56 protein-coding genes (2 of these 56 cut by a window edge) are annotated in these 57,362 nt (G+C 51.3%); 22 read left to right on the top strand and 34 right to left on the bottom strand.

What is annotated here, in order from left to right:
• The 3 genes in view from VGN67_RS07200 to VGN67_RS07190 are tightly spaced (at most 53 nt apart) and all read right to left on the bottom strand, a layout consistent with a single transcriptional unit that may run on beyond the window.
• Positions 1–360, bottom strand: partial view of a PQQ-binding-like beta-propeller repeat protein gene (locus VGN67_RS07200; protein ID WP_327486120.1) — the 5' portion only. It extends 1,902 nt beyond the left edge of the window; the window shows 360 of its 2,262 coding nt (coding positions 1–360); it begins with the start codon at positions 358–360; the stop codon falls past the left edge of the window.
• Between the two features lie 15 nt (positions 361–375).
• Positions 376–1,359: a hypothetical protein gene (locus tag VGN67_RS07195; protein WP_327486118.1), complete on the bottom strand. Its 984-nt coding sequence runs from the start codon at positions 1,357–1,359 to the stop codon at positions 376–378.
• 53 nt (positions 1,360–1,412) lie between these two features.
• Entirely contained in the window at positions 1,413–2,654 is a 1,242-nt protein-coding gene (locus VGN67_RS07190) for a mandelate racemase/muconate lactonizing enzyme family protein (protein WP_327486117.1), read from the bottom strand.
• Between the two features lie 309 nt (positions 2,655–2,963).
• On the opposite strand from VGN67_RS07190, the gene VGN67_RS07185 reads away from it, so the two are divergent.
• Complete coding sequence (locus tag VGN67_RS07185) at positions 2,964–4,340, top strand: FAD-binding oxidoreductase (protein WP_327486116.1); 1,377 nt, start codon at positions 2,964–2,966, stop codon at positions 4,338–4,340.
• Between the two features lie 20 nt (positions 4,341–4,360).
• Here the strand turns inward: VGN67_RS07185 and VGN67_RS07180 are convergent, their stop codons facing one another.
• Both VGN67_RS07180 and VGN67_RS07175 read right to left on the bottom strand, forming a co-directional pair.
• Positions 4,361–5,278, bottom strand: a complete 918-nt coding sequence (locus VGN67_RS07180) for an alpha/beta hydrolase (RefSeq protein ID WP_327486115.1) — start codon at positions 5,276–5,278, stop codon at positions 4,361–4,363.
• 154 nt (positions 5,279–5,432) lie between these two features.
• On the bottom strand, positions 5,433–6,623 hold the full coding sequence (locus tag VGN67_RS07175; RefSeq protein ID WP_327486114.1) for a DUF1624 domain-containing protein: 1,191 nt from the start codon (positions 6,621–6,623) through the stop codon (positions 5,433–5,435).
• A 408-nt stretch (positions 6,624–7,031) separates the two neighbouring features.
• On the opposite strand from VGN67_RS07175, the gene VGN67_RS07170 reads away from it, so the two are divergent.
• On the top strand, positions 7,032–8,231 hold the full coding sequence (locus VGN67_RS07170) for a hypothetical protein (RefSeq protein ID WP_327486113.1): 1,200 nt from the start codon (positions 7,032–7,034) through the stop codon (positions 8,229–8,231).
• Positions 8,232–8,293: 62 nt separating this feature from the next.
• On the opposite strand, the gene VGN67_RS07165 is transcribed toward VGN67_RS07170, so the two are convergent.
• From VGN67_RS07165 to VGN67_RS07115, 11 genes are all read right to left on the bottom strand, one after another.
• Positions 8,294–8,590, bottom strand: a complete 297-nt coding sequence (locus VGN67_RS07165) for a hypothetical protein (protein WP_327486112.1) — start codon at positions 8,588–8,590, stop codon at positions 8,294–8,296.
• Between the two features lie 52 nt (positions 8,591–8,642).
• On the bottom strand, positions 8,643–8,771 hold the full coding sequence (locus tag VGN67_RS07160) for a hypothetical protein (protein WP_327486111.1): 129 nt from the start codon (positions 8,769–8,771) through the stop codon (positions 8,643–8,645).
• A gap of 163 nt (positions 8,772–8,934) precedes the next feature.
• Complete coding sequence (locus tag VGN67_RS07155) at positions 8,935–9,732, bottom strand: lipid II flippase family protein (protein ID WP_327486110.1); 798 nt, start codon at positions 9,730–9,732, stop codon at positions 8,935–8,937.
• A gap of 3 nt (positions 9,733–9,735) precedes the next feature.
• A complete protein-coding gene (locus VGN67_RS07150; protein ID WP_327486109.1) occupies positions 9,736–10,860 on the bottom strand; it encodes a nucleotidyltransferase family protein in 1,125 nt (374 codons plus the stop codon).
• Positions 10,853–11,527, bottom strand: a complete 675-nt coding sequence (locus tag VGN67_RS07145; RefSeq protein ID WP_327486108.1) for a glycosyltransferase family A protein — start codon at positions 11,525–11,527, stop codon at positions 10,853–10,855. Before VGN67_RS07145 ends, VGN67_RS07150 begins: the two co-directional genes overlap by 8 nt.
• Positions 11,524–12,264: a glycosyltransferase family A protein gene (locus VGN67_RS07140; protein WP_327486107.1), complete on the bottom strand. Its 741-nt coding sequence runs from the start codon at positions 12,262–12,264 to the stop codon at positions 11,524–11,526. Before VGN67_RS07140 ends, VGN67_RS07145 begins: the two co-directional genes overlap by 4 nt.
• A 15-nt stretch (positions 12,265–12,279) precedes the next feature.
• Positions 12,280–13,026 carry a glycosyltransferase family A protein gene (locus VGN67_RS07135; protein WP_327486106.1) on the bottom strand — a complete coding sequence of 249 codons (747 nt, stop codon included), beginning with the start codon at positions 13,024–13,026 and terminating at the stop codon, positions 12,280–12,282.
• Positions 13,001–14,053 carry a hypothetical protein gene (locus tag VGN67_RS07130; RefSeq protein ID WP_327486105.1) on the bottom strand — a complete coding sequence of 351 codons (1,053 nt, stop codon included), beginning with the start codon at positions 14,051–14,053 and terminating at the stop codon, positions 13,001–13,003. Before VGN67_RS07130 ends, VGN67_RS07135 begins: the two co-directional genes overlap by 26 nt.
• A complete protein-coding gene (locus tag VGN67_RS07125; RefSeq protein WP_327486104.1) occupies positions 14,050–14,475 on the bottom strand; it encodes a PqqD family protein in 426 nt (141 codons plus the stop codon). The genes VGN67_RS07130 and VGN67_RS07125 overlap by 4 nt, the downstream gene beginning before the upstream one ends.
• Before the next feature lie 11 nt (positions 14,476–14,486).
• Positions 14,487–15,728, bottom strand: coding sequence for a hypothetical protein (locus VGN67_RS07120; RefSeq protein ID WP_327486103.1), 1,242 nt, complete (start codon positions 15,726–15,728; stop codon positions 14,487–14,489).
• A 145-nt stretch (positions 15,729–15,873) separates the two neighbouring features.
• Entirely contained in the window at positions 15,874–17,295 is a 1,422-nt protein-coding gene (locus VGN67_RS07115) for a hypothetical protein (RefSeq protein WP_327486102.1), read from the bottom strand.
• A 167-nt stretch (positions 17,296–17,462) separates the two neighbouring features.
• Between VGN67_RS07115 and VGN67_RS07110 the strand changes: the two genes are divergently transcribed.
• A complete protein-coding gene (locus tag VGN67_RS07110; protein ID WP_327486101.1) occupies positions 17,463–17,822 on the top strand; it encodes a LytTR family DNA-binding domain-containing protein in 360 nt (119 codons plus the stop codon).
• 305 nt (positions 17,823–18,127) lie between these two features.
• Complete coding sequence (locus tag VGN67_RS07105; RefSeq protein WP_327486100.1) at positions 18,128–18,397, top strand: hypothetical protein; 270 nt, start codon at positions 18,128–18,130, stop codon at positions 18,395–18,397.
• Between the two features lie 15 nt (positions 18,398–18,412).
• Here the strand turns inward: VGN67_RS07105 and VGN67_RS07100 are convergent, their stop codons facing one another.
• The 3 genes from VGN67_RS07100 to VGN67_RS07090 all read right to left on the bottom strand — a co-directional run bounded on the left by VGN67_RS07100 (position 18,413) and on the right by VGN67_RS07090 (position 23,578).
• Complete coding sequence (locus VGN67_RS07100; RefSeq protein WP_327486099.1) at positions 18,413–20,140, bottom strand: PQQ-dependent sugar dehydrogenase; 1,728 nt, start codon at positions 20,138–20,140, stop codon at positions 18,413–18,415.
• A gap of 248 nt (positions 20,141–20,388) precedes the next feature.
• Positions 20,389–21,948: a sulfatase gene (locus VGN67_RS07095; protein ID WP_327486098.1), complete on the bottom strand. Its 1,560-nt coding sequence runs from the start codon at positions 21,946–21,948 to the stop codon at positions 20,389–20,391.
• Positions 21,949–21,994: 46 nt separating this feature from the next.
• A complete protein-coding gene (locus tag VGN67_RS07090; protein ID WP_327486097.1) occupies positions 21,995–23,578 on the bottom strand; it encodes a sulfatase in 1,584 nt (527 codons plus the stop codon).
• A 128-nt stretch (positions 23,579–23,706) separates the two neighbouring features.
• Here VGN67_RS07090 and VGN67_RS07085 point away from each other — a divergent pair, with 128 nt between their 5' ends.
• Positions 23,707–24,027, top strand: a complete 321-nt coding sequence (locus VGN67_RS07085; RefSeq protein WP_247233920.1) for a heavy metal-binding domain-containing protein — start codon at positions 23,707–23,709, stop codon at positions 24,025–24,027.
• Positions 24,028–24,095: 68 nt separating this feature from the next.
• Positions 24,096–24,686: a hypothetical protein gene (locus VGN67_RS07080; RefSeq protein WP_327486096.1), complete on the top strand. Its 591-nt coding sequence runs from the start codon at positions 24,096–24,098 to the stop codon at positions 24,684–24,686.
• 62 nt (positions 24,687–24,748) lie between these two features.
• On the opposite strand, the gene metF is transcribed toward VGN67_RS07080, so the two are convergent.
• The 4 genes from metF to VGN67_RS07060 all read right to left on the bottom strand — a co-directional run bounded on the left by metF (position 24,749) and on the right by VGN67_RS07060 (position 27,605).
• Positions 24,749–25,705: a methylenetetrahydrofolate reductase [NAD(P)H] gene (metF, locus tag VGN67_RS07075; protein ID WP_327486095.1), complete on the bottom strand. Its 957-nt coding sequence runs from the start codon at positions 25,703–25,705 to the stop codon at positions 24,749–24,751.
• A 146-nt stretch (positions 25,706–25,851) separates the two neighbouring features.
• Entirely contained in the window at positions 25,852–26,226 is a 375-nt protein-coding gene (locus VGN67_RS07070; RefSeq protein ID WP_327486094.1) for a hypothetical protein, read from the bottom strand.
• A gap of 228 nt (positions 26,227–26,454) precedes the next feature.
• Positions 26,455–26,673 (bottom strand): hypothetical protein, encoded by a 219-nt coding sequence (locus tag VGN67_RS07065; RefSeq protein WP_327486093.1) that lies wholly within the window; start codon positions 26,671–26,673, stop codon positions 26,455–26,457.
• 476 nt (positions 26,674–27,149) lie between these two features.
• Positions 27,150–27,605: a GNAT family N-acetyltransferase gene (locus VGN67_RS07060; RefSeq protein ID WP_327486092.1), complete on the bottom strand. Its 456-nt coding sequence runs from the start codon at positions 27,603–27,605 to the stop codon at positions 27,150–27,152.
• Here VGN67_RS07060 and VGN67_RS07055 point away from each other — a divergent pair.
• Positions 27,604–27,789 (top strand): hypothetical protein, encoded by a 186-nt coding sequence (locus VGN67_RS07055; protein ID WP_327486091.1) that lies wholly within the window; start codon positions 27,604–27,606, stop codon positions 27,787–27,789. The genes VGN67_RS07060 and VGN67_RS07055 overlap by 2 nt on opposite strands.
• A gap of 64 nt (positions 27,790–27,853) precedes the next feature.
• Entirely contained in the window at positions 27,854–28,570 is a 717-nt protein-coding gene (locus VGN67_RS07050; protein ID WP_327486090.1) for a YebC/PmpR family DNA-binding transcriptional regulator, read from the top strand.
• 65 nt (positions 28,571–28,635) lie between these two features.
• Here VGN67_RS07050 and VGN67_RS07045 read toward each other — a convergent pair whose 3' ends face one another.
• Positions 28,636–29,079: a transcription elongation factor gene (locus VGN67_RS07045; protein WP_327486089.1), complete on the bottom strand. Its 444-nt coding sequence runs from the start codon at positions 29,077–29,079 to the stop codon at positions 28,636–28,638.
• Between the two features lie 150 nt (positions 29,080–29,229).
• Between VGN67_RS07045 and VGN67_RS07040 the strand changes: the two genes are divergently transcribed.
• On the top strand, positions 29,230–29,781 hold the full coding sequence (locus VGN67_RS07040; protein ID WP_327486088.1) for a DUF6624 domain-containing protein: 552 nt from the start codon (positions 29,230–29,232) through the stop codon (positions 29,779–29,781).
• Positions 29,782–29,844: 63 nt separating this feature from the next.
• Here VGN67_RS07040 and metH read toward each other — a convergent pair whose 3' ends face one another.
• Positions 29,845–33,696: a methionine synthase gene (metH, locus tag VGN67_RS07035; protein WP_327486087.1), complete on the bottom strand. Its 3,852-nt coding sequence runs from the start codon at positions 33,694–33,696 to the stop codon at positions 29,845–29,847.
• Positions 33,697–33,910: 214 nt separating this feature from the next.
• Here metH and VGN67_RS07030 point away from each other — a divergent pair, with 214 nt between their 5' ends.
• Complete coding sequence (locus tag VGN67_RS07030) at positions 33,911–34,372, top strand: Lrp/AsnC family transcriptional regulator (RefSeq protein WP_327486086.1); 462 nt, start codon at positions 33,911–33,913, stop codon at positions 34,370–34,372.
• 86 nt (positions 34,373–34,458) lie between these two features.
• Here VGN67_RS07030 and VGN67_RS07025 read toward each other — a convergent pair whose 3' ends face one another.
• Positions 34,459–35,067: a hypothetical protein gene (locus VGN67_RS07025; RefSeq protein ID WP_327486085.1), complete on the bottom strand. Its 609-nt coding sequence runs from the start codon at positions 35,065–35,067 to the stop codon at positions 34,459–34,461.
• A 195-nt stretch (positions 35,068–35,262) separates the two neighbouring features.
• Here VGN67_RS07025 and VGN67_RS07020 point away from each other — a divergent pair, with 195 nt between their 5' ends.
• The 3 genes from VGN67_RS07020 to VGN67_RS07010 all read left to right on the top strand — a co-directional run bounded on the left by VGN67_RS07020 (position 35,263) and on the right by VGN67_RS07010 (position 38,417).
• Entirely contained in the window at positions 35,263–35,880 is a 618-nt protein-coding gene (locus VGN67_RS07020; RefSeq protein WP_327486084.1) for an RNA polymerase sigma factor, read from the top strand.
• Complete coding sequence (locus tag VGN67_RS07015; protein WP_327486083.1) at positions 35,870–37,414, top strand: hypothetical protein; 1,545 nt, start codon at positions 35,870–35,872, stop codon at positions 37,412–37,414. Before VGN67_RS07020 ends, VGN67_RS07015 begins: the two co-directional genes overlap by 11 nt.
• Before the next feature lie 118 nt (positions 37,415–37,532).
• Positions 37,533–38,417 (top strand): phosphatase, encoded by an 885-nt coding sequence (locus VGN67_RS07010; RefSeq protein WP_327486082.1) that lies wholly within the window; start codon positions 37,533–37,535, stop codon positions 38,415–38,417.
• A 52-nt stretch (positions 38,418–38,469) separates the two neighbouring features.
• Here VGN67_RS07010 and VGN67_RS07005 read toward each other — a convergent pair whose 3' ends face one another.
• From VGN67_RS07005 to VGN67_RS06985, 5 genes are all read right to left on the bottom strand, one after another.
• Positions 38,470–38,838 carry a hypothetical protein gene (locus tag VGN67_RS07005; RefSeq protein ID WP_327486081.1) on the bottom strand — a complete coding sequence of 123 codons (369 nt, stop codon included), beginning with the start codon at positions 38,836–38,838 and terminating at the stop codon, positions 38,470–38,472.
• Between the two features lie 84 nt (positions 38,839–38,922).
• Positions 38,923–39,072 (bottom strand): DUF5989 family protein, encoded by a 150-nt coding sequence (locus VGN67_RS07000; RefSeq protein WP_327486080.1) that lies wholly within the window; start codon positions 39,070–39,072, stop codon positions 38,923–38,925.
• Between the two features lie 53 nt (positions 39,073–39,125).
• The gene (locus VGN67_RS06995) at positions 39,126–40,262 is read right to left on the bottom strand and encodes an SGNH/GDSL hydrolase family protein (RefSeq protein ID WP_327486079.1); all 1,137 of its coding nucleotides are present in this window, start codon (positions 40,260–40,262) and stop codon (positions 39,126–39,128) included.
• Positions 40,263–40,325: 63 nt separating this feature from the next.
• Positions 40,326–42,188, bottom strand: coding sequence for a carbamoyltransferase (locus tag VGN67_RS06990; protein ID WP_327486078.1), 1,863 nt, complete (start codon positions 42,186–42,188; stop codon positions 40,326–40,328).
• Between the two features lie 161 nt (positions 42,189–42,349).
• The gene (locus VGN67_RS06985) at positions 42,350–43,402 is read right to left on the bottom strand and encodes an SGNH/GDSL hydrolase family protein (RefSeq protein ID WP_327486077.1); all 1,053 of its coding nucleotides are present in this window, start codon (positions 43,400–43,402) and stop codon (positions 42,350–42,352) included.
• A gap of 343 nt (positions 43,403–43,745) precedes the next feature.
• Here VGN67_RS06985 and VGN67_RS06980 point away from each other — a divergent pair, with 343 nt between their 5' ends.
• Positions 43,746–44,759: a GNAT family N-acetyltransferase gene (locus VGN67_RS06980; RefSeq protein WP_327486076.1), complete on the top strand. Its 1,014-nt coding sequence runs from the start codon at positions 43,746–43,748 to the stop codon at positions 44,757–44,759.
• Here VGN67_RS06980 and VGN67_RS06975 read toward each other — a convergent pair whose 3' ends face one another.
• Both VGN67_RS06975 and wecB read right to left on the bottom strand, forming a co-directional pair.
• Entirely contained in the window at positions 44,760–45,407 is a 648-nt protein-coding gene (locus tag VGN67_RS06975) for an FkbM family methyltransferase (RefSeq protein ID WP_327486075.1), read from the bottom strand.
• 42 nt (positions 45,408–45,449) lie between these two features.
• Entirely contained in the window at positions 45,450–46,547 is a 1,098-nt protein-coding gene (gene wecB, locus VGN67_RS06970) for a non-hydrolyzing UDP-N-acetylglucosamine 2-epimerase (RefSeq protein ID WP_327486074.1), read from the bottom strand.
• A gap of 236 nt (positions 46,548–46,783) precedes the next feature.
• Between wecB and VGN67_RS06965 the strand changes: the two genes are divergently transcribed.
• The 5 genes from VGN67_RS06965 (at position 46,784) to VGN67_RS06945 (ending at position 52,102) form a co-directional block, all read left to right on the top strand.
• Positions 46,784–47,986 carry a PmoA family protein gene (locus VGN67_RS06965; RefSeq protein WP_327486073.1) on the top strand — a complete coding sequence of 401 codons (1,203 nt, stop codon included), beginning with the start codon at positions 46,784–46,786 and terminating at the stop codon, positions 47,984–47,986.
• A gap of 233 nt (positions 47,987–48,219) precedes the next feature.
• Positions 48,220–48,678: a hypothetical protein gene (locus VGN67_RS06960; RefSeq protein WP_327486072.1), complete on the top strand. Its 459-nt coding sequence runs from the start codon at positions 48,220–48,222 to the stop codon at positions 48,676–48,678.
• Between the two features lie 148 nt (positions 48,679–48,826).
• A complete protein-coding gene (locus tag VGN67_RS06955) occupies positions 48,827–50,350 on the top strand; it encodes a lipopolysaccharide biosynthesis protein (protein WP_327486071.1) in 1,524 nt (507 codons plus the stop codon).
• Positions 50,347–51,276 carry a glycosyltransferase gene (locus tag VGN67_RS06950; protein WP_327486070.1) on the top strand — a complete coding sequence of 310 codons (930 nt, stop codon included), beginning with the start codon at positions 50,347–50,349 and terminating at the stop codon, positions 51,274–51,276. Before VGN67_RS06955 ends, VGN67_RS06950 begins: the two co-directional genes overlap by 4 nt.
• A gap of 16 nt (positions 51,277–51,292) precedes the next feature.
• A complete protein-coding gene (locus VGN67_RS06945) occupies positions 51,293–52,102 on the top strand; it encodes an FkbM family methyltransferase (RefSeq protein WP_327486069.1) in 810 nt (269 codons plus the stop codon).
• Between the two features lies 1 nt (position 52,103).
• Here VGN67_RS06945 and VGN67_RS06940 read toward each other — a convergent pair whose 3' ends face one another.
• Positions 52,104–53,018: a class I SAM-dependent methyltransferase gene (locus VGN67_RS06940; RefSeq protein ID WP_327486068.1), complete on the bottom strand. Its 915-nt coding sequence runs from the start codon at positions 53,016–53,018 to the stop codon at positions 52,104–52,106.
• A gap of 113 nt (positions 53,019–53,131) precedes the next feature.
• Between VGN67_RS06940 and VGN67_RS06935 the strand changes: the two genes are divergently transcribed.
• The 3 genes from VGN67_RS06935 to VGN67_RS06925 form a co-directional block, all read left to right on the top strand.
• Positions 53,132–54,376: a glycosyltransferase family 4 protein gene (locus VGN67_RS06935; RefSeq protein WP_327486067.1), complete on the top strand. Its 1,245-nt coding sequence runs from the start codon at positions 53,132–53,134 to the stop codon at positions 54,374–54,376.
• A gap of 3 nt (positions 54,377–54,379) precedes the next feature.
• A complete protein-coding gene (locus VGN67_RS06930) occupies positions 54,380–55,159 on the top strand; it encodes a glycosyltransferase family 2 protein (RefSeq protein ID WP_327486066.1) in 780 nt (259 codons plus the stop codon).
• A 294-nt stretch (positions 55,160–55,453) separates the two neighbouring features.
• Positions 55,454–57,362, top strand: partial view of a TonB-dependent receptor gene (locus tag VGN67_RS06925; RefSeq protein WP_327486065.1) — the 5' portion only. It continues 1,175 nt past the right edge of the window; the window shows 1,909 of its 3,084 coding nt (coding positions 1–1,909); it begins with the start codon at positions 55,454–55,456; its stop codon lies beyond the right edge, outside the window.

Here is a 57,362-nt window from a genome sequence, read left to right as displayed (position 1 = left end):
GAAGGCTTTGAGCTGGGGTGTGGTACCGTACATGATTCCGTGGACGACAATGGGCTGGCACTGCATTCCCATCTGCCGGGGGTCGCCGGGTTTGTTTTCGCCGGTATCGTAGGTCCAGGCCAGCTGCAGGTTCTTTACATTCTGCAGGTTGATTTGGGATAAGGCCGAGTAACGGCTTCCGGCCGCGTCACCGCCGTAGGCAGGCCAATCTACATTATTCTCTTTAACTCCGCTTTGAACGGGCCGGGCTATCTCTCTCCTTTCTTTCTTCTGGTAGTATGCCGCTCCGCAAAGGCTCAGCAGGCTCAGTCCGGCGAGCAGGTACTTCCAGGGGTAGTTTTTGGATAGCTTTTTTTCCATCTTCCTACTAAAGCATTAGTCGGCAGTACCAACCATAAATTCGTAATTGATATTCCATCTAATCGTTTCGCCCGGCTTAACGGATAAGCGGATGTAGGGTTCCGGGCAGGAAGTTGCCGGATTGGACCAGTACACCAATTTTTCCAGGGGTTTATCGCCCCGGATACGTACTCCGGCTCCGCTTTTCAGGTTTTTAATGGTAAAATCATAATCCCGGGCGGTAGTACCAAATCCCTGAACACCGGCACTAAATACATTTTCCCCTTTATTGAGGGTACGGTTGTAGCGGATGGTGCGGTCTTTAATCTCAGCAATGGTACCAAAGCCCCGGCCCTCCGCGCTGGCCTCAAAGGGTAGTTCGGTCAGGATATTGGGGCCGGTCGGCTCACCGTCGATGACGAAAAAATTATGATTATAGGTACTTGTTTCAATGGTTTTGGTACCGGTGTTTTTCAGGCTGTGTTCCAATACCAGCTCGGGTTTTCCTTTTACCAGACGTACCGTTTTATGGTACTCATAGCCGTAGCCCGTCTCGTCAGTAAGCTTATGGGTAAACTCCACCCGATCCTTTTTCTTTTTCACCTTCCATTCTCCTGGGTTCTTCACTTCATAGTTTCTGGCAAAAGTATAGGGCTTGTCGTCGGGCTTGATCAGGGCACCAACCCCTATTTTCACAAAAGCTTCTCCGGGCGCGGCCTCCTGGTACCCTACCCCAACAAACTCTTCGACGGGGCCGGTTATGGCGTCGTGTAGTTTTGGGTCGTAAGGCAGCGGGTTCCAGACGTCAAAGTACCTGTGGCCCCCATATTCCAGGTTAGGCATCACGCCCGACCAATCGAACCGGGTACCCCGGTAGTAGCCCTTTTCGGCATCGGGCAGGTGCAGCTCGGCCGTAATGAGTCCGTTCGTGATCCGTGCCGTCGGAAAATCAGCCGGGGGTGCCATTCCCAGGCTTAGGCTTGCCAGTATCCCGGCCAGTAGTACTTTCAGTTTCATCATATTTTTAAAAATCAGGTTCAGGACGTAAAGCAGCCACGCAGCGTTCCTGGTACTTACCAGTTGTGAATGGAACCGTCGGGAGCTTTCAGGTACGGGTGGGGGAACTTGGTCTTTTCCTTTACCTCCATCACAAACGTGGCCTTTTTAGGGTCAAACTTCACCCCCAGCCCCGGACTGTCGTTAAGGTACAGTTTGCCGTTTTTGAAATTTACAAAGTCCTCGTTGAAGTAAGGTGGCCGCTCGGGCTCGCCACCTCCCAGTTCCATCAGGCAGCGCATGGGGCTGCTCGACCCCAGTACGTGTACCAGCGCGGCGGTCGAAAGCGGCCCGGTAAAGTGGGGAATCATCCCTACGTAGTGCGTTTCGGCAATGGCGGCCAGTTTCTTGAATTCGGCAATGCCGCCGGTATTGGGCAGGGTAAAGCGGGTATAGTCAATCAAACGGTCTTCGATCAGCTCGTTGGTGTCCCAGCGGTCGCCAAACTGTTCACCCACGGCAATAGGTACCTTGGTCATGGCACGTACCGTTTTGTACACGCCCGGGTTTTCGGACCGCACTATGTCCTCGACAAAGTAGGGTTCAAGATTTTCGAGAGCCGTACAAATCTTTAAGCCGTCGGTCAGGTCAAAACGGGTATGGAGGTCAATGGCCCATTTGCCACCGCCGCCCACTGCCTCGTCAATGCGTTTACAGTACTCGATGGTCTTTTTTACATTTTCATAAAAATCAAAAGGCTGGTCGCCGTTGCCGCCGGTGGGGCCGATGCGGTAGGACCGCAGCCCCGCCTCAATGCAGTCGCGGGCGCGTTCCTCTTCGGTTTTTGCTTTGGAAGCCCGGAAGCCCGTGGCATAGCACTCCACGTAGTCGCGGGTGGCACCGCCCAGCAGCTCGTAAACAGGTACGTTCAGCGCCTTGCCCTTGATATCCCACAGGGCCATTTCCAGCGCCCCCAACGCGTGCAGCTTCTCGCGACCGGGCGGGTAGAACATACCGCGGTACACGTACTGCCACAGGTGCTCGATTCGGAAAGGGTCTTCCCCGATCATCATCTGGGCACACTGTTCAATCATATCCTTTGAGCCCCCCTCGCCTATCCCGATAATGCCCCCATCGGTCTCAATTTCCACAATGCCCCGCGCCTGATTGAACAGCGGCTTATTATAGCCCGGCGCGGCGTAGTAGCGGATTTTGGTGATTTTTAGCTTGGAAGCCGCCTCGGTCTGGTACAAAGGGAGACCGGAAAGCGCAGCCGCCGATCCCAGAAAGGCGGACTTAAGGAAATTTCTTCTCTGCATGGGTGGTTGGAAAATAATGTTAGGTAAAGAAATTCTCGCCTGAACTGCAACCGGTGTAGGATATTACATGTAAAGCCGGTTAAACCGCTGAACTACTACCCGTATATGCTTTGTATCTTCTAAATAGCTTTAAATAAAAAACGTAATGAAGGAAAAGCCAAACGCTTTCCTGTACTCATCAAAACCTGGAACTTTCCTCCTTACTTATTGCTCTACTCTCTTATGACAAAGTAGAATCTTAGTATGAATACCCCTCCTTTTTCATTCACCTACTATATTCGCTATTCTAACTAACTACCCGTCCCAGGCATGTCCCGACAACCTTTCCAACCCCTTGCTGATGAATTGTATGACCTGCTGGGCGAGCGGGTAACACAGGACGAGGCCCTGTGCCGGGAACACGGCGTTGGCTACAGCCACCACGCCTGCCAGCCGCCCGACCTGGTCGTTTATCCCCATTCGACCGAAGAGGTAGCGGCGGTAGTAGCCATCTGCGCCCGGCATCAGGTACCTGTCGTCCCGTTCGGGGCGGGTACTTCGGTGGAGGGACAGGTAGTGGCCCTGCGGGGCGGGGTTTGCATAGATTTGCGGCAGATGCATCAGGTCGTGGAGGTCAGCTACCCCGATATGTACGTAACCGTACAGGCGGGCGTGACACGGAATCAGCTGGACGAACTCCTGGAAGGCAGCGGTTTCTTTTTTCCGATTGGCCCCGGTGTCAACGCTACGCTGGGCGGCATGGCCAGTACCCGGGCCTCCGGCACCAACGCCGTGCGCTACGGTACTATGAAAGACAATGTACTGGCGCTGACCGTTGTACTGCCGGACGGGCAGATTATCCGGACCGGCAGCAAAGCCCGGAAGTCTTCGACCGGCTACGACCTTACCCGGCTTTTTGTAGGGTCAGAAGGTACCTTAGGCGTCATAACTGAGCTCACCCTGCGCCTGCACCCTTACCCGGAGGCCATTCGGGCGGCGGTTTGTGCCTTCCCCACCGTGGAAGCCGCCGTTAACACGGCCATTACCACCATCCAGAAAGGGATACCCATTGCGAAGGTGGAGCTGCTGGATACCGTTATGATGCGGGCCGTAAACCAATACTCGGACCTGAATTACGTAGAGCAACCTACCCTATTTCTGGAATTTCACGGTTCGGAGGGCGAAGTGGAAGAGCAGGTCCGAAAGGTACAGCAGTACGCTGCCGAAAACGGGGCGGCGGATTTTCTGTGGGCCAGCGACGAAGCTACCCGCACCCGCCTCTGGCGCGCCCGCATCGACGCCGCTCCCGCGGCCCTGGCCCTCGTACCCGGCTCGCGGCTCATGGGTACCGACGTCTGCGTTCCCATCTCGCGCCTGACGCAGTGTATTCACGAAACCCTGGCCGACGCGGAGGAAACGGGGCTGCTGGCTCCGCTGGTCGGGCACGTGGGCGACGGCAATTTTCACCTCACCCTGCTCATTCACCCGGACGACCCCGAAGGATTTGAAAAGGCGAAAGCCCTGAACGAACGGCTGGTACTTAGAGCGCTGGCGCTGGAAGGTACCTGCTCGGGCGAACACGGCATCGGCATGGGTAAACTACCCTACATGCCACTCGAGCATAAGGAGGCACTTGACGTAATGCGGGCCATAAAAAAAGCCATTGACCCGGACAACCGGATGAATCCGGGGAAGCTGCTGCCGTAGTGGAAGTAAGGGATTTCCTGCTAAAGCAATTCTTTTACCGCGCTTTCCAGAGCCAGATAAAAAGCCCGGGGCTGCTCAAACATGGGGAAGTGGCCGCACTTATCCAGCCAGACTATGGCTGACTTCGGAAGGAGATGCTGGGTGTTTTCGGACAAAAAAGCCAGCGGGTCCTGTCGGCCGGTGATGATGGCTACCTTGGGGGGGAGCCGGGGGAGCTTGTCGGTCAGGTCAAAGCCTGTGCGGGCCAGGTCAAACAGCATCAGTTCCTGAACCCTGGCGTTGAAAGTACTCCTTGTTACTTCCTGCGCTATTTCGTCCACCCTGTTTTTATCATAAATATTGGACAGAATATTCAGCCGGAGCAATTCCTTTTCCATGCCAGCCGTCATGCCTTTTTGAGCGGCCCGGGTCAGCAGCGAGTCTCTCTGGTTTCTTTCGGACATACCCAGCCGTACGGTCTGATTATCTTCCATGATGCGAAAGTACCGGGGGTCGTGGCAGATAATGCCGGGCCCTACCAGCAGCAGCGCCTTGACCCGGTCGGGATAGCTGGTGGCGTAGGCCAGCGCCAGGGTACCTCCCCACGAATAGCCGTAGAACAAGGCACTCTTCAGCCGCAGATGGTCCAGCAGCCGGTTCAGGTCCGAGAGGGATTCCCGCAGATTAATGGTGGCCGTAGTAAGTGAATCCGGCACCGACCGCCCCGTACCCCGCTGGTCGAGCAGGATGCAGCGGTACTGCTTGCCAAGTGCCTGCGCCACCGCTTCCTGATTGGCCGCGGATAGCCCCGGCCCGCCGGAAAGCATGATGATAGGTTCGCCCTGGCCGAACTCTTTGACGTACAAATAGCCGTGGTCATAACGGACGGAATCTACTTTCTGAGCCAGGCCTGCCCTGGCGGCAGTAAGCAACAAAAAGAGCAGTAGGAGGTGCTTCATGCCCTCTATACTACGAGGATTTTATTTGAATTACAAATTGTCACCAAGCCGCCGCCAGCTCTACATTTGGGGATGAGCCGGTATGGGAAAGAAAACTTTCAATCATAAGATTTACTATCCCGTTTTCCAACATACAAACAGCTAAACGAGTACCTTACAGGTAACTCCAAAGCCGACTGCTACGGCCCGCCTTAAACCGCGCATACCAAAGGCAAAGAGGATAAAAAAACAAGACAATCCCCAGCCAGAACAGGTACACCACACCCAGGCTGTACCCCTGCTCCGGCGGTATACCGCCGCTCTGAAAATTAATCTGCTCCCAGGCGAAACCCGATACCAGGGTACTGATCACTGAAATGATATGAATCAGCAAAAAGTGAAACAGGTAGTAAAACAAAGGTACCTGGCCGTATACCCGCACAAAATTCATCCACCGGGCCTGCCTGCCCTCCAGGACATAAAGCAGCAGCAGCCCCGGCCCCAGCGTCATGAGCAGGTACAGCAACGAGGGAGGGTACTTGGTGGTATTGAGAAATGACATGAAGGTAAAGAGACCATTTTGCTGAAAGGCCCAGGGGCTGGCATCGCCGTAGCCATTCAGGTACCTGAGCAGGACAAAGCCTGCCACGCCCGCGCTTCCCAACGCTGCAAGAATTCTTTTCCGTTGCCCGGACGTATAGTCAGAACCGTACAGCCTGCCGAAACAGTAGCCGGTTACTATCACGCCCAGCCAGGGCAAAGCCGGGTACAATACGAATAGGGTCCGGGTGGAACTCAGGGGAATGGAATTGGACTGATGCAGCAAAGACCAGATAACGTACGCCGCAGTACCTTCGGTAAATGTAACGGTATCAAAAGCATTATGACCCAGGATAATGCCCAGCCCGATGGCCAGCAGGGCAGGCCACGGCAACAATACAAGCCCGCTGAGTACTACCATTCCGAACCCGATCGCCCAAATGACCTGAAGCATCAGCAGGGAAAAAGTAACATCGAACCAAAAAGTAAAGTTGATAATGCTTACTTCGAGAAAAATAAGCCATAAACCTCTGGTCAGCAGAAAGCCGGCAAGTTGACGGGGCGTTTTACGCCGACCGGACAGGTACGCGGACGTACCCGCCAGAAACACAAATATGGGGGCGCAGTAGTGCGTAATCCAGCGGGTAAAGAACAGCGGCGGGGTAGTAGTAGCCAGGTTGGTGGCATCGTAGTATAAAGCATTGACGTGGAGGAAGTCCCGGGTATGGTCCAGAGCCATAATAACCATAACTATACCACGAAGTACATCAATACTCCCTACCCGGGCGAGGGTCTGGGGCGGCGCAAGTGAAACCAATTGAGTCATGGGTACAGGAGTCTAAAAGGGGGTTGAGTTAGCTGCTTACTTAAGTGCGGGTCCCTGGCGGGTTCCTGATTTTTTTATTGATCCATTTCCAAAATTTTTCCTCAGGCCCGGTACGCGGGCGGCGCGACTACTGAATTTTCCCCAAAGTACTAATAAAGTTATTACTATTTAATAACTACCTAATGACCAACCAATTAAAAATATTTTTATAAATTTAACAAAGCGTTACCGGAATCCTTAAAAAGACCTATAGTAAGGAGATGAGTAAGAAAAATCCGATAAAATCAACCACCAGGACATTCAAATTATCGTAGCGTCAGGGAATATTATTGCTGGGTGGTACAGTTTTAATAGCATTTTTCTGACAACAATCTGACCAAAACCCCTGTTCTCAAAAAGCAGTACTTTATGTCCTTTTACGTTTCCCGCCTCTCCACGGATAACTATTTTTTCAACATCATCGAAAACTTCACCCAGACCCGCTACTGGCAGCTGAAGCTATCGCTGGTCCTGTTCGGCCTGGTGTTTCTGACTACCTACCCGCATTACCTGGACATACTGGTAGAGCCCGCTCCCCGAACTACCTTTTCCTATTTTTTTGACAAGGTAGCTTCGCCCCTCTCGCCGGTTTCTTTTGACGAAAAAACCCACGGTTCAAAAATTGCCTTCCGGCTCACGGTACCCCTGCTGGCCAGGCTGATGAACATTGGCTTTACGGTTACCGGCAAAGACCTGGTGCTGGTGTTTTTGCTGCAATCCCTCCTACTGATCCCCTTTCTGCTCATGCTCATCCGGCTGTTCAACCGGTACATGGACTCGGTCAGTACGGTGCTGCTGGTGGGGGCCTGCTCGGCTACTTACGTAGGAAAGGCTTTCTTCTGGGACTACGAGTGCTGGTTTGATGGCTACGCGTATTTTTTCCTGCTGGCGGGTATGGTCCTGCGCCCCCGGTGGCTGGTATTCAGCGCCCTGCTGCTAGCCTGCTGGACCGACGAACGGGCCGTGATAGCGCTGGCGAGTGTATATCTGTTTCACCGCCTGCGGGAGTGTAAGTTTGAAATTTCTACTATTCAGGACCTGCTGCGCCAGCGCCCCTTTTCCCAGACTTCTGCCGTTGTACTGCTGGTAGGGATAACCTACGGGCTGGGCCGGTTGATACTGACCACCGTTTACGGCCTGAAAACCCCCTCGGGCCTGGAAGCGGGCGTCAGCCTATCGTTTTTGCCTTACCAGCTGAAACACCGGCTTATTGGCATCCCGTTTACTTTTGAAGGACTTTGGATTCCTTTCGTGCTGGCGATATGGGTACTTCTGGAAGCAAAAAACAGACTATTGGCCAGCCTGCTGCTGTTAGGTACTTTTGTCCATATTATCATTGCCTACTGTGTTTTTGATATTTCCCGCAGCCTCGCCTACGCGTTTCCGCTCCTGCTTATTACCGCTATTATAACCGGCAAGCATTTCGTGAACCGAAAAAAACAGATAATGATGCTGGTCTTGGTGGTCTGCCTGCTGATTCCCACCCACTACATAGTCATGTACATTATGCAAATTCCCTGGTCGCTGTTTTCTTTCAAAGAGTTTAGTCAGGTTATCCAAACGCTGTAAGTACCAGAAGCGGCCGGGCTACGCCCCACCGCTTTTGAATGATTCCCGCAAGGTGACAGCCCCTACCGCTCCATACAGCGTCGGGCGGCCAGGTTGGTTGATACCGTTGTAAACAGCACAATGGTAATGGAACTGATGGGCATCAGGATAGCCGCTACCACGGGCGTCAGCTCACCGGCTACGGCAAAGGAAAGCCCCACCAGGTTGTAGACCAGTGACAGCGCGAAGCTCAGTTTTACGATGAGTTGTCCGGCCCGCGCCAGGCGAATGTACCGGGGGAGCAGTGCCAGTCGCTCGCCCTCAATGATGGCGTCGCAGGCGGGTGAGAAATTGTTTATATCGTCGGATACTGGCATCATCTAAGGTATAATACTGACAAAGGTCATTCTCCCTAAGTACATCATACACCAGTTAACAGCCCTCGCAGCAGAACTCGTGATCGTCGTGCTGGATGATTTCGTCGCGGCACTCTTCGCCGCAGTAGTAGCAGGTATGGAGGTCCTGAACCGCGGGCTCAGGTGTTTGGGTACTTTCTTTCATTGGGTTGTTTGCCGGAAAAAACAGGCCGCCCGTTGCTGATGAAGTACCGGTCGGCCCGCTCGTTTATTTACGGCTCAAAATTGCAGCGGTTTCCCCGCACCAGGCATGACCCCCATGGGGAGCAGGAAATGACTTTTGTCAGGATTTTTGGAAGGGAGGTACCTTACCATTCGGCAATAAAAACAACCAGGTAGGCAAAGGGGATAAGGAGGAAATGGGCCACCACAGTACCCAGTAGGCGGGCCATCCAGATAAACATCAGGTACCGCCGGTAGCGGGCTTCGCTGTACCTTTTGCCAACTACCTCATCACAAAGAAGGGAAATTCTTGGCTCGATAAATACCAGTGTAAGTACCACCGCTATGCCGTTGATAACCCCCGCCAGGGTAGAAGAAGTAGCGCGTAGGTCGGGGTTGAGGTAGCAGGCGTACATGGAAGACAGTACCCCCAGGGTCAGGATAGCATTAGCCAGGATATTAAGTATAAAAACCGATTTGGGAAAGTCCCGGAACTCCGGCAAATAATCCAGATAGTGCCAGTCCGGTAGCTTCAGATTGTCCCGCACGTCCCGTACCGTCGTAAAGGAAAAGGTTTTGAAAATCAGGACCGGCATGGACTGGTACTTGTAGTAATTATCAACGGCTATGCCCAGCAGGCGCTGAAAGGTAGGCAAACCTAACCCGCCCAACAAGGTAGCCAGCATTGCCGAACCAATAATCCAGTGAAAAGAGGCGGTATCGGCTTTAATGCCAAGCTGGATGTTGGTTTCAATGCCTTTGGCCAGCAGGGGCGCCTGCAGGCTGTTGGAAATTCTGGAAACCAGCATCATAATATTGAAAATAGAGAACGATACGGCAAAACGCTGCGTACGCAGCCCCACCACCCGGACCGAAAGGGAGAAGGTCGCGATCAGATGAATCACAAACGTAAGGGCCAGTACGGTGGCGAGTTGGGTGCTCATGACTTACATGCCTGGTGCAAATAGTAAAGCCTGCGTACGGGCAACGGTCTTTCGTACAAACCACTTTAAAAAAGACTGCTGCGTATAGTCTTTAAAATACAGCTCGTACTCGAAGCGGGAGCGGTTGTAGTACTTGCGGACGTCCTTCCGTTTATGAAAAGTATCGTACAGGAATCGCCGGTACACGGCTTCACTGGTTTCCATTTCGAGCGATTGAAGCCGGTGCTGAACCGCTTCCGGCAGTACCAGGTCAAACTCCCTGGTTAGGAGCCGTAGCCCTTCCCTCACCGGCCATACCAGTCGGAGGTCCACCGCCAGTTGTAATACTTCTTCCCAATCTATGGCGTGTTGGGTATAAATTACATAACAATCGGCCACCCAGCGCATGGGTGAGTCAAAATCGGGAAAATTGCCGTGAATTAAATTGTGAAAAAGCTGGTGCGTTGGTGAAAGTACCGAGGAGGGAATGCCATATTCCGGGTCAAGGGAGAGGCTATTTTGCCAGAAAGGTACATCTGCTGTTTTATTACGGTTATACATCAGCAAATGGTGGTGCAGGTCCAAATCGTAGCCATCTTCCGAGTACAGGTGAGAAGCGTGGTAGTACGGCTTCATGTAATAATCAAAAGCACCAATCTTTAAGTTTAGCTTCGAGGTCAGCAGTACCTTAAGCGCTTCTTCGTGTTTTTCAAAAGGTACCAGCAGATCTATGTCATTCATGTACCGTACACCCAGGTCCCGGTAGTAAAGCAGGCTCATGGCCAGGCCCTTGATCAGCATGGTTTCAATACCGGCTTCGTGTAGCAGCCGGGTTATTTCCTTAATCCGGTACAGGTGTTGTTGATTACGCATCCAGGAATGCCGGTACATGCCCCGCATCCGTTTTATAATCGGGTCGCCGGATTTTTCCAGATTGCGGTACACCAGGGGCATCAGCCGGTGCGACCCCCGATCGAGCGGATCAAATATCCGGGACAGGATTTCTTTGTCCTGCAAAAGATCCGAATCCGTAAGCTGATGGCAGGCTTTCCATTGCTGCCAATAACCGGCTGCCTTCTCCGCCGGAAAAACGGCCGCTTTGAGCAGTAATAGCTGGGCGGGTGTTATATCAAAATTCAACTTAGCCATTGAGGGTCCTTTTTCGATCCAGCGATGCTTTTAAAATACGACTCATATCACTTTTATAGCTGGAATGCGAGCTTAGCCCAGTCCGGTGAAGGCGACGATACAACACGACTTCCGGCAGTAGTTCATACCGGAAACCCGCTTCCCGCGCCCGGATAATCCATTCCGGAAAATCCACCTGAAATTCTGTACTGAATAATCCTACTCTAACAAATACCTCCCTCCTGACCATCAGCGTTGACTTTGCCACCACACCCGGCAGGGGTTCTGCCGGGCACAGGATCTGCTGTTTCTCCGGTTCGGGTAATTCGGGGCTTACGAAAGGTTGCATGTACCCAAAACATCCTTCCAGTTGGGGGTTCTGATCCAGGTGCTGCTTTTGCCTTTCCAGTTTATCAGGCGTCCAGATATCATCGGCATCCAGAAATGCGATTAGCGGCTGCGAGGCCAGGCCGAGGCTTTCGTTCAGGGTGGCCGACGCTCCCCGGTTTTCCCGCGAAACCAGCCGGACATAAGGCGAATACTTTTTAAGTACCTCCAGGGTGTTATCCGTTGAGCCGTCGTTAATGACAATAATTTCTGCCGGCTTAAGGCTTTGTTCCAGTACTGATTCGAGGGTTTCGGCTACGTACCGTTCCGCATTATATACCGGAATAATAACACTAATCATGGCTTTACACTATACGAGTTTAGGGTTGGTATGGCTTCTACTTCAGGACGGATCCGCCGTCGGTCCAGCGAAAATTTCAGGGCTTTCATCATTTCCATACGCAGCCATTCGGTGTCATTGGAAGCATTCGTACTATGCCGACTATAGTAGAGTGAAATTGTGGGCAATACTACCAGAGGTACTTTGTCCTCACGGATCCGATTGAACCAGTCCAAGTCATTAGCCGCATGTAGTTCTTCATTGAATAAACCCACCAGTTCAAAAGCCGTCCGCCTGAATAAAGCTGAACTTACCAGAATAAATGGTGCGGTCAATTGCTCTTCCCCTACCGCAAACCTCTCCCGAATGGCTCCTTCCTCAAATACCACTTTTGATAATCCCATCACCACCTGCCACTGGGGCTCCTTCTCAAACCGGGCCAGTGTTTTCTCCAGCATATCGTCGGGCCAGTAGTCGTCCTGGTCCAGGAAAGCAATGTATTCACCCGAAGTTTGCCGGATGCCCTCGTTTCGGGCCGAGGCTACTCCACCGTTGGCTTTGAGCAGGTATCGAACTCTCGATCCAAAGCGGGCTACTATTTCAGGGGTATTGTCGGTGGAGCCGTCATCAACCACCAGGATTTCTGTCGGGATATGGCTTTGCCTCAATATGCTTTCCAGGGCTCGTTCAATGAACGCGCTTCCATTAAAGGCGGGAATTATGACACTTATTGTGGCAGTACTCGTGGGCATGTACATGAGGGAGGGGCGTTTTTATTGGTTAAGCTCTGACTTTTTATCAATATAATCAGACAGTTGAGGTACCTGCTGGATCTGTTGACTTCGTCTTCGATCCAGCGCGAGTTTCAGGGCCTGAAAGGTGCCATTGTCGGCAATGGTGGCTCCGTAGGTAAGGCTATTCTGATGAATAGTCAGGTACAGGCCTACTTCTTCGAGTACTTTGAGGCGGAGGTTACCTTCTTTGGCCCGGTTAAACCAGTCAATATCCTCACTAAAGCGCAGGGATTCATTAAAATATCCGACCTGTTCAAAAGCCGACCGCCGAAATAAGCCAGCCCCCAGATGCGCATGGATGGCGCGGTTCTGTTCGTACCTGAACTGGTACCGTCGGGCCTGGGGATCGGTTTCCGAAAAAACGAACTCCACCAGTCCGGTTACGGCCTGTAGGGTTGTATCTAATTCAAAGCTCCGCAGTTGGGTTTCCAGCTTTTGGTAGGGCCAGCGGTCATCGGCATCCAGAAAAGCAATGAATTCGCCCCGGGCAACTTCCAAGCCCCGGTTTCGCGCACTGGACGGTCCCTGGTTAGGCTGACAGATATACTGATGTACCGGAAACAGGTCAAGTACCCGCTCCGGCTGGTCCGTAGCGCCATCGTTAACCACAATTAGCTCCCAGTTGGAATACGTTTGCCGGACAATACTCTCAAGCGCCGCTTCCAGGTAACGTCCGGCATTGTATAAGGGAATAATAATGCTAACAAGCGGGTAGTGCTTCTCCAACAATTTCAACCGTTTGAAGTTCCGTCAATAATTTCTGTATTGTCTGCGGTATCTGCCCCAGGTCCGTGCCGGTCAGGAGCCAGTAGCAGGGTAGCTGTTGTATTAGCATCCTGATCTTTGTCAAATAGGCAGGTGGAGCTTTCAGCAGCGCCAGCGTAGAAGGCACCAGCGCCCGCAGTACTTCCGCCCCGGTGGCTGGCTCTATGGTCGTGTCCGTTAGCCCGGTAAAACGTGGCAGCAGAATAGCTTTCAGCGGAATGCTCTGGCTTACTTTGTCGGGATAATGGTCCCAGACAAATAGCTGGGCTTTCTCGTGGGGCCGGGCGGAGGTGTTATATATCAGTGGTTCCAGCGTCGGGAAGCGGAGTAGCTGATCCCATTCCAGCTTGGCGACGTTGTACAGGCTGTACGCATCCAGTGATTCGGTATTGACCATCACAAAATCATCGCCTATGTACTTCAAATCACTTCCCAGACAGGCCAGTGTGGAGGTAGATTTGCCCGAGCCGCCCCGGCCGGTCAGGAGTACGCCGCCCGTGTCCGTACCCACAGCGCCTGCATGAAGGAAAAGACTGCTACTTTCCCGGAGCCATTCGTACAGCACCGACCGCAACGGAAAGCTCCGCTCCCACTCCGGCAGGGCATTAACGTCATTCATCCAGATTACCGCCTGGCTGGTGTTCCGGTCCAGTAGCGTAAAGGTGTTGGAAGCCTGTTGAAAATTGGCGTAGTACCGTTCAGTCGGAAAGGGTGCGATGGTACCGTACCCGTCCATTTGGTTCCAGTCCCAGGCCGGTTGCGGTAGCATGATTCCGGAAGAAGCACGATCCAGTACCCAAACGGTTAGTGCCGCCGGTCCTGCCTCCTGTTCCAGATGAGCAATGGCTTTGGTAAAAAAAGTACGCAACCCCTCAGCCCCCTGAAAACAAAGGGTTACCCGGTGCGGCCCGAATGAAAAATACCGCTTTACGGATTTTCTCGAACGACAGTCCGCAAACAGTTCATCGCTGAATTGTTCACAACTCATTTTTTGATGGGCCAGCCTTGCTCTGAATCAACATCATGAACGGGATCGAGCAACAGAAGGTCCTGCATGTCGGAGTATACTTCCAGGGCGGGAACAGAGTAAGGTACTCCGGCTGGTACTGTTTCTTCCGGGGCAGCTTCAGGAGCCGACTCCGCAGGTACAACCAATCCTTCGGTCAGCAACTGGTCAATAAACTGCTGGGTATCCTGCAAGGCAGAGGCTTCATCCAGGCCATAACGCCCGGACAAAAAAACAGCAAGCTGGGTTACATTCGCTCCTTTCAGGAGTTGATTCCAAAGCTCAAAGCCGGTAAAACGAAGACTATAATAGTTGCCGCGGGGTAGGTTGATCAAGATTACTTCTTCTTCAAAGTGCTCACTGGCAACACCAGCACCGGCGAGTTTATAGGTTTGGCTTGACATAAATGGTTGTACTATTGGAGTGATAGAGAAGGTTTGGTATTCGGCTGAGTTAACAGATTATGCTTTTGTATAAAAGTGAACAATTGCCTGGCAATGCTTAAATGTCCGGAGGCAGTGTTATGTCCATCTACTACATAGTTATCCTGGTCTTTAAAGGTGCCGGCTACGTTTAGGAAATGTAAATTACGAAACGAGCTGCTGTCGGCATGGCTTTGCGCGGTCTGGATAAATTCTGTATCCGCTTTTAGGCTGTTTGAGGTACTTATCACAACAATATTACCTCTATAAAACTGCCGGATCAGCTTAATACCCCGAAAGAAGTACTGTACATGATCCTGCGGCTTGTTTGCTCCGTGCCTGGCAAAAGGGTCGTGGTCCCCGGGTTTTAAAAATAAAAACTTTGCCGCTTTTTTACCAATTTCAAAGGTATATTTAAAAGGTACATATTGGTACCCTGCCGCGTTCTGAAGTTGCCTCCGGTAAAAGTTTTCCTGATCAAAAGACGGCTGGTATTGCTTTCCGGCCAGTAGTGCATCGGCCCATTTTTTATTTTCTGCCAGGTCATTATAGCAGTACTGAACTATTAGCAGACGGCAGGAGTCGCGGGGTAATTTTTTCAGAAGTAAAGCTTCCCGGACAGTACCAAAGGAGGAAACGCCTCCATTCAGTACTTTTACTTTTGTTAATTCCTCCAGCCGCTGGGCATAGGTTTCGTGCTGTTCTACCCCCCATCCGGTAGTGAACGAGTCACCCAGGGCAATAATCACCGGATCTTTGGCCGACGCCTCGTCATCCCGTAATCCCAGGGTATTTGTATGGAATTCATTAGGGCCAAACTCCCAATTACCAAAACCGGACCGGATACTGGCTTTATAAAGGTACCCCAGCTCCGGATCAAAGTGACTCAGATTAGTATCGTATTGGGTCGTATTATGAACCTCGGTATAGACATTCTTGATAAAGTGAAGCCCGGGCGGATGACGGGGCTGCATCCAAATTACCCCTAATCCCAGGCCTACAAAGGCTACCTCAGCGAATACCAGCAAAAGGACGCCTACAAAGCCGCATTGTCCCAGGCAGGCGAGTACACAGTAGCTGACCAATACTAAACCCGCAGGAATGGCCAGACCATAAAGCCACACCCCAATCCCTCCCATTTGCCAAAACCATTCGGTACGAAATGAAACGAGGGATAAAACCAATACTCCGGTAAGCAGGTAAATCAGGCGGCGTTGAGGAAGGGAAAAGGGCATTTCGAGTAAATAAAAAGCGGTTGTAAATATATCTCTTTTGACTTATTTACCTGCTGCCCAACACCAATATTTATTGCGGGTTAAACGGAAACTTCCTCTCATCCAAAAATTTGGCAAGTACCTTGGGAAATTTACTGCTAATTTCTTAACTGCTAACTACCTGCAGCTTTTCCCATGCCTCGGACTTCAAGGCGTACTCATTGATGCGGCGGTCTTTCTCGCTAGCTACCCGTACAATACTTTCCTCCGTCTGAAGGAGCAGCTTTAGTTTGGCATTAAATGCATTTAAAAATTCATTTCTGAGCTTCCGCTGGTTATCCATACTTTTGCCCTCCAGTGAGAGAAGCGTATGCAAATCTTCCGCGCTTAAGGAAGCCGGATAGGCCTTCAAAACTGCCTCCAATACCTTGTTTTCCAGTTCATCCAATTCGGAAAGAGAAGTAGCCGCCGTCGCTACAGGTGCCGTTGTCCGTTTCTGCTTCCTTCTTACTACCCAGTATCCTGCAGCTGCCACCAGAGCCAGCCCTGGTACTACCCAGTACAGGTACCGGGTACCTGCCCCACCTTCCGGAAGGACAAAATCTCCCATTGGTACCGAATCCCTGATGATATCTTCTATTGTGACCGGAATAACAGTTCGATCCAAATAAGTGGTAAACCCTTCCGGTATATACACCTTATTTTTAGTCACCATAAGGGAATCTGCATCTCCAGATTTGAATACTCTATTATAGCGGTACAACTTATTGGTAGTCAAATCAGCATAATAGATAAATAGGGAGGGCACCTTATCCCGGCGGGCAATAAGTAGCTTATCATCCCCAACCAGGTGAGAGGCAAAACTGGATAAATTGGTATTGAACTCTTCTACCAAGGCAGGGTTTATGGTTCCTTTCCTGCTCCAGCTATTGGTTTCAAACTCGTACTCCCAGTAGGTGGGATCTATTTGACCGGTATAGTCCTTATGAAAACTATCCTTTAGAAAGTTCATGCCCGAAATAATGACATCGCGGGAAGGCAGGTATTGGGTCAGGTCACCGATGATGTAAGGAGGTGACTCGGACTTAGGTAGTATGATTTCCCACTCCCGGGCTGTTGGCAGGTATACCGTCATGCTGTTGATCTGGGTCCAGAAACCACACCCACCAACCGAGTAAAGTAATCCCTTCCGTTTAAAAACCGTGGCCCGGAAGTTGTACCCCCGGTAGTAGGTACGATCCAGCCGCTCGAGTGTAGCATTTTGTGTAGTAAATAAAAATACCTGACCGGTACCGGGTATCTGGATGTAGAGCGAATCGCGGCGTTGCTCATTTAGGGGAATTACATTTGGAACTTCAATGGTAGGTGATCGATCCAGTTCATTAAAATTCACGGTCTTGAGCTTTCCCAACTCCTCCCATCGCTCCTGTCCGGCCTGCTTTTCAAAAGCACGGGTCTTAAAGTTTATACGATAAAAAGTCTCATCATATTTGTCTACCCAGCGCCACACCATTGGCACTTTCTCCGCGCAGGCAACCTCCTTCCCCACAACGAACAAAAGCGCAATTACAAATAGAAACTTTTTCATACTCAAACAGATAGCTAATGGTGAGGGTCTGTGATTTCGGGAATCACACGAAATAAACAGAAATCCTGAAGAAATAAAAATAGATTTGCGGATATCCACTTCATTGCTCATCAACTCTAATTTCCCGCCAGAAAAATGCCCGGTTCCCACTCATACACACCCTACTCATGCGTTCACATCAATCAGAGACAACTCTATCTGCCTGCATAGGTACCCACACCTTACTAAATCCCAAAAAGATTGTCCGCCTGGAAGCCGAGCGCAACTACACCCGTATCTACCAATCTGATGGAAGAGACCTGCTGGTGGCTCGTACCCTAAAACTGGTAGAGCAGAATCTCCTCCCTTTCGTGCCGTTACTACGTGTTAATCGTGGTGATGCTATAAATCTGGATTATGTGTTAAACTACTACCCCACCGGCGAAATACTCCTCCATGACCAAACCCGGATTGAGATATCGAGGCGCAAGCTGAAGGTGGTAAAGGCACTGATCAAACAGCACCGCTTCCTTACCGGGCATTCCTAAGAAGATCTTAGGTATGTCTAATAAGAATCCATAAAAGTACCGTTAGATAAATTTTAGGCTGATTTAGGTCATAAATTATGGAGATTTAATAAGGCTGTACCAGTAGCAGCAATTCCATTACTATCAGTGTCACTAATCAGGTCACGACTCCTACGCTTACTGCCAGCGCTACCTCCCTTTGTACGGGTAGTAGCAGTACCCTCACCGCCACTGGCTGCGTGGGTACCATCAGCTGGAGTCATGGGGCTACGGGAGGAACTAGTATAGTTACCCCTTCCAGCACTACTACTTATACCGCCACCTGTTTGGCAAATGGCTGTACCTCCCCGGCCAGCAGTCCGCTTACCATCACCGTTAGTAATGGTGGCCGGTGTGAGAGTCTTGCCAGTGGTGCCTGGGAAAGCACCAGTACCTGGAGCTGCGGCCGGGTCCCGCTGGTTTGTGATGAGGTGGTCATACAAAGCTCTCATATCGTCACCCTTGATACAGAAGGAACAGCTAAGACTATTCAACTGCACGACCCTTCGCTGCTGCACTTCCTGAATGGAGGCAAATTGAAAATTGGGGGTCAGTAATGCACGCCCCGTTTACTACTTCTCAAAATACGCCTTCGTAACGCGGCGGATCATGCCGTCGTTCTTGGTCATGATGTAGAGCTGTTGGGTAAAGTAGTCGTATTCAATGCGCATATCAACCCGCTTGGTTTGGGTCAGCTGCCGCAGGTCAGTTTTAGCATCACTGGCCCGGATTTCCATTTCGTAGATGGTAGAGTCGCTGAGGTTTTTATTAAAATTGACGTACAAAAGCCTGCCGCTGACAATATCGCCCAGCAGAAACTTATCGTTCAGGGCTTTCAGCGGGCCCTTATAAACGTACCCGCCACTGATTGCCGCACCTTCGGCGTGGCTGTACTGCGCAAAGGGTGCCCGGTAGCGGCCCGGTTCCTCCTCGGTAACCTGAAAAACCGTTTTGAGGTCACTGGCTGAAATACCCAGGGTACCCTCCCGGACGTTCCAGCCGTAGTCGGCCCCTTTTTCTATAATGTTAACTTCCTCTACGTTGGCCTCCCCTACCTCCGTAGCAATCAGCTTACGGCCGTGATCAACCGCCCACGCCAGGCGGTGTGGATTACGAAAACCGTAGGCCCATATTTCCTTCCATACGCCCGCCTCCTGCTCTTTCACAAATGGATTATCCGATGGGATACCGTACTTCCCGTTTCGGCTGTTCCGGCCGGTGGGGTCTATACGGAGTATGGTACCCAGGGGTGAGTTGAGGGTGTGAGCCAGCTCGGGATGCCGCCCAATGGTGGAGCCGCCGTCGCCGATCCCAATGTACAGTTTCCCGTAGTCAGCGTCGCCTTTTTTCAGGCCGGGTGCAAACTTAATATCCTGCACACCATGTACCTGTCCCGGTACGTTGATCCGGAGCATTTCCCGGCGTTGTCCCTTGAACACCGGACTTTTTACATCCTCCATTTTCCATTCCGAAAGTACCCACTGCATGGCTACTTTTATGGATTTGTCGTATTCAAAATCGGCGGGCTGGCCCGAGTAGGCTTCGGTATGGGTAATGTAAATAAGGCCGTTGGTCAGGTACCCGGGATGAAAGGCAAAACTACCCAAACCGGTTGCCAAACCAGGCGTATTAATAAAGCCCTGTATTTGATTTCTTACGTCCAGAAATACCGTAGGTTGCGCCTGTTGGATGCGGTAAATTAGACCGTTCTGGTCGTTTACGTAGAGGGTACCGTCGCCGGAGGGGTGCGCCCGCATGCTGGCAATGCGGGTATGCGGGGGTTTTTCGCTGGAAAACGGAAATTTGACAAAAGATTCCAGTTCAATACGCAAGGCAGATTTCTTAATCGGGGCAATGAGTTTTTCAGCGGACGCAGCGTCAATTCCGGCGGCTTCCGCCGGGATTTCCAGCGGCGCTATTTTGTGTACCTGCGTTTCATTTTTGATGTACGCCAGAATGGAATTTATTTCGTCGGGTTTCAGGAAATCAAACGGCGGCATTATGGTCTTGTACCGGTTGTACAGGCTTACCGACCGCGCTTCTCCCGACTTGATTACTTTTTCCGGATTTTTGATAAAATCATGCAGTGACTGGTCAGAGCGTACGCTGGTCACGCCACCCAGGCGAGGTCCTATGCCGTCTTCCTGCATGGTATGACAGGACATACAATAAGTACTAAACAACATTTCACCCCTGGCTACCTGAGCAGTATCAACCAGAAAACGATTAGTAGCGTGGGAAGTACCTGTAGACAGGCAATACAGCGTAATCAGCAAAAAACAAGTTAGGGAACGAAGCATAAAATCGGGGAATGTACCCAAAACGGGAAGCTATTAAACTATCAAAAAACTACTGCCGCACCGCCAGCAGAACCAGCACGTCTGGCCAAACGGCGAGCTTACCAGTAACAGAGGCAGTAAGGCACCCACTACTACCCTCTGCCGCCTGACACAAATGACGACTAAACCAGGACTTGACACTTACAACTACCGCTACCTTCCTTTATTGTATGGTAAGTACCTGTCCAAAAATTCCGGTAGCATAAAAATCAGTAGGTACCTTTGTAAATATGGTCACCACGCTTGTGACGAATTGGTTTCAGAGGAATCTGTAAACCGCCCGTCTGTTCCAGCCAGGCCCACATTTCAGTCCGCAGTTGTTCGGCGATCTTCTGGTGTTCGGGGCTGCGGATGAGGTTATTGACCTCGTTAGGATCTTCCTTCAGGTCATAGAGTTCGTTGGCGTCCCACACGCCATAGTTAAAAATAAATTTATAGCGGTCGGTGCGAACCCCAAACATGGTAGGCGTCTGCGGAAATGCCACCTCCCAGTAGTACTCATAAAAGGCGCGGTCGCGCCAGTTGGCTACCTGTTCGCCTTTCAACAGCGGTACAAACGACACGCCCTGCATCTGTTTGGGTTTGGGCAGGCCCGCGTAGGCCAGCAGCGTGGGGGCAATGTCTACGTTCTGAACCACCTGCTCTACCTTAGTACCTGCTTTGATCAGAGACGGGCACCAGGCCAGCAACGGCACCCGCATGGACTCCTCGTACATGTGCCGCTTGTCAATCAGGCCGCGCTCGCCGAAGGAGAAACCGTTGTCGCCCATGTACACCACCAGGGTATTTTCGGCCAGGCCATTGTCTTCCAGCCATTTCAGCACGCGGGCTACGCTGTTGTCTACCCCCAGGAGCGTTTCCATGTACCGGCGGTAAAAGTCGTTGAACTCAATGTCGCCGTGGTACATATAGTCTACGCCATGCCAGCTGTAACGCTGCTGCTTTACCCAGTTGGGCATATCCTTTATGTTCACCTTCATATCCTTACCTTCGGGGTCCTGTTTGGGCAGCGGACCGAATATTTTACTGGTGTCGGTTTTGGTCAGGTACATGCTGGGTGGGTACTGTATGGGCGTGTTGCGGTAAACGCCCCGGTGCCGCCTGGCGGGCATAAATTCGGCGTGGACGGCCTTGTGCGAGAGGTACAGAAAAAAAGGCTTCTGCTTGTCCTGCTGGTCGAGCCACTTAATGGCGTAGTCGGTGAGCAGGTCGGTAATGTAGGCGCTGTCGCCGTGGGCTACCTGCTTGCCGTTAATATTAAACGTAGGATTATAGTACACGCCCTGCCCCCGGAAGCTGAGCCAGTAGTTAAAGCCCGGCTGGGGCGCGTCGTCTTCATTACCCATGTGCCACTTTCCCAGAAAAGCCGTTTTATAGCCCGCTTTCTGAAGGTACTGCGGGAAGAAAGTCAGGCCTTTGGGCGTGGGAGCCTGGTTATCGACTATGGTGTGCGTGTGGGGGTACTGGCCCGTCAGGATGGTGGCGCGGCTGGGTGAACAAAGCGCGGTACTGACGAAAGCGTTGGGCAGGTGGGCACCTTCGCGCGCCATGCGGTCGAGGGCGGGGGTCTGCAGGCCCGAAAACTTGCCGGTGAAGCCCATGGCGTCGTAACGATGGTCATCGGCCAGAATGTAAATGATATTTTTGGGCTGGGGCGGGCGGGAAGCAGTGGGCTCCGTGAAGCCCGCTTTCCATTGCATGGTAAAGGCGCCCAGGGCACCCGTCAACATAATTCCGCCAACAATAAGCAGCCTCTTTTGAAACAGCATTGGGTAGGTAGTTTTTTCTACCAAAGTACTTAACCCGGCTTTTTTACTACTGTTGCTTCTCCCCCGACTTATCAAAATCGGTTTTGTTGACCCAGTTGGCCTCCATAGGTTCCCCTTTCAAATAGCGTTCATAAAAATTACGGGTCTTTTCTTCGGCGTAGGGGTAGTTGTCAAAAACAGCGCCCCGGCCAAACATCCGCGGATCACCCTGCGCCCGTAGTTCCTGCTCCATGAGGCGGGCCAGCTGGCGCCTGTTAGTCTGGTGTTTTTTATCAGTGGCCAGGTTAACCATACAATCGGGATCTTTGCTGATTTGGTACAATTCCTCAGCGGGACGTTTTCCCAGCCCCCACTCCCAGTAACGCCGCTCCGTCGGATGGTGTCTGCGCTGAATCAGTACCGTTTTGGTGGGGCTGCCGTCGGTGTTGAGGTAGCCGGTAAGCGGATCGCCCGACGGCCAGCGCTCCGGCTCGTAGTTGTGCAGGTACAGGTAGCCGTTTTTTACAATTCCCCGGATGGGGTAGCCCGCGTCATTGGGCCGGCCAATGTCGTGGCGCTCTTTTCCGATCAGGACATAGTCGCGTTTATGTTTTGGCGCATTGGTAAAAATATCCACCAGGCTCTTCCCCTGCACTGGCTCCATACCCGCTGAAGTCGCAGTTAGACCCACAGCTTCCAGGAACGTAGGCACAAAATCAATAAAGCTTACGTAGTCTCTTACTTTTCGGTTGGGCTGCACTATGCCCTCTTTCCACCTAATGGCCAGGGGTAGGTGGTTGGAGGCTTCAAACTCCTGCCCTTTTACTCTGGGAAACGGCATACCATTGTCCGAAGTAACAATTACGATAGTATTATCAAGTTCGCCCCGCTCTTCCAGCAGCCGCAGCATCTGGCCCAGGTGCTGGTCAAAGTACTCTATTTCATAGGCATAGTCCAGCATATCCGTCCGGACAGAGTCGATGTCGGGCCAGTAGGCGGGTACCCGGTCAATATCCGCGCTTTTTTTACCGTGCGCCTTCCCCGACCCGTACTCGTAAGCCCGGTGGGGCTCGGTGGAGCCGTACCAGAAGCAAAAAGGTTGCTTGCCCGGCCGGTCGTTCAGAAATTCCTTAAAATTAGCTGCGTAATCTATTTTACCGATCTGGGAGGTAGGTGTCTCTGTTTTTTTAGCGTTGTAGGCCGGGCCGGTCAGCTGCCGGGGTTTTCCGTTTAAAGTACCCGGATTGCCAGGTGCCCAGCCCTTGGCGGTGTGTCCCACGTGGTACCCGTTTTCCCGGAGTACCTCCATGATTGATTTAAACTTGGCCGGAAAGTAGGGTACATGATTGGCCGCCTCTTCAAGTTGCCAGGAATTTCGGCCCGTCAGGATACAGGAGCGCGAGGGGGCACACTTGGCATTGGGAGTATAGGCATTCATGAAGAGTAAACCTTCGGCGGCTACCCGGTCAAAATTCGGCGTTCTGATCCAGCGGGTACCGTAGGCACCCGCGTGCGGGAATGACTGATCGTCAGCGATACAGAACAGAATATTGGGGCGGGAAGCCTGCTCTGGCCTGGGGTCGGCCAACCGGTTTCCCAGGATTAGAAGCAATAGTAACAAGCCTCCGGTAAGTCTGTATATACCTTTCATCTTTACGGTGGTACCTTTTATCCTAAAAGTCGGTCAAGTTATCCTATCTACCATTTGTCAAATGAATATTATAAGTAGGTTTGTATTCCTGAATGCCACTTCTTTACCAATCCTAACCTCACCGATTTATGCTCATTACTACTACCCCTACCATTGAAGGAAAAAAAATAGTGAAGTACATTGGCCTTGTTAACGGTGAAGCGGTTATTGGAGCCAATTTTATCAAAGATTTTTTTGCCGGTATCCGGGATATCGTGGGCGGGCGCGCCGGTGCCTACGAGCAGGGCCTGCGCGAAGCTAAAAGCATTGCCGTGCGCGAAATGATGGACCAGGCCCAGCGGCTGGGGGCTACGGCCATAGTGGGGGTCGACCTCGACTACCAGACCATTGGCAACACCAATACCATCCTGATGGTCAGTGCCAACGGTACGGCTGTTATTACCGAGTAAGTACTTAATGAGCCACGGCCGTACACACCGGCTCTGCTCCTGTTCACTCCCTCAAAAATCCTGGTATTATGTACTTACCTCTACTCAAACGTACGGCCAGCCTGCTTTCGGTAGGACTGGCTGTTATGGTAATAATCAGCAGTTGCCGGACCACAATCCGGGAAACCACCGACAGTACTCCTGAGGATTCAACCCGGGTACCTAATGAGCAACTCACTTTGCAGCAGCGTACCGTATACAATTTGCTGGTATGGCTTAAAGACCATCCCGACCAGGCCGATGAGCGTAGCTGTTTCACCATGGATGGCGTGGATGTTACTGAGTTGGATACGCTGTGCCTGCGGCAGCACCTCCACGAACTCCGGGCCACCGGACTGTTTGCAACCTCCTATTTCACTGCCCTGGAAAAAGAATTTGGCCAGATGCAGGCCCAAATTAAAGAGGAAGGCTACGCGGCGTCCAAAGACTACGACAGGTACTTCAACTCGCAGGACCCACCTGCTTTTGAGGAAACCATTGATCAGTTGGAAGCCGTAGGTACTACCTCCCTTTTTGGCGACGAAGCTTTTGTAAGTATTCCCTTCCTGAACCCCCGCTATACGCTTACTTATAAGTTACGAAAGGAAAACGGAACGTGGAAAATTAGTCATATTCTATAAAAAATACCGGCTACACCGCTTTGAAAGCCAGTGTAGCCGGTATTTTATCAGGTAAGTACTAATCAGAAAACGCCCTGGGCTATTTTGAGTACGTTATCGGACTTGCCCATGGTATAAAAGTGCAGTCCGGGTACGCCGTAGGCCATCAGCTCTTTGCATTGCTGCACCCCCCACTCTATACCCACCTGACGCACATCTTTATCATCTTCACATTTTTCGGCCTCCCTGACCAGTTCCTGTGGCATATTCAGGTGGAAAATCTGGGGTAGTATCGTCAGCTGCTTTTTGGTTGAAAGCGGTTTCAGACCCGGAATAATGGGAACGGTTATTCCCTCGGCGCGGCACCGCTCCACAAACCGGAAGAACATCTGGTTGTCGAAGAACATCTGCGTTACGATAAAGTCGGCCCCCGCGTCGACTTTCGCTTTCAGGTACTGGAAATCAGTATCCATACTAACTGCCTCGAAGTGCTTTTCGGGGTAGCCGGCCGTACCAATACAGAAATTCGTGGGGATGGCGTGGGTTTCTTCGTGCAGCAGTATGCCTTTGTTCATATTTACCACCTGCTCAATAAGCTCGGAAGCATAACAGTGGCCGCCTTCCTTGGGCTTAAATACGCCGACCGATTTTTCGGGGTCTCCGCGCAGTACCAGTACATTGTTGATGCCCAGGTAGTGCAGGTCAATGAGCATATCTTCGGTTTCTTCCCTGGTAAATCCTCCGCAAATAATATGCGGAACGGCATCCACCTTAAAGCGCTCCATCAGACGGGCGCAGATACCCACCGTACCCGGTCGCTTGCGGATGGGAATCCGCTGTATGAGCCCATTGGGTTGCTGCTTTTCTATGACTTCCTCGCGGTGGTAGGTAACATCGACAAAGGGCGGCTTAAATTCCATGAGTGGCTCAACCGAATCAAGCAACTGAACAATACTCTGGCCTTTGAGCGGCGGTATAATTTCAATGGAGAAGAGTGTTTTGCCGTTAGACTGGCTAATGTACTCCGTTACTTTAGTCATGTAGTACTATTAAATAGCTTAATAAACAGCTCCAAAGTTACTCAGTTTCGTAACGCCGAACCAAACTATTAAGCAGGAATGCAGTAAAAGGATGGGATAAATAAGAATTGTCCCGGCTCAGGTACCTGAGCCGGGACAGAAAACAGTTATTTCGGTTCTGTTGAAAGTATTTTGATGGCCTTCAGTACCACGGGCTGGCACCGCCACCGCTCGTTGGGATAGGTTTCTTTGAGTTCAGCCGTAATCTCTACCCGCAGTCCATCCTTAGTGAACGACTCGGGAATATTACAGGGACAATAAGGCGTAGTGGGGTCATCGCTGAGGTAAATATCCACCCAGGTTGCGGTGGGGTTTGTGGTAACACGCACCGCGCCCTGCTCGTTGGTGAGTACACTGGTAGTTTTCCGTTCAACGTAGGTACACTGCGATTCAGCCAGTGCCCCCAGTTCATCCTTGGGTTCGTCGCTGTTACAGGCAATGGTACCCAGCGCTACTAATAGTAAAGTTATATAAGTCTTCATCTCTTTTGTTCGTTTTGTCCAAAGAGATAGAAGTGGTCCAAACAGTTGGAAAAGCCTTTACCTATTTTTCAAAGTACCTTCTTGTCAGGCAGAAGCCAGGTATACAACCCCTCCTGCCATTGAGCTGAACCACAGCAACCGCCATGCCAGTTCACACATTTTTACCTGCCTCTCCATTACCTCTCCCTTCTATCTCTATTTTTTATGTCCATAAATTGCTTTGACTAATTACCGTCGGGTTTCCTTCTTTTTTACCGGAACATCCTCGGGGGGTTCGTTATAACCCCGGTGCTTACTCATATTATGTTCTTCAAATTCCTCCACGGCCTCCTGGTCCAGCCGGGCCGACGACTTAGCGGCGTCATCCTTATGTTTGGCTGGTCCTTTGGGACCTCCGGGGGATTGCGCCCCGCCTTCGATATTTTCATTATCGTCCTGTGACTCCATGGTATGGTTGGGTTATAAACTGTTGCCGAAGTACCAGCCGGATTATCCGCCCGAGCCTCATATAGGTACTGACAATTCGTATTCCAGGGGGAATGAGTGGTCGGGAAGTAGTAAACAGGGAAGTAATGGGAAGAAATGTACTCTTGGGGCAGGTGGGGGTGTTCCTTAAAATCCACATATAATAAAAATAGCCTACCGCATAACAGTAGGCTATTCCACGTAAACCCTCCTCTATCTGTGATTGTCGTTTTTATTGCATGTTGTATAAATCAAGAATTTATACAGCCTGTTAATAAGTTAGACGTTAAGATTATTTAAATCTCTGTGCCACCTGTTTCTACCAATTTCAGCAACACAGTAACAAGCTCATTATCAGGGCAGTATTTTTTTGACTTTTTTTCTTCCCTGAATTCTCGGGAAAAGATTCCCCAAAATGAGTTCCCCACTCGTACCCAATGTTCCCCAGAGTGTATACGTCACCCCACTTTTAGTAACATTTCTATGTGTTCAATGTCGTCTTCGAGGTACATCTCACTCACCTGCTCAAACCCAAAAGATTCATAAAATTTTTTCAGGTACAGTTGCGCTCCAATCCGGATAGGTACCTGGCTGTATAACTGGTACACCGCCCCGATGGACTCCTTCATTAACTGGCGTCCAATACCGTACCGGCGGTACTGTGGTGAAGTAACTACCCGGCCAATGGAAACCTGCTCGTAGGCAAGGCCGGGCGGTACCAGGCGCGTATAGGCAGCCAGAACTCCCTCCGGCGTCCAGCCCATCAGGTGGTGGCACGACTGGTCTTTGTTATCGATATCCAAAAAGGGACATTGCTGCTCAACCACAAATACCTCGCTCCGGAGGCGCAGCAGCTGGTACAGTTCATCCAGGGTGAGTTCGTTATAAGATTTTAAAATCCAGCTTAGTTGCATGAAAGTAAGGATTGGTTCATCTATGTACAGGTCCATCAGCCGCACGCAGCAGACGGTTTTTCAAAGTAAACGCATTGCATTGAATTTTCGGGTCAGGAAGTCGTCGGGCCGGATGCCTTCGCCAGATTATGGAAAAATTACCGCAGCAACTCCCGGCCCGCTCTGCTTTTATTGGTGCGGATAGGTTTGGTTTTGTAGTTTTGCGAAATAAATTTGATTTAAACCAAGCCTTATCAACGCCTATAATAATGGGAAGAGCATTTGAATACCGGAAAGCACGCATGTTTAAACGCTGGGACCACATGGCCAAAACCTTTACCCGCATCGGTAAAGATATAGTACTGGCCGTAAAAAGCGGTGGTGCAGAACCCAGTACCAACGCCCGTCTGCGGGCACTCCTCCAGAACGCCCGGGCCGCTAACATGCCCAAAGACACCATAGAGCGGGCCATCAAGCGGGCTACGGCCAAAGACCAGGAAGACTACAAGGAAATGGTCTACGAAGGCTACGGCCCCCACGGCGTGGCCATCCTGGTCGAAAGTACCACCGACAACCCCACCCGCACCGTGGCTAACGTACGCAGCTACTTCAACAAGCTGGGCGGCAGCCTGGGTACCATGGGTATGCTCGACTTTCTTTTTGACCGGAAATGTATCTTCAAAGTAGCCAACGACGGCAAAAGAGACGTTGAAGAACTGGAACTGGAGCTCATAGACTTTGGGGCCGATGAAGTGTTTCTGGACGAGGAAAATAATCAGATTGTGATTTACGGAGAATTTACCGCCTACGGCTCGCTCCAAAGCTACCTGGAAGAGAATAAATTTGAAATCGTAGAATCGGATTTTGAACGAATCCCGAACGATACCAAAAAACTAAGCGAAGAGGAAATAGCCGAGGTAGAGAAGCTCATAGAACGCATTGAAGAAGACGACGACGTGCAGCGCGTTTTTCATAATATGGCTTAAGTAGCTGATAGCTTGTAGCCAGTAGTTATTAGTTGAGGCGGCTCCTATGGGGAGTTGCCTCTTTTTTATTCAATAGCTTCTATCTTGTGCGTCTTTCCCTGGAATTGGAAGCTTTCCCCTACTCCCTTTCCCATCAGTAGTCTGCCAATGGGTGAAGCCAGCGATACGGCCATGACGGTAGTACCTTCCAGCGTTACCGGCCCCACGCTCACGGCCACAAAGAAGGGGCCGGCCGTAGTTCTGACCAGACTACCTAAGGCTACGCGGGTAAGTACCTCGGTTTCGTTGATACGGTTCAGTACCTGCCGCTCCTGCCGGGCCTGCTCGTACTGGCGGGCGTACATGTCCCGGTCGAGTTGACCCATAGCCCGAGCGGTTTCGTACTTATCGCCCACCGAGCTTTTGCTTTGTTCATTGGCCGAGGCCTGCGCGGCTTCCATCGCCTGCCAGGATACCGCCATCCGCTCGTCGAGCTGGGTTTTGAGATGAGTGATCAGTTGTTGTTTCATATTCAATCCAATATATTATTCCTACAGTAAGAATTAATTCATCTCATAAAGGCACAGTAGGATATACAACTTTGAAAGTAAGTACTTTTATTCTTTCTTCATTTTACTACTTCCAAGCCAGACTATTATAGCACTTAACTCCTTCTATAAATGAACAAAATAAAAGTTGCATTAGTAGCTCTTTCTCTAGCTGTTACTTATTGTACCTCGGCTCCGGAAGGCGAAAAAACTCTCCCAACAGGCACTCAAAGTGGTGCCCAGACTACTACTTCGACCTTATTACCCAGACTTCTTTACACGGATATTGATCCATCCATTTCGGTTAAAGATAAATCTCAGGAGGAGATAAAGGACTTACTCCACGAAATGTACGAAGTAGACCAGCGGTACCGGGACAGTCTACAAAACCAGAATAGACCTGAGAGAAGACGCTTTTACACCCAGAGGATGGGAGCTTGCGATGCTGCGAATCGTACTTTACTGGATAAAATTATCGAAGAAGTAGGCTGGCCCACCATCAGTCAGTTTGGGAAGAAGGGCGCTGATGCAGCATGGCTCGTTGTCTGGCATCAGCGCAGTGATAAACACTATTTAGCCAAGTACCTGGATCTGATGCAGCAAGCCGCAGAAAAAAAAGAGATGGACTCCACTAACTTCGCTTGGGTAAAAGAACGGGTAGAATGGCAGGCAAGGCAACAGTAAAGTAAGTACCTGCTACGAACAGTAAAAAGTTCTCCTGTTCGTAGCAGGTACTTATCTACCACCTCAATACGCCAGTACCGGCGACAGCCACCTTTCTATATCCTCTACGGACATATTCTTGCGGCGGGCGTAATCTTCTACCTGATCTTTATGGATTTTACCGACCGGGAAGTAGCGGCTGTCCGGGTGGGCAAAGTACCAGCCACTAACGCTGCTCGCCGGGTACATGGCGAAGCTTTCGGTAAGTACTATATCGGCTCTTCCCGCGTCCAGCAGGTTAAACAGGGTTTCTTTCTCGGTATGGTCGGGGCAGGCCGGATAACCGGGAGCCGGGCGAATCCCCTGGTACTTCTCCTTAATCAGGGATTCGTTATCCAGCTTTTCATCGGCCGCGTAGCCCCAGAACTCCCTCCGTACGCGCTCGTGCATCAGCTCAGCAAAGGCTTCGGCCAGGCGGTCGGCCAGCGACTTCACCATAATACTGTTGTAGTCGTCGTGCTGGCTCTCGTACTTTTCCAGCAAGGCCTCAATACCGAGCCCGGCCGTTACCGCAAAACCACCTATGTAGTCGGTATGGCCCGTTTCGAGCGGCGCAACAAAGTCTGACAGGCAGTAGTTGGGCAGGTTAGCCGCTTTCTGGCTCTGCTGCCGCAGGTGGTGCAGAACAGTCATTGTATCTACTACAACTTCACCGCCGTCCAGGGTTTGCGGATCAGTGGCTGCTGCGGATTCATCGCTATGGCGGCGGCTGATCTTATATTCCACATGGGTATGAGAACCATGCCGCTCGCAGGGTACCTCACGCTCCTGCTCTTCGAAATTATGCAGTAGTATGTCATCTTCGATAGCGTTGGCGGGCCAGAAACCAATTACGGCCTTAGCCTGCAAGGATTTATCCCGGATAATTTCACCCAGCAGTACCGCCGCGTCCTCGTACAGTTTCTGGGCTTCGCTTCCTACTATCGGATCTTCAAAAATCGCAGGGTACTTGCCGTGCAGCTGCCAGGTCTGGAAGAAAGGCGTCCAGTCTATGTACTTCGCTATTTCGGCCAAATCATAGTTTTCCAGCACGCGGGTACCCAGGAAAGTAGGTTTAGGCGCTATGTACTCCTTCCAGTCTATATTGACCCGATTCTGGCGGGCCGCTACAATCGGTACGTGTACCTTATCCGACTGCCGGCGCGCGTGGTCTTCCCGCAGTTGGGCGTACTCGGCTTTTATATCTGTAAGTACCTCCGCCTGGCTCTTATCGCTCTGCGTCAGTTTGCCGGCTACGGGTACTGAGCGCGACGCATCCAGTACGTGTACCACCGGTCCCGAATAATGCGGGTCGATCTTGACGGCGGTATGGATGCGGGAGGTAGTAGCGCCCCCGATCAGCAGCGGGAGGGTAAAGCCCTGGCGTTCCATTTCTTTGGCTACCCCTACCATTTCGTCCAGAGAGGGCGTTATGAGGCCCGACAGACCAATAATGTCAACGTTGTGCTCTTTAGCGGCCGCCAGGATTTTATCGGTAGGTACCATCACCCCCAGGTCAATGATTTCGTAGCTGTTACAGCCCAGTACTACGCCTACTATGTTTTTACCAATATCGTGTACGTCGCCCTTGACAGTAGCCAGTAGAATTTTACCGACCGGCTTGGCATCGGCCTGTTTGTCGGCCTCAATGTAGGGTTGCAGGTAAGCCACGGCTTTTTTCATTACCCGCGCCGATTTTACTACCTGCGGCAGGAACATTTTCCCTTCACCAAACAGGTCACCTACTACACTCATGCCGTCCATCAGCGGACCTTCGATCACTTCCAGCGGGCGGCTGAACAGGTGGCGACATTCTTCTACGTCTTCTTCTATGTAGTCGGCGATACCCTTCACCAGCGAGTGGGTAATACGCTCCTTCACCGCTGCTTCGCGCCAGCTCAGATCCGGCCCCGACTGGGTTTTGCCTTTATCCTTGATGGTCTCGGCAAAGGTCACCAGACGCTCCGTGGAATCCGGGCGGCGGTTGAGCAGCACATCCTCTACCAGCTCCAGGGTTTCTTTGGGTATTTCGTCATAAATCCCAATTTGTCCGGCGTTCACGATACCCATGTCCAGACCAGCCTTGATGGCGTGGTACAGAAAAGCGGTATGAATAGCTTCACGAACGGGCTCATTGCCCCGGAAACTAAACGATACGTTGGATACCCCGCCCGATACCTTGGCGTACGGCAGGTTAGCTTTTATCCAGCGAACCGCGTTGATAAAGTCTACGGCGTAGTTGTTATGCTCTTCGATACCCGTAGCAACGGTGAGAATATTAGGGTCAAAAATGATGTCCTGGGGTGGGAAGCCTACCTCGTCTACCAGGATGCGGTAGGCGCGTTCGCAGATCTGAATACGGCGCTCGTAGTTGTCGGCCTGTCCGTCTTCGTCAAAAGCCATGACTACCGTAGCGGCTCCGTAGCGCAACACGGTACGGGCAACTTCTTTAAATTTCTCTTCTCCTTCTTTTAGGGAAATGGAGTTGACAATGGCTTTGCCCTGCACGCACTTCAGACCCGCCTCGATCACCTCCCACTTTGAGGAGTCAATCATGATGGGTACCCGGGCTATGTCGGGCTCGGCGGCAATGAGGTTCAGGAAGGTTTTCATGGCCTCGGCCCCATCAATCATCCCTTCGTCCAGATTTACATCAAGTACCTGAGCACCGTTTTCGACCTGCTCCCGTGCCACGCTCAGGGCCGCGTCGTACTGATTCTCCCGTACAAGGCGGGCAAATTTCTTGGAACCCGTTACGTTACAACGCTCACCGATATTCACAAAGTTGGTCAGGGAGGTAATCTTCACCGGCTCCAGCCCCGACAGCTTCATGTTGGAGTCGTAGGCGGGTAGTTGCCGGGGTTTATGGGTAGCCGCCAGGTTGGCGATCACCCGTATGTGGGCGGGCGTAGTACCGCAGCAGCCCCCAATGATATTGACCAGACCGTCCTTCAGAAAGCCGCCTACTACCTCACCCATTTGTTCGGGTGTTTCGTCGTATTCGCCCATTTCGTTGGGTAAGCCCGCGTTGGGGTGAGCCGAGGTATAAAAAGGTGCTTCGTTGGCTAAGGTCTGCACGTACGGGCGCATCAGGTCAGCCCCCAGGGCGCAATTAAGCCCCACCGAAAGCAGCGGCAGGTGCGAAACCGACGTTAGAAAAGCTTCGGTGGTTTGCCCGGACAGGGTACGGCCGGAGGCATCGGTAATGGTACCTGACACCATGATGGGCAGCGGCTGACCGTCAACCCACTTCCAGGACGGAAGCGGCGTAACGATCTCTTTGCGGGCGTCTTCAAAGAATTTATCAATGGCAAACAGAGCGGCCTTGGCGTTTAGGGTATCAAAGACCGTCTCTACCAACAGCAAATCACACCCACCGTCGGTTAGCCCGTGTACCTGTTCGTAGTAGGCGTTAACCAATTGGTCAAAAGAAATAGCCCGGAAGCCGGGATTGTTCACATCGGGCGAGAGGGAGGCCGTGCGGTTAGTGGGCCCCATTGAACCGGATACAAAACGTGGTTTGTGCGGCTCCCGCTCCGTAAATTTATCGGCTACCTCCCGGGCCAGCCGCGCCGACTCGTAGTTAAGCTCATACACCAGTTCTTCCATGCCGTAGTCGGCCATGGCAATCCAGGTACCCGAAAAAGTATTGGTTTCGGCGATATCAGCCCCGGCTTCAAAGTAGGCAGCGTGAATTTCTTTGATTATGTCCGGACGCGTCAGCGAAAGCAGGTCATTATTCCCCTTTACGTCCTGTGGCCAGTCTTTAAACCGTTCGCCCCGGTAGTCCTCGTCCTCCAGCTGGTAGCGTTGGATCATGGTACCCATTGCCCCGTCCAACACCAGTATCCGGTTTTTCAGAATTTCACGTATATCCACTTTCAGAGCAGTCGCCATAGTATTCATTCTATTCAGTTAAATGCTTATTGAGCTTTCCATCAATGTAAAAAGTACCCAAAGTAAGGATACTTAAAGTACACAAATTTAACTGAAAAGACTTTTTATTCCATTTATTAAAATAATTCAGCTTATTTATCTATAAATATCCACTCTTGTACCTATTATATCTAAATTAGCAAGTACATTCCCAACTTATTCAGATATTCTATCTATGCATATTTTAGACGATACTGACCGCTCCATTTTGCGTTTCCTTCAGAACGATGCTACCCTCAAAACCCGCGAACTGGCTGCTATGCTCAATCTGTCCTATACCCCCGTGTACGAGCGGGTCCGGCGGCTGGAAAAGGAGGGAGTTATAAAAAAGTACGTGGCGCTGGTCGACCGCGACAAGGTAGGCAAGAAGCTGATGGTGTTTTGTAATATCGCCCTGAAAGAGCATTCGCGGGCCATTGGGGAGCGATTTGTGGAGGCCGTCATGGCCATACCCGAGGTACTTGAGTGTTTCAATATTTCCGGCGACTACGACTTTCTACTCAAGATAGTCGTGAACGATATGCCCGAGTACCAGCAGTTTCTGATGCAGAAGCTGGGCTCCGTTGAGAACATCGGCAGTACCCACAGTCTGTTTGTGATGGGTGAAATCAAGACTTCTACGGAGCTGAGTGTATAGGTGCCCGGCCCTTTAAAGCAACAAAAAAGGGTACCTCGTATGAGGTACCCCAAAGGAAATAGTAAGTACTGCCCAATCAGTAGCTACTATCTTTTCTTTTTCTTTTTGCCGTGCATGGGTCGGTCCATGGCCTGTACAAATGCCCCATCAGCATCAAAAACCAGTACCCTGTTGGTATCTCCGGAAACAATATGGACAAAGTAGTTGCCATCGGCGTTGGTACCGGCATGCTTAATCTCGGCACCGCTGTAGTTGGTGCCGATATAGCCGGGAATGCTACCCGGCAGGGCACTTACCTCTACTGGTGTTAGTTTGGCTTTTTTACCGTGACGCTGTAGTTCCTGCGCAAAAGTACCATCCGCCTTAAACAGCACTCCTACGTGCGTTCCGTCTGCTTTTTTTACGGCTACCACCAATTTACCTTCGGCATCTTTACCCGCAAACAAGATGGTGGCTCCGGCGTAGGTACTGCTGATGTAAGCAGTTACCGCAGCGGGCAGGTCAGCCGTGGCTACTTCGGTGAGCTTCCCCTTACATTTGGTTTGGGTTACGGGGTCAGCCTCCACCGCAAAGCGGGCGGCCGACAAGGTGAGCTGGTCCAGCTCAGTTAGTTCGTCGGGTGCAATGGCATCCTTTTGGCAGGCCGACAAAAAGCCCACCAGAATCATCATGAAAAGAAAGGCAGTTTTTTTCATTGTAACTGGGGTATGTTAAGGTTTTAAAATTTACTTTCACTTGCCATTACGTCGTCCCCATTTTAAGTGTGGCAAAAATTTTCAATAAATATTTTTTCGGCGTACTGCCACATTTTTATCCATACAAGCGTAGTAAAGCATACAGGTAGTAGTTACATCAGAAGAAGTACCCAGGCTCATAGACTTTTACTCCGTTTGTTTTTCAGGAAAAAGAAAATAGAATTCTCAGAGGAGGACTTCGAAAGCGTCGTACGGGCGTGCCTGGCGGGTAGCGAGCAGGCACAGCGGGCACTTTTCAAGCAGTACTTTGGCTATGCCAAGAGCATTTGCCTGCGCCACTGCTCGTCCCCTGAAGAAGCCGAAGAAGTCCTGAACGAAGGTTTCTTCAAAGTGTTTCAGCACCTGGACCGTTACGATCCCAGCCAACCCTTTAAGGCCTGGCTGCGGACCATCCTGATCAACACGGCCATCAGCCATTACCGCAAAAACGTAAAGTACACCCGCGACACGGTGGGACTGGAAGATGCCACTTATCCGAAGTTTGATGATAACATTATTGAGAAAATAACCGCTGACGAAATTCTGGAACTGGTGCAACAGCTTAAACCTATATATAGAACAGTTTTTATACTATACGTTGTAGATGGCTACAATCACCGCGAAATAGCCGATCTGCTAGATATTAATGAGGCCACGGTGCGCTCCCACTACGTCAGGGCGCGCGCACGGCTACAACACCTGATCAAACGATCATACCCCGACCTGTTTCCGACCGATTGGGGAGTACAGTCCTATAGACAAAATGAAAACTAACCGATTTGAGGAAAATCTACGTAAGAAGCTAGAAAGCATTGAGCCGGACTTTGAAGAAAAGGACTGGCAGCAGATGCAAACCTACATGCGCCAGCAGGCGCCGCCTTCGTTCTGGCAAACCCACGGACAATGGGCAGGCTATGCTCTGGCCGGAGCCACGGCCTTGGTTACGGTGGTACTGTACCACCAGCAGAGCCAGCAGAGCGATCAGCTCCGGCAGGAAATCGCTTCCCTGAAAAAGACGCTGGAACAGCAGCAGGCGGCGCCTCCCGTGGTCATTGAAAAAACGGATACGGTATACGTACTTAAATCCGAAAATAAGCCGGTGCAGCCGGAAGCGACCCTTTTTGAAGAAAAGCGGCGCGAACTGGCGACCCTGGAAAGGGAATCGGCCCGACGGACTCAGGTTTCCCCCAACGAGCTACCGCCCCCCCCGGGCGACCTGGTCAGGGAACAACCGCCCGGATTTTCGGCTGAATCATCGGCTCCTGCTGCTACCACTCCGGCCGAAACCGAAAAAGCAGTCCTGCCCGGACCGGTCGGTCCCGTGCCGGGTAGTACTCAGTCCGCCGCTCCTGCTCCCGAAAGTACAAGCGGCCGCCCGGCTCCCAACACTGGTAGCTTAGCAGAATTGGTGGCCGGCATTCCGGTGGCCGGCATCCCGGTGGAGGGTACCTCAGGAGCCAAAGTCCCGACTACCCCACAGGCTCCTGTCATCCTCCCCGAGTACCGAACCGAGCTGGCTCCAGTGGAGTTTTTACGTGCCCGGCCACTGTCCAACCGAACCAGCCTGGGGCGCAAACTAGCGACCCGGATGCCCAAAGCCACTGTCAACCGACCTTTGGCCGTAACACCTCTCCCTGCGCCACCGTCTAAGGTAGCAGCCCCGCCCCAACCTACCGAAAGCCAGAAGGCGGAACGAATCCTGCCCGAGCTGCCGGTACCTTACCGGATAGGTGTGGGGCAGCAGTGGGAGGCCCGCGCCAAGGCTACTACCCTCTGGGCCGACATCCTGCTGGGCAGGCACCTGAGCGTAACTACCGGCCTCAGCTGGCTTAAACCGCAGGAGGAAAGGTACTTTAACGAGAAAGTATTCCGTGAAAAAAAGCGGCAGGATTTCCGGGCTAAGCACGGCCGGGGTATTCCGCCCAGCTTTGAGGTATTTAATATAACTACCCGCACTACGCTGGTACAGGTACCGGTGGGTGTTACCTTCCGAGGCGAACTGGGGCGGGACTTTGCCTACCTGCTCGGCGCTGGCACCAATCTCAATGTGCGTACCCGTCAGGTACTTAGTTTTGACCTGCGCATACCCACCCAGCAGATTGACCATTGGACCAAAAGAATACTTCCCCCGACACCGACCTTCACCAATGTACAGGTATCGGCGGGTATTGAAAAACGCTGGAATCCTATTGTGTTACAGGCTGATGCCTACCTGATTTCGAGAGATAGTCCGCGGTCGTACCTCCCCGACAAACAAAGTCTGGGCGTTCGCTTCAAGATTCTCTACCAGTTTGGGAAGGTCCGGTAGTACCTTCTGAAACAGGGCGGTTTCTGCCTCCGTTTACATGGGGCTTCGGCAGTACGTGATTTCTAATAAAAAACTCTATTTTTGGGGTTCAATCACGTTTCACACAAAATAGAGCCACTTGAAATTCGCCGCCATTGATATCGGTTCCAACGGAGCCAGAATGCAGATTTCGTCGGTACTGCACGATGAGGAAAACATTCGGTTCAAGAAGGTAGAATACGTACGCTTTCCGCTCCGGCTTGGACACGATGTGTTCACCGAAGGCCAGATTTCTTCGTTCAGCGAAGACCGCATGATGAAACTTATGCTCGCCTACCAGCTTCTGATGGAACTGCACGAAATAGATGATTATATGGCCTGCGCCACTTCCGCCATGCGGGAAGCCGAAAACGGCCTGGAAGTACGGGGACGAATTGAACAACGAACCGGTATTCATATTCAGATAATTGACGGGCAACGGGAGGCTGAACTGGTAAATAATGTGGTGGTTCAGTCGCTGGGAGAAGGGCAGTACCTGCACATTGATGTAGGCGGAGGTAGTACCGAGCTAAACGTCTATTCGGATAAAAAGAAGATTAAAGCCAAATCGTTTAAGCTGGGATCGGTGCGGTTGCTGGAGGGCACCGAATCGAAAGGGTCCTGGAAAAAAATGAAGGAATGGATTGAGGAGCATGTAGACACCCAACAGCCGGTAAAGGCCGTAGGTACGGGCGGCAACATCAACAAGTTGTTTGACCTTTCTTCCAAACTGACCGAAAGCTCCACCAGCCGGGCCGAAATTGAACGCATGCACCAGTATATCGGTGATTTTTCGCTGGAAGACCGTATTAACAAGCTACAACTCAACCCCGACCGGGCCGATGTCATACTACCGGCGGGCGATATATACCTGTCGGCCATGAAGTGGGCCGGAGCAGAGGTTATTTTTGTACCCGACGTGGGCCTGAAAGACGGAATGCTGCAGCTGCTTTACGAGCGTAGCTGCCGCCGTAAGAAGAAATAAGAATCTATAAAAAAGGCATTGAATCCGGGATTCAATGCCTTTTTCAGGTTTATTACCACACGTTCTCCAGATCCTTGGCGGTGTAGCGATGGTTACGCTCCGCAAATACTGACCTTTCGCTTTCTCGCCTCAGTGAAAGTGGATTTTGTTTTTTCTTGCCTATCCGTGATAGCACCGCGATAGGGAACAGGATGATAAAAAACACCACCGACAGGAGTATCCGTCCGTTGATAGCTCCCAATACTTCGGCAATTTTATACCATCCCTTCACGATCAGGTCGCCCACTACGGGAATAGCGATGCAAAGTACTCCGATCAGAACGGCGGCGTACAGTAGATAGATGCCCTCAAAAATAAAATACAGGACTAAAAGCCCCGTTACGATTACCAACTGGGCTTTGGCTTTGTCTGCTTCTGTCATTCTCTTGGTTTCAGGATTAGAAAATAGTATAGATGTATACCCGGAGCTACGGCTCCGGGTGGGTACTCTATTGGGTTACTTTTGTTAGAACAAGGTGTAAATAAACGGAGCTACTGCCGAACCACCACCAATCACAATCAGGATACCAATCAGCAACAACACAATAATTACCGGTGCCAACCACCACTTTTTGCGTTCCTTCATGAAGGAAAATAAGTCATTCAGAAAATCCATAGTTATAAATACAGTTTGATGTTAAGTCTTGTGTGGTAATAGAAATTAGCTGCTTATTGTTTCACATTTCTATTCTTTGTCATGGCTTCATAGACCCGCTGGGTCATCAGGGCGTTAACAGGCGGACCGGCGTGGCCGTCGTTTTTGCCTACTACCCGCTCCTTTTCAGGAATATTCTTTACTCCGTCGGTGAGGGTTACTACGTTGACGCCGTTGGCCCGCAGGTAATCTTCCACGGGTTTGGTGTACTGGGCGCTCTTGTCCAGTTGAAACAAAAACGGAACAAAAACCGCGTACATGTCGGCTCCGGTACTATCGCGGTAAGCCAGTATCTGCGACAAATCGCGCAGGTGGGCATTGAGTACGGTGGTATCGGTATAGGCCTGTTTTACAAAGTCTTCGAATGTACTAAACGAAGTATGGGGTAGTTGCCAGTATACAAAGTTCGGCAAATAAAATCGTTTTACTACCGTGGTCAGCGGGCCTTTCAGGTCGGCGTAGGGTTCGGCCCCGGAGAGCGAAAGCCCTTTTTCCCGCCCTACTTTCTCGACGTCATTGGGAAAGTACTGCAGGACAATAACGTCCGGCCTGACCGGGTACTTCTTCAGGCGCTGCGCTTCGTCGCGGGTGTCGGAGCCGGAAACGCCCAGGTTGTACACGTCGTACTGGTCGGGTCCCAGCTTTTGTTCCAGCTGATTTGAAAAGCGATCGTCAAGGCTTTCCAGTCCGTGTCCGGCCGCGAAAGAATCCCCGATAACCAGTACCTGGGTTTTGGTAGTATCCGAAGAAATTTCCTTGTCGCGGTACCCCTGCGCGTTGAGGGGCTTCCAGTACTTGGCCCACCAAATTTGGGAGGCTTTGGACAGTACCCCCTCGTGGCTCTGAGGTACGTACATGAACACAATTTCCAGAAAAATAAGAACCACGGCCAGCGGCACCACCAGCGTTACAATGTTAGCCAGTATTCCCTTTGCTTTGCTCTTTACCACACCGTAGTAAAATATACGCAGGATTTCGATAATGATCAGTAACCAGAATACGGTCTTGGCCAAACGAATGGAAAAGCTGTCACTCTGGGGGGCTCCGGGATATTCAAATTCAATCTGAAAACGTTCCGGATAAAAAAGGAATACAAACAGTACGCCCAAAAGGCCTATTCGTATCAGGCTTGTAACGATTTTGGAGGTCATTGTTTAGTCAAAGTCGCTGTTGGTTGGCTAACGGTGGTCGGATATACCCATTAGTACTTTTAATTAATCCAGCACAAACTCTTCCTGCCAGTTGTCTTTTTCCTGCCATTCGGGTTGCTGGCGCTTATCAAAAACGTAATTCCCCACAACCAGGTAATCCATTTCGGTGCGCATAAAGCAGCGGTAGGAATCATTGGGGGTGCATACAATAGGTTCCCCGCGTACGTTAAAGCTGGTATTAACAATAACTCCGTAACCCGTTAGTTCCTTGAACGAATCAATGAGCTGGTAGTACCTGGGATTAGTCTCCTTATGCACCGTCTGAATACGCGCGGAGTAGTCAATATGGGTAATCGAAGGCAGGTCCGAACGCAGGTAGTATAGCTTGTCGCGCACATCCATGGCGTCATAGTCGGGCGGCAGTGGCTTCCGCCGGCTTTCGGCAACCGGATGTACCAGTAGCATGTAGGGCGAAATACCGTCATAGTCAAAGTAGTCGGCGCAGTTCTCGGCAAGAACCGAAGGGGCAAACGGACGGAACGATTCCCGGTACTTGATTTTGAGGTTCAGCTTTTTCTGCATTTCGGCGTTGCGCGGGTCACCCAGGATACTTCGTCCGCCCAGCGCACGCGGGCCAAACTCCATCCGGCCCTGTACCCAGCCTACTACGTTGCCTTCGGCCAGCAAGCGGGCTACTTCGGTACTTAAGTCCTTGAAATTTTCGTAGTAGGTATAAACGGCTTTGTATTTTTTGGCCGTCAGTTCCACATCCAGATCCGAGAAGGTGGGTCCCAGGTAAGAACCCCGCATAGCGTCGGGTGCCCAGGAAACCTTGCGCTCCTGCCCGAAGTAGATATGGTAGGCAGCCTGGGCAGCGCCCAGAGCACCACCGGCGTCACCGGCAGCCGGCTGAATAAATATTTCTTTAAAGATATTTTCTTTCTGAAGTTTCCCGTTGGACACGCAGTTGAGGGCTACCCCGCCGGCCATACACAGGTAGTCGGCTCCGGTGAGGCGCTTGGCTTCGCGGGCCATCCGGACTATGGCCTCCTCGGTAACCCGCTGAATAGCGAGGCCCAGGTTACAATGTTCCGGATCGAGGCTGTCCTCGGGGTTTCTTTTCTTAAAGCCAAACAGTTGCTCCCACTTGTGCTCATTGACCATGGTAAGGCCGGTAGCGTAGTCGAAGTACTCCTGGTCGAGCCAGACCGAACCGTCTTCTTTGAGCTGAATCAGGTCTTTAAGAATAATGTCAACGTAGCGGTCTACATCCGGTGAGAGGGGGTTTCCGTAGGGGGCTAGTCCCATCAGTTTGTATTCGCCCGAGTTAACCCGGAAACCCAGAAAATAAGTAAAGGCCGAATACAGTAGGCCCAGCGAATGCGGAAAACGCAGTTCTTTCAGGATACTCAGGTCCTTGCCTTCGCCCAGACAAATAGAAGCCGTTGCCCATTCACCCACGCCATCTACCGTCAGGATAGCCGCTTTGTCGTAGGAAGAAGGATAGTAGGCGCTGGCCGCGTGCGACAGGTGGTGCTCCGGGAAGAGCATCTTCACCGGTTTTTTCTTATCATAACCCAGCTTAACGAGCTCTTCGTTGATCAGTCGCTTGAGGAACATTTTTTCCTTGATCCAAACCGGCATTGCGGTTATGAACGAGCGTATACCTTTGGGAGCAAAAGCGTAGTATGTTTCGAGTAAGCGCTCAAATTTGAGCAAGGGCTTATCGTAAAATACAATAGCATCAAGTTCATTGATATTTAATCCGCCGTACTCCAGACAGAATTTTACGGCGTTGGAGGGAAAGCCCGGATCGTGTTTTTTGCGGGTAAATCGTTCCTCCTGGGCTGCTGCCACGATTTCACCTTTATCAATAAGCGCTGCTGCGGAGTCGTGGTAGAATGCTGAGATTCCTAATATTTTCACAGTTAATAAGTTATTCTTTAGTTTAGTTAAAGTATAGATACCGGCTACCTTTATGTTACTGCAAGAAGAAAATTCTCAATCCAATCGCCGTTTCCATATCAGAAACAAATTTTACAAAACTATGTTTAATACACTTTTTTCGGCATGTGGCTTTTCAAAGGCTAATTTGTAATATATTGAGGTAGCACTTTCAAAAGTGTTGCTGCTGCTACTTCATGACCTTTGATATTCCAATGAGAATCATTCGGAATATAGGTTGGTGTATCTTTACTATTTGCAATAAACGTTGGTAACAGGTCAATTACCGGTATCTTCATTTCGCTTAGTTTCTGATGTAAGACTCTGTTTGGCTGGCTGTTATCCCAAATTTCCGGCCCCATTACCATATTGTCCATAACTTCTTTTCTAAGCTTTTCATTAACCTGCATTTCATCAGGCAGAAGTACTACTAAAAGCTTGATTCCTTTAGCTTTACAAAAGAAACTTATTCTTTTCAGGTAGTAGAGCGCATCAACGATATCTCGTTTAAAACGTAAATCATCTTTACGAAATATGTAACACCTCTCCGATTCTATACCCAAATATTTTTCTGGCTTGTAGGTACTACACGTATCACAATAGGAAGCCCCTTCTCCATACGTCGAAAAGCTGGTACCTTTTCCAATGCTTGACGTAAATTTATAAATATAATAGAGGGCTGAGGCCAAATAGAAGTAGGAATACATCTTCCGCTTTCGCGAACTTAAAGTACTCTCAACGATATCATTTCCAACAAAAACTGACACTATTGCCATATCGGGTTGCATTGGAAGTGCTTCATTAGCAAGTACTGCAAGGTAATCAGGGGGAGATGTACTGGCGATCCCCATATTGACGATTTCTATAGCGGGCTTCTTTATTCTACCATTAAGAGAATCTTCCAGGATCTTTAAATAATTATAGGAGTAAGGTACTACCCCAAAGGTAAAGGAATCGCCAATCCCCACAATCCGAAAAGTACCATCTTTCTTGAGGTTATATTCAATATCCTTGAACCCCTTAGAGTTTAACGGAAAGCCATAATTATCAGAGTGAGGCTTTCCACGATACTGATTATACGAATCATCGTGGAATACGCTTGAGGGATAAAAAAAATTAAATACTCTTAGGCTTACCTCTATAATACAGAGGTTTATAATTACCAGGATTATCCAGAAAAGAGCCCTTTTAGGCATTTTGTTCGATTTAAAGTACACAGAGTACTTGGTGGCAGAACAGTTCCATCTCCTTATTTATCAAACACTTACGCCCTAAATAAATATTAACTTGTACTTAACTCACCTACTATGCGACAGCAAAACTAAGAAGTATGGTGGCAAAATCAAATAATCGTGAAATTGTATAAATAGTAGAGCTATTGCACAATTCCGCAGTAAAACTAGTTCACGCCTTTGGTGAGGTTCTTGGTTATCTGACCTATTATGGATCAACATCCGGAAGCTAAATAATAGCTATGGAAATTAGCCGTAAGTACCCCAGGAAAATTTACCACTACGCTTTTTTCCGTATTTTGGCCGTATGACGACAGATTCAGAGCCATCCGGAGCCCTCTGGGAAAATACTGCCTATAAAGTTGGGCTCTTTGAAAATAAAGCGGCTGCTTCCATTCCTATCAGCTTTTCACAGGCCACCCCTGATTTTGTACCTTATCTTTACAACCGGGCAGACCACCTGCTCACCCAAACGGACGGGCCGATCTTTACTTTCTATCTGCTGGAGAAGTCTTCTCACCACCTTCTTGCTCTGTTGTCCCTTACGGTAGATGAAGAGAGGAGCGCTTGGTCGCCTCCGCGGGCGCCTTTTGGCGGCATCCAATGTTCAGCAGCGGCGCCTCCCGAGGCGGTGGCCTTCCTGCTGGACTGCCTGAAAATCTGGGCCCAAACCCATTCAATTACAACTCTTACGCTTAAAACGGCCCCGGCCATTTACCAGCCCCGGCAGCACGAGCTACTTCATCAGCTGTACGTAAAAACCGGGTTTACAGTTTTAAATCAGGTCCCGAATCACCATATTCCGGTTAGTTCGCAGGCGTTTTCCAACCTGCTTTCACCAGCCGAGCGCCGTCGGCTCCGCAAGTGCCAGCGGGCGGGACTGGTAGCGCGGCCCTGGTACCAACCCGACGCCGAAGCGGTATATAGGTTTGTGGAAACGAGCCGCTGCCAGCAGGGTTACGCGCTAACGCTGACGCTGGACAGACTTAGGATTCTGCTGCACCAGTTCCCGGACCATTTTTTGGTTTTTGCCGTCTACGACAGGGATACTATTGCCTCACTCACCGTGGCTGTGCGGGTGAGTCAGGAGGTACTGTATAATTTTTTGCCGGCTGATAACCTCAACTACCGTACCTACAGCCCTACCGTTTTGCTCAACGCAGCCTTGTACCAGTACTGCCAGGCCGGGCAAATGCAGGTACTGGACCTGGGTACCTCGCTGGACCATACCGGACAGCCCAAGCCCAGCCTCATGCGTTTTAAGGAGCGACTGGGGGGAATTGAGTCCCAAAAGATTACGTATCGGCTGGAGATAAGTTGATCAGATGCCCAGGCAGTTACCTTCCCGGTAAAATACACTGGTGCAGGAGTCGTGGCTGGTAATAGGTACCATACCCCGTATTTCGAGTTGACGAAATCCTTTTTCTTTTAATAAATCAATGGCTTCCTGGTAAAAAGTACGTTCGGAATTATCCAGGATAAGTACCCCGTCCGGTGTCAGGAACTCCACCCCCTGCTGCACACACTTCACCCGGCGGCGACCATCTACTATTATAATATGGTACTTTTTATTTTCCTCGGCTACCGCTCCCGCGTAGACCTCACCTTCGTCCAGCGACCGGTATAGTACCTGGGCGTTGGCGGGAAGTTGGGGAGCTACCTGCTTTACCCAGGCCGCATCGTGCTCGACGGCGGTAATATTTTTTACCCGCCGGGCGTACCAGCGGGTCGAAAAGCCGGAACCGTATTCAAATACCTCCAGGTGGGGCTTTAGCCGGGGCTCCAGGAAAAATATAAAGGAATAGTTGTACCAGGGCAGCGGTTGTCCCTGCGCATCCACCGATTGCTTGGTATGGTAGCTTCTGAACCAGCCGTAGTTCTTAAGCGCCCCTTCCAGAAAAAGCTGAACAATTCCCCCGAGACCGAGTGAGTTGAGCAACGCCCAAACCTGTAGTTTTATCTTTTTCAACGTAGTAGTTAATGTCAGACAAAAGTAGGTAGTTGCCCCGGATTACCGGAGCTTTTCCCGGATTATTGTAGCAATGCGCTCCGCGGCCCGGCCGTCCCAGAGGGGAGGTACCTGGCCTTTTTTTGAATTTCCCGCCAGAATGTCCCGTACCTGCGCCTCTACCGTTTCGGGATTAAGGTCCCTCAGCAGGTAGTTGGTACCCAATTCTACGGTTACGGGCCGCTCAGTACTATCGCGGAAGGTCAGGCAAGGTACCTGCAGGTAGGTGGTTTCCTCCTGAATCCCCCCCGAATCGGTTATGATAAGGGCGGCGTTTTCCATCAGGTGCAGGAACTCAAGGTACCCCTGGGGCTCCATCAACCGTACCTGCGGAATAGCTTCCAGCTCGGCCTTAAGACCCCATTTTTCCATGTTGCTCAGGGTACGCGGGTGAATTGGGAATAGTACCGTCTTGTGTTGCGCGGTATTGCGGGCTACCCGGACTATGCTCCGCAGGCCCTGCTCATGGTCTACGTTGGCCGGGCGGTGCATGGTCATAAGTACGTAGGAGGCGGGCGCTAAACCTGTTTCCTGCAACAGCGTCAGCTGCCGGGCCTTCTGCCGGTAGTGCACGAGGGAATCTATCATGACATTGCCCACAAAAAAGACTTTCCCATCCGGCACATTTTCCCGCTTCAGGTTGTCCAGCCCGGCCTGCTCCGTTACAAACAGGTAGTCGGAAATACTGTCGGTCAGGATTCGGTTGATTTCCTCGGGCATCCGGCGGTCGCCGCTTCGCAGCCCCGCCTCCACGTGCAGGACGGGTATACCTTCCTTTACGGCCACGAGAGCGCAGGCAATGGTCGAATTAACATCACCTACCACCAGCACCGCGTCGGGCTTTTCGGCGGCCAGGATCGGCTCAAACTCCAGCATAGTCCGGGCGGTCTGTTGGGTATGGGTACCTCCGCCTACGCCCAGAAAATAATGCGGCTGCGGGAGTTCCAACTGATTAAAAAACACCTCCGACATGCGGGCGTCGTAGTGTTGCCCGGTGTGGATAATTTTGGATTCAAGGTCGGGGTACTGCGAAAAAGCCCGGTGCAGGGGAGCTACCTTCATGAAGTTGGGCCGGGCTCCTACTATGTTCAAAATTTTCAAGGGTGCGTTTCGGTTGGGTGGTACCTGCAAATATAGACCGGATTTTTAAGTTGGCCCAGGACCGTGGACTTATAATCCGGCCAGGTACTTTCTACCCTACCGCTTTCAGTATATTCCCCGAAAGCATTCCTTTAAAAATGGCAGCCTTTCGGAGGTACCTTATGGTAAAAGCCCGGTAAGACGGCCTGCCTCACCTATTCCTGACTAATATTAATTAAAGTACTTTACGCATAAGTATGGTTTCAAAACTCCTCTTCGTCCTATTGTGGCTGCTGTCCGGATTACCCGCCCTGGCCCAGGTGGCTGTGGTTGAAGTAAGCGCCGGTCCGCACGACCGCCACGCTACGCCGGTGCAGTTCAAACCAGATAAGCCGCTATCGCCCGGTAAAAACTATTACCTGCTGAACACCGCCACCAAAAAACGGGTACCCGCGCAGGCCGTGGACAATGGTACTGTGTACTTTGTGTTGGACAATATGGCCGCCAACAGCAAGGGAACCTACCACCTGATGGCCGGTCAGGCGGGTGGAGGCACCGCCCGTCCTACGCTCGAGCAGCAGGCCGAAGGCGTACAGGTAAAGGTAGGTACCAAGCCCGTGTTCTTTTACCAGACCAAAGACGCGCTGCCGCCGAATACGGCCGAGCACTACCGCCGCAGTGGCTTTATTCATCCCCTTTACAGCCCCGACCGGCAGGTACTTACCGATGATTTTCCGGTGGGGCACACGCACCAGCACGCGTTGTTTGCGGCCTGGGTAAAAACTACCTTTAAAAACACCTCCGTAGATTTCTGGAACCAGCACCTCAAGACAGGAAATATTGAACACCTAAAGGTACTTGACGTGCAGCAGGGACCGGTAGTTGCCCGTTTGAAAACCGAATTGCGCTATAAAAGCCTCCAGTTCGGGGAGGTACTGCGGGAGGTGTGGACGGTAACGGTGTATCCGTTTACGGACTATTTTTTGTTTGACATTGAGCAGGAACAAACCAATACCAGCCAGGATACGCTGCACATTGATAAATATACCTACGGGGGAGTGGCTTACCGGGGCAGCCGCGAGTGGAACCGGACCGACTCGGTACACTTTACCAACCGCTGGCAGATACTGACCGACCAGAACAAGACCCTGACTGATGCCAACCATACCCACGCCCGCTGGGTGGACGCTACGGGCGTGGTAAATGGGCAGAAAACCGGCCTTACCGTATTTGGATTTCCTTCCAACCTCCGTTACCCGCAGGCCATACGGGTACACCCCGACATGCCCTACTGGTGCTACTCACCGATGGTAGACGGGGCTTTTTACATAGCGCCCGGAGGTACTTACCAAACCCGGAACCGGTACTATGTACATAAGGGTGAGGCAGATAAAAATCTCATTCAGCAAATTCAGAATAGCCTCACTGAGCCCGTAGCGGTACGAGTTGTGAGTAAGTAGTGGCGCTGACTCGTGCGCTTTTTGATTTTAAAAAGTTGGCCTAATGGTCAACTTATTTGTTTAAAGGTATATACCTTATTTGAGTGTTCACTGCGCCGGGCCAATGTGGATAAAATGACCGTTTAATAAAAAAATATTATACTTTATTGTTTATTGCCACAAAGGCCTAGTTTTGAACCACTATTAAAAATAAAAGTTCTACTGCTCCCTATTTTTGTAAAAAACCACACTATATGGCCTTTGGCGCTCCCCCCCGATTTACGCAGGAAATACATAGTATCGAGCTGCCCGCTGAACACTTTTTGACCCTCGCCATTGAGGCCATTCAGCTGCTCGATTGGTACGTAGGCTATAAAAGCGAATCGGGCCTGATGGCTTTCACGAATGCATCACTGGCTACGTGGAGTGAAGAGGTTACGCTGTTGATCGAAGGAAAAACCATTCGGCTCGTGAGCGAATGTACCGGTAGCCAACTGGCCGACTGGGGAAAAAATAAAAAGAATCTTGCCCGGCTGCTCCAGAAAGTGGAAGAGCTCAGGGCCGCACTCAGCCCGGAAGCGGTGGCGCTGCGCTACGAAGCACTGAAACCTACCCTGATTCCCGCGCAGGAGTGCGTGCTTCACCAGCCAACTCCTTCCTTTCAGGAAACCCTCACCGGCCTTTTTCCATTCCTGAAAGCCACCGGAATATAACCCTTTGCTGCCTTACTCGCCCCTGAAAGATAGTACTCCCAGCCCCAAGAACCGACCGGGCGTACGGAGAACTGTTGCGTAGCCGATTAGGCTAACTTCTACTTTTTAGCTTACTTCGTCCCCTATTTTACTACGAGCGAGCGTTTCAATGGGGATCATCATCCGGCAGGGGTTCAAGAGTTCAATAGTTACGTACGTTGGCGTGCTGATTGGTACGTTCAACGTACTGATCCTGTACAATCGTTTTCTGAGTCAGGAACAGCTGGGCCTGTACGCTTCGACCCTGCTCACTTTTCCCGTTATATATATGTCCTTGTCGCTGCTGGGGGTACCTTCGGTGGCGGTCCGCTTTCACAGTCAGTTTCAGGACGATGCCGCCCGGCGGCAGTTGTTCACCTTCCTGCTCGTTGCGCCGCTGGCGGGACTGACGGCTTTTGTGCTGCTGTACCTGCTCTTTAAACCCCTCTACCTCGACTTTTACCTCGACCACTCGCCCCTGCTGGTAAAGTACTACTATGTGTTTATTCCGCTGACGGTGGGGATGGTGTACCTGCAGGTACTGGAAGCTTACTCGCGCATCAGTCTGCGCATTGCGGTACCGTCGCTCATCCGGGAAGTAGGTCTTCGGCTGTTCAACAGCGCCATTGTACTTCTGTTCGGCTTTAACTACCTCACCTTCGACCAGATGGTGGCCATGACGGTCCTGAGTTACGTCCTGGCCATCCAGTTTATGCTGTACTACCTCTACCGGCAGGGGCGCCTCTACACCCGGCTTGATTTTGGGTTTGTGCGTCACCCGGCTTTTAAGGAAATGTACCGCTACGGACTGTGGGTCTTGCTGGGAGGGGCCAGCGCGGCTCTGCTCCCCCACATTGAGAAGGTACTATTGCCGGGTTTTGAGGGTGGTTTGGGCAATACTGCTATTTTTGACATTGCTTCTCGCATCGCGCTGGTTATCGCAATTCCACGCAACAGCATTGTCATGATCAGCGCCCCCATTATTTCGGAAGCCTACCAGCGCAACGACCTGAAACATATCGAAACTATTTATAAAAAATCATCCCTGAACCTGTTTATTATCGGGTCGTTTCTACTGCTGGGAATCTGGGGGAATATCGACTCTATTTTTACCCTGATACCCAAATCGGAGATTTATGCCCAGGGAAAATGGGTAGTACTGCTCATTGGACTGGGGCGGGTGGTGGATATGATGACGGGCCTGAATACCGAGATTCTGGTTAATTCAAAGTACTACCGCTACGACATTGTATTCATGATCCTTTTCACGGCCCTGCTGCTGGTCAGTAACCTGTTCCTGATTCCGCGCTACGGCTTCAATGGGGCCGCGGCGGCGGCCTTTTTGTCGGTCTTAATTTATAATATACTCAAGCTGCTGTTTATTCAGCAGAAAATGCACATCCAGCCGTTTACGGTAGGTACCCTGAAGGTAGTAGTGCTGATTGGGGTAACCTACCTGCTCCTGCAGCTGATTCCGGCTCCGGCAACGCGGGAGCTGGTACCGGTGCTGCTTGATATAGTAGTGCGTTCGGTGGTCATCACCCTGCTTTTTGGGGGAGGTATCCTGGCCTGGAACGTTTCGGAAGATATGAGCAGGACGCTGCGAAATGTGAAGGAATTGGCCCTGAGCACTTTACAAAAAAATAAGTCATGAGCCATTTGCCTGACCTGGCCCCCATCGTCGTATTTTGCTACAACCGTCCGTGGCACCTGCAGCAGACCATCGAGGCCCTGCGGCAAAATCCACTGGCGAAGCAGAGCCAACTGATTGTGTATTCGGATGGACCGCGGCGGGAAGAAGACCAGGTACCCGTCCGGGAAGTAAGAGCCTACCTGGCTACGGTGCAAGGTTTTAAAGGAACTAAAATAGTACTGTCTGAGAATAACCGGGGGTTGGCTACTTCAGTCATTGAAGGGGTAAGTGAGGTGCTGGAGCAGTACGACCGGGTTATAGTGCTGGAAGATGACATGGTATGTACCACCGATTTCCTGGACTACATGAATAGAGCCCTACGTACCTACTACCACCGGCCGGACATATTCTCGGTGACCGGCTACACGCCCCCTATCCAGCTCCCGCCCCACTACCCCCACGACCTGTACCTGGCTCCCCGCGCCAGCTCCTGGGGCTGGGGTACCTGGCGCGACCGCTGGCAACAAGCTGACTGGCAGGTGGGGGATTTTGAAAAACTAGTCAAAGATAAATCGCTGCGGCAACGCCTGACCCGGGGCGGTGAAGACCTCTGGCCCATGCTCGTGAAGCAGCAGCGCGGGGTTATTGACTCCTGGGCGGTGCGCTGGACGTGGAGCCAGGCCCGCCGGCAGGCGTACGGCCTGTACCCCCGCCACTCCAAAATCCGGAATATCGGTACCGACGGCAGCGGCACTAACTTTACCTTTAGTACCTCCGCCTACGGTGAGGTACTTGCCGAAGGCGAGGTCCGGCACACGGCCGATTTACAGCCCGACCCCTCGGTTATCGAAGCATTTCAACGGTACTACCGGTTGCCGTGGAAGGTAAAACTCAAGAATTTACTGAAATACGGCCTGTCAATTTTTTTCCTTTACAATCTAATTTAAAGTACTTCCATCGCGTATGTTCTGGCTACGTCAATTACTCAAGGAACCCTACCACGCCCTGCGTACCGCGCGCGACCGCGAGTTTATGCGCCTGCTCTGGAGCTATGGGGACCGCCACCGGCACCAGCTGACGGAAGTTAGTTTTGGTCAGTATCGGTTAAAAGTACCTGACACCATGTCGTTCCTGTTTCAGCACAAGGAGATATTCGCCGATGAGTACTACCTGTTTACGACGGAGCAGCCGCAGCCCGTTATTCTCGACTGTGGTGCTAATATTGGCATGAGTGTACTGTACTTCAAAGAGTTATACCCCCAAGCCCGCATTACCGCTTTTGAAGCCGAAGCCGGCATAGCCTCCCTACTACGCGGCAACCTGCAGACCAACGGGATTCGGGATGTGCAGGTAGTAGATAAAGCAGTATGGATCAATGAAGAGGGTGTCTGGTTTGGCAGCGAGGCCGCGGATTCGTCTTCTATTTTTTCGGATTCAAACCAGCGCCGCCTGGTACCTTCGGTCCGGCTGCGCGACTACCTGCGGGCACAGGAACGGATTGATTTCCTGAAAATAGACATCGAAGGGGCCGAAATAGAAGTTTTGGAAGACTGCCGCGACAGCCTGGGGCACGTCCGGAACCTGTTTGTGGAGTTCCATTCGTACCTGGGGCATCCGCAATCGCTGGCCAGTGTGGTCAAGGTATTTGAAGAAAATGGCTTTCGCTACTACCTCGACACCAACCAGCACCGAAAGCGTCCCTTTGTAACCCACCAGTACCGCGGCAACGACGCCATGGACCTTCAGCTGAATATTTTTGGGTACCGTTCCTAAATTAACTTCGGCTGGCGTACGGGTTGGGCGGAAATAGGTGTAGCGTAAAGCCTTCCCGCGCCAGTTGCTGCCGCACATGTTCAGAAGGCGTATTCTTGAAAATAACCGCGCAAAGTACCTGCGAAGGCATGAGCGAAAACCGGGTCAGGACATTATGAAAGGCCAGCTTCCGCTTTATTTTCCGGAAAGCCGGTGAAGAATCGTCCGCTTTCTCACTGGCGATGGACGGGTGGTAGTAGTTGTTATTGATGCCCTTGAACGCAACGGCCGGCAGGCCAATGCCATTGGCGAGCTTGTCCATTTCGCGTTCTGAAAGTTTAAAAACATAATTTCCAACCTCTTCGAACGAATAACGGTTTTTCCAGAATTTCTGGAGCAGGCCCGGGTCCCAGCGGTCCAGCAGATTCCGCATGGCCAGCAGCAGCGGCATGCGGGCTATGGGGTCATGGGGCTCCACCAGTATAACCGCCTCCCGCGCCACCCTGATCATTTCGTACACCGCCAGGTAAGGCCGGGGAAAGTGGTGATATGATTCTTTACAGAATACATAATCGAAGCTGTTGTCGGCGAAGCTGAGGCTTTCGGCGTTTTCAATTGAATACTTATCCAACACCCCGTAGGATCTGGAAAGCGGCAGGAAGGTACCTGCAATATCCGTAGCCGTTACGTCCAGACCTTTGGTAAAAAAGTAGTTGGCATCAAAGCCGTAGCCGTCGCCAATGGTCAGCCAGCTTTTTTGCTCCTGAGTAAAAGGAGTAGTTAGTGCCAGCTGCCGCTGATGAATCCAGTCATTGATGGTATGCTCGCTTCGCTCCCTGATCCATTTTTCAATGGCCAGGCGCTGCGCTTCCTGCGTAGCGTATTGCACATCGTACCAGCCCGAGTGAGCCTCGTGGCTCTTTTTTTCTACCGTCATAAAGACTAATTCTTAAATAGCTGGTGCAAGTATAGCACCATCCTTTTCTATTTCAAATCCCGTCAATTGTCCCAACTACTTTTACAACCAGAATCATTCCCTTACTTTGCAGCATGATTCTCCACCTGAATACATCCCAATGGGAAGGCGGTGCGGGCGTAGCGGCCTCCCGGCTCAACCGTGCTCTCCAAAAAAACGGCGTGGATTCTCATCTGTTGGTTCATCGTATCCAAAAGCCGGAACCCGGAGTAACCGCTTACGCCCAGGGCTTTTGGGGAGACAAACGCTTCTGGGCCCGCTTTGTGGCCGAAAGATTGTCCTTCCTGCCGTATGAAAAAGACAAAAGCGTCCGGTTTGCTTTTTCACCGGCCACGGTAGGGGTACCCATTGAGAAACACCCGCTGGTACGGCAGGCCAGTATTATACATCTCCACTGGATAAATTTTGGATTTATATCGCTGGCCGGACTGGACCGCCTTTTCAGGCTGGGCAAACCCGTGGTCTGGACCCTGCACGATATGTGGGCCTTTACGGGGGGCTGCCATTACAGCCGGGGCTGCGACCATTTTATGTCACACTGCCAGTACTGTCCTTACCTGGCCCGGCCCCATTCACGCGATATTTCCTTTTCCGGGTTTGAGAAAAAAAAAGAGCTGTTTGCTCACGCGCCCGTCACATTTGTAACACCGAGCCGGTGGCTGTGCCAGCTTACGCAGGAAGCCGCCCTGACCCGGCATTTGCCCGCCCGCACTATTCCCAATCCCCTTGATACTTCCGTATTTGCTCCCCGGCCCAAAGCGGAAGTACGTACCAGAGCCGGTTTACCTCCGGACAAGAAACTGGTCCTTTTTACGGGTGCCAATACGCAGGACCCGCGCAAGGGGTTTCTATTCTTCAAGGAAGCCATCAACGCCTTAAGTGTACACCATCAGGATATTGAAGTACTTGTTTTTGGTAAGTCACAGGCCGGTGCCTATCAGGAAATTGCCGTACCCGTTCATGACCTGGGCACGCTTTCCAGCCAGGAACAGATTGTAGAAGCCTACGCTGCCGCCGATGTACTGGTCGTTTCTTCGCTGGAGGATAACCTGCCCAATACGGTGATGGAAGCCATGGCCTGCGCAACGCCCGTAGTGGGCTTTGCCAACGGAGGCATTCCCGAAATGATTGACCACCAGCACAACGGCTACCTGGCTGACTACCGCTCCGCCGCTTCCCTGACCGAGGGAATCGATTGGGTACTGGCCCACAATCAGGCGGGGCAGCTATCAGCCAATGCCCGGCAGAAGGTACTGGACACCTACGCTGAGAAGGTCGTGGCGGAGCAGTACTCCCAACTCTACCAGTCGCTCCTGTAAGCTATGCCGCTGCTCACCATTATTACCATTACCTACAACGCCGAAAGGTACCTGGAGCGCACCCTGCGGAGCGTACAGAAAGCCCTGGTACGTATAAATGACCCTGGTTTGGTGGAGTACTGGATTATTGACGGAGCCTCTAAAGATAACACACTCGCCCTGGCCCATAAGTACCGGGAGGTACTTTCGCTCCGTATTCAGTCGGAGCCGGACCGGGGGCTGTACGATGCCATGAACAAAGGACTTGAAGCCGCCACGGGCAAGTACCTATGGTTTCTGAACGCGGGCGACGAAGTACACGACGAGGAGGTACTACAGAAATTGCTGGCGGCCCTGGAAAGCAAAGCCGATGTGTACTATAGTGATGCGCTGTTTGTCCGGGACGATGGCAGCCCCGTCGGACTGCGCAGCCAGGTAACCCCCCATACCCTGCCCACCCGGCTGAGCTGGCGCGATATGGCGCTGGGCATGAAGGTATCCCACCAGGCTTTTATTCCCAAAAGAGAACTGGCCCCCCGCTACGACATCACCAACCTCAGCGCCGATATTGAATGGGAAATTATGTGTCTCAAAAAGGCCCGTACCATCCAGTACCTCGAGCTGGTCCTGTGTAGGTACCTGACCGGCGGGCTTTCGGTCCAGCGCCACCGGCGCTCACTGCTTGACCGGTTTACGGTACTTCGTCGGCACTTCGGCCTGCTGCCTACTCTCTGGAACCACGTCCGGATTAGCTGGCGCGGCATGCTTTTTGCTCGGAAACGGAGCAGGTACTGGTCACCCTAGTCAAATAGTGATAGCCAGGGGACAGATTTGTTTAATTCCAACCTGATATACTATATTAGCCGCTGTCTTTTTTCTTACTATCCACTCCCCGTCTTTAAGAAGCAATAAATGGAATAATATCAATAGGATATTATTCCATTTATTGTTATTCAAATTTTTTACCGGAACAGCTTTGCGTTTTTTCCATTACGGACTCTTATTGATATATTTGTCACCTTAACTATTAAATTAATAACAGATTTTAAACCAAATGCCCATTTCTATCTAACCATTCATCACAACCCAACCTACTTTATGAGAAAAAACAGTCTACTAGCTCTTTTGACCCTACTCCTGACCTGGACAATTTCCCTTGCCCAGGACATCCGGGTTACGGGTACAGTAACCTCGGCAGAAGATGGTTCTGCCCTACCCGGTGTAAGTGTTCAGGTAAAAGGTACTACGCGTGGTACGCAAACTGACGCCTCTGGTGCTTATTCCATTAATGTACCTTCTGCTAATTCCATCCTGGTATTCAGCTTCGTGGGTATGACCCCCCGGGAAGAGACCGTTGGCGGCCGGAGTGTTGTAAATGTGCAGCTCGCCGCCGATACCCGCGCTCTTAATGAAGTGGTGGTAACGGGTTTTGGTACCCAGTCCAGACGTAACCTGACCGGAAACATCGCCAAGATTGACGGAAGTGATATTCAGGGAGTGCCCGTTACTACTTTCGAGCAGGCCCTGCAAGGCCGTGCCGCCGGGGTACAGATCACCTCCCTTAACGGTAAACTAGGGCAGGGTATCCAAATGCGCATCCGGGGGTCTTCGTCGGTAACGGCCAGTAACGAACCCCTGTACGTCATTGACGGTATCCCCATCACTTCCAGCAACCAGGGTACCAGTTCTGCTCCCCAAAACCCCCTGGCCGATATCAACTTTAATGATATTGAGTCCATCGAAATCCTGAAAGATGCTTCGGCTGCGGCTATTTACGGTGCCCGCGCTTCCAACGGGGTAGTACTGCTTACTACCAAAAAAGGAAAAACCGGCAAAACCCGCTTTAACCTCGGCTACCAGTTGGGTAGCAGCGAACCTACCCGTCGCCGGGAGTGGCTGAATACGGCCGAATACGTGGAGCTGTTCTCCGAGGCTGTACAAAATGAAATAAACAGAGGAAATTTGCCTGCCAGCTACCTAACCGGAAGTACCTACAGTCGGTTTACGCGCTACGCTGCCGGTGAACGCGCTAACTGGGAGCAAGGACTTGTTGACACAGACTGGGAAGCTCAGGCCTTTCAGAAAGCGCCCATGGGCCAGTTGGACCTGAGTGCCAGCGGAGGCGACGCCAAAACCCGTTTCTTCGTGTCGGGCCAGTACCTCGACCAGAAAGGAATCCTGATCAAAAACTCGTTTAAGCGCCTGAGTGGCCGGGTAAACCTGGACCATAAAGCCAACGATAATCTTTTGTTAGGAGTTAATTTGAACGTATCTCGCTCGTTAAACGGACGCCTGTCCAACGACAACGCTTTCTCAACTCCGATGCAAATCGTGGCCTTGCCACCCATCACGCCGGTTATTGACCCGCGAACCAATGAGCTTAGTGGTAACTATACCCTGTACTTCAACCCACTGTTAAACCGCGACTTCTCCAACAACGTGTCTACTTCGTACCGTACGCTGGGTAACCTGTACGGGGAGTACAAATTTAACAACTGGCTGAAGTTCCGGACTGAGTGGGGTGCTGACTTGTATACCCTCAACGAAGACCAATATTTTGGTAGAGAAACCGCCCGCAATACAGGTGCGCCCAACGGTCTGGGCTATAGCTCTTTTGCTCAGGTGACCAACTACACCACCAACAACTTCTTCTCGATGGGTACTACCTTTGCGGAAGTACACGATGTGGATGCCGTCGTGGGTATGTCGTTCCAGCGTTCCGATGCCACTTACAATTCAGTGGAAGGGCGTGAGTTTCCTTCCAATGCGTATCAGCGGATTACTTCCGCTGCTCGTATTACCTCCGGTAGCTCTACGGGAAGTAATTTCAGTTTCCTTTCTTACTTTGCTCGCGCCAACTACCGCTTTGCCAACAAGTACCTGCTGTCGCTGAGCGGACGGTTAGATGGTTCGTCGCGCTTTGGCGAGAACAATCGCTATGGTTTCTTCCCGGCGGCTTCGGCGGGCTGGATTATCAGCGACGAAGCCTTTATGCAGGGGGTACCTT

The organism is Telluribacter sp., from assembly GCF_035998675.1.
Classification (GTDB): Bacteria; Bacteroidota; Bacteroidia; order Cytophagales; family Spirosomataceae; genus Telluribacter.
Note: the sequence above shows the minus strand (reverse complement) of the source record. Positions and strands in the feature narration are given on the sequence as shown.

Bases quoted from the DNA above. Each gene is read 5' to 3' on its own strand.
- VGN67_RS07195 (WP_327486118.1), bottom strand. From the start codon at position 1,359: ATGATGAAACTGAAAGTACTACTGGCCGGGATACTGGCAAGCCTAAGC.
- VGN67_RS07190 (WP_327486117.1), bottom strand. From the start codon at position 2,654: ATGCAGAGAAGAAATTTCCTTAAGTCCGCCTTTCTGGGATCGGCGGCT.
- VGN67_RS07185 (WP_327486116.1), top strand. From the start codon at position 2,964: ATGTCCCGACAACCTTTCCAACCCCTTGCTGATGAATTGTATGACCTG.
- VGN67_RS07180 (WP_327486115.1), bottom strand. From the start codon at position 5,278: ATGAAGCACCTCCTACTGCTCTTTTTGTTGCTTACTGCCGCCAGGGCA.
- VGN67_RS07175 (WP_327486114.1), bottom strand. From the start codon at position 6,623: ATGACTCAATTGGTTTCACTTGCGCCGCCCCAGACCCTCGCCCGGGTA.
- VGN67_RS07170 (WP_327486113.1), top strand. From the start codon at position 7,032: ATGTCCTTTTACGTTTCCCGCCTCTCCACGGATAACTATTTTTTCAAC.
- VGN67_RS07165 (WP_327486112.1), bottom strand. From the start codon at position 8,590: ATGATGCCAGTATCCGACGATATAAACAATTTCTCACCCGCCTGCGAC.
- VGN67_RS07160 (WP_327486111.1), bottom strand. From the start codon at position 8,771: ATGAAAGAAAGTACCCAAACACCTGAGCCCGCGGTTCAGGACCTCCAT.
- VGN67_RS07155 (WP_327486110.1), bottom strand. From the start codon at position 9,732: ATGAGCACCCAACTCGCCACCGTACTGGCCCTTACGTTTGTGATTCAT.
- VGN67_RS07150 (WP_327486109.1), bottom strand. From the start codon at position 10,860: ATGGCTAAGTTGAATTTTGATATAACACCCGCCCAGCTATTACTGCTC.
- VGN67_RS07145 (WP_327486108.1), bottom strand. From the start codon at position 11,527: ATGATTAGTGTTATTATTCCGGTATATAATGCGGAACGGTACGTAGCC.
- VGN67_RS07140 (WP_327486107.1), bottom strand. From the start codon at position 12,264: ATGTACATGCCCACGAGTACTGCCACAATAAGTGTCATAATTCCCGCC.
- VGN67_RS07130 (WP_327486105.1), bottom strand. From the start codon at position 14,053: ATGAGTTGTGAACAATTCAGCGATGAACTGTTTGCGGACTGTCGTTCG.
- VGN67_RS07125 (WP_327486104.1), bottom strand. From the start codon at position 14,475: ATGTCAAGCCAAACCTATAAACTCGCCGGTGCTGGTGTTGCCAGTGAG.
- VGN67_RS07120 (WP_327486103.1), bottom strand. From the start codon at position 15,728: ATGCCCTTTTCCCTTCCTCAACGCCGCCTGATTTACCTGCTTACCGGA.
- VGN67_RS07115 (WP_327486102.1), bottom strand. From the start codon at position 17,295: ATGAAAAAGTTTCTATTTGTAATTGCGCTTTTGTTCGTTGTGGGGAAG.
- VGN67_RS07110 (WP_327486101.1), top strand. From the start codon at position 17,463: ATGCGTTCACATCAATCAGAGACAACTCTATCTGCCTGCATAGGTACC.
- VGN67_RS07100 (WP_327486099.1), bottom strand. From the start codon at position 20,140: ATGCTTCGTTCCCTAACTTGTTTTTTGCTGATTACGCTGTATTGCCTG.
- VGN67_RS07095 (WP_327486098.1), bottom strand. From the start codon at position 21,948: ATGCTGTTTCAAAAGAGGCTGCTTATTGTTGGCGGAATTATGTTGACG.
- VGN67_RS07090 (WP_327486097.1), bottom strand. From the start codon at position 23,578: ATGAAAGGTATATACAGACTTACCGGAGGCTTGTTACTATTGCTTCTA.
- VGN67_RS07085 (WP_247233920.1), top strand. From the start codon at position 23,707: ATGCTCATTACTACTACCCCTACCATTGAAGGAAAAAAAATAGTGAAG.
- VGN67_RS07080 (WP_327486096.1), top strand. From the start codon at position 24,096: ATGTACTTACCTCTACTCAAACGTACGGCCAGCCTGCTTTCGGTAGGA.
- metF (WP_327486095.1), bottom strand. From the start codon at position 25,705: ATGACTAAAGTAACGGAGTACATTAGCCAGTCTAACGGCAAAACACTC.
- VGN67_RS07070 (WP_327486094.1), bottom strand. From the start codon at position 26,226: ATGAAGACTTATATAACTTTACTATTAGTAGCGCTGGGTACCATTGCC.
- VGN67_RS07065 (WP_327486093.1), bottom strand. From the start codon at position 26,673: ATGGAGTCACAGGACGATAATGAAAATATCGAAGGCGGGGCGCAATCC.
- VGN67_RS07055 (WP_327486091.1), top strand. From the start codon at position 27,604: ATGAAAGTAAGGATTGGTTCATCTATGTACAGGTCCATCAGCCGCACG.
- VGN67_RS07060 (WP_327486092.1), bottom strand. From the start codon at position 27,605: ATGCAACTAAGCTGGATTTTAAAATCTTATAACGAACTCACCCTGGAT.
- VGN67_RS07050 (WP_327486090.1), top strand. From the start codon at position 27,854: ATGGGAAGAGCATTTGAATACCGGAAAGCACGCATGTTTAAACGCTGG.
- VGN67_RS07045 (WP_327486089.1), bottom strand. From the start codon at position 29,079: ATGAAACAACAACTGATCACTCATCTCAAAACCCAGCTCGACGAGCGG.
- VGN67_RS07040 (WP_327486088.1), top strand. From the start codon at position 29,230: ATGAACAAAATAAAAGTTGCATTAGTAGCTCTTTCTCTAGCTGTTACT.
- metH (WP_327486087.1), bottom strand. From the start codon at position 33,696: ATGGCGACTGCTCTGAAAGTGGATATACGTGAAATTCTGAAAAACCGG.
- VGN67_RS07030 (WP_327486086.1), top strand. From the start codon at position 33,911: ATGCATATTTTAGACGATACTGACCGCTCCATTTTGCGTTTCCTTCAG.
- VGN67_RS07025 (WP_327486085.1), bottom strand. From the start codon at position 35,067: ATGAAAAAAACTGCCTTTCTTTTCATGATGATTCTGGTGGGCTTTTTG.
- VGN67_RS07015 (WP_327486083.1), top strand. From the start codon at position 35,870: ATGAAAACTAACCGATTTGAGGAAAATCTACGTAAGAAGCTAGAAAGC.
- VGN67_RS07005 (WP_327486081.1), bottom strand. From the start codon at position 38,838: ATGACAGAAGCAGACAAAGCCAAAGCCCAGTTGGTAATCGTAACGGGG.
- VGN67_RS07000 (WP_327486080.1), bottom strand. From the start codon at position 39,072: ATGGATTTTCTGAATGACTTATTTTCCTTCATGAAGGAACGCAAAAAG.
- VGN67_RS06995 (WP_327486079.1), bottom strand. From the start codon at position 40,262: ATGACCTCCAAAATCGTTACAAGCCTGATACGAATAGGCCTTTTGGGC.
- VGN67_RS06985 (WP_327486077.1), bottom strand. From the start codon at position 43,402: ATGCCTAAAAGGGCTCTTTTCTGGATAATCCTGGTAATTATAAACCTC.
- VGN67_RS06980 (WP_327486076.1), top strand. From the start codon at position 43,746: ATGACGACAGATTCAGAGCCATCCGGAGCCCTCTGGGAAAATACTGCC.
- VGN67_RS06965 (WP_327486073.1), top strand. From the start codon at position 46,784: ATGGTTTCAAAACTCCTCTTCGTCCTATTGTGGCTGCTGTCCGGATTA.
- VGN67_RS06960 (WP_327486072.1), top strand. From the start codon at position 48,220: ATGGCCTTTGGCGCTCCCCCCCGATTTACGCAGGAAATACATAGTATC.
- VGN67_RS06955 (WP_327486071.1), top strand. From the start codon at position 48,827: ATGGGGATCATCATCCGGCAGGGGTTCAAGAGTTCAATAGTTACGTAC.
- VGN67_RS06950 (WP_327486070.1), top strand. From the start codon at position 50,347: ATGAGCCATTTGCCTGACCTGGCCCCCATCGTCGTATTTTGCTACAAC.
- VGN67_RS06945 (WP_327486069.1), top strand. From the start codon at position 51,293: ATGTTCTGGCTACGTCAATTACTCAAGGAACCCTACCACGCCCTGCGT.
- VGN67_RS06940 (WP_327486068.1), bottom strand. From the start codon at position 53,018: ATGACGGTAGAAAAAAAGAGCCACGAGGCTCACTCGGGCTGGTACGAT.
- VGN67_RS06935 (WP_327486067.1), top strand. From the start codon at position 53,132: ATGATTCTCCACCTGAATACATCCCAATGGGAAGGCGGTGCGGGCGTA.
- VGN67_RS06930 (WP_327486066.1), top strand. From the start codon at position 54,380: ATGCCGCTGCTCACCATTATTACCATTACCTACAACGCCGAAAGGTAC.